Genomic DNA, 53,768 nt, shown 5'->3' with positions numbered 1-53,768 from the left:
GCTTCATGCACTGGCTTTTAACACACTGTTGAGTTCTCAAGAAACGGACGCGTACACCATCACCCTGACCCGACCAAGTGGTCCGGCAGAACTCCGGGGCGTTCCATTTCGTGTCACTATCTTATCGGGAGTGCCGGTTTCGTGTCAAACTGTCGGATTTCCGACTCTCGACTCGATCCCGCCGAACCCGCTAGGATTGCGACTACCCCGTTTCCAGGGCAACCCCTCTAACTTACTCCAACATCCGGTCGTTGTCCAATCGTACGGACACGCCCGATTTGCCGGGATTTTTGGAAGGGAGCTGCAGGACGCTGCCCTGCATAAAGAACTCTAGCAGTCCCCCAGGGCTGCGATGACCAACTTCCCGGTAAGAACTAGGTCTTCCCTGGGACGCCAGCCCTCAAACACGAGAACCCAGGGTCAAGAAACCCTGGGTTCTCGTCAAAGCGGCCACCGGTCCGGAGCCGTCCTCTTCCCGCTGCTCAGACCGGGTCCCTGCCTGTGGGGGCAAAGTCCCCGCCCGGCTCACGACCTGTCGGGACAAGCCCTGTCACCGGCTCGCACTGCCGGGAGGCGGTCAGGCCAGAAGTCAGCCGGCCGGCAGCGACGCCAGCTGGGCGAGCAACCGTTCGATGTCCTGGTCAGCCTGTGTCGCCCGGAAGCGCACCTTGGTCACCACGTCGTCGGGCGCCTTGGCCATGAACTGCTCGTTGCCGAGCTTGGCCGCGACCTGGGCCGCCTCCTTGCGCGCCACCGCGAGATCCTTCTCCAGGCGCTTGCGCTCGGCGGCCACGTCGATCGTCCCGGCCGTGTCGATCTCCACGGCGATGCCGCCCACGTCGAGGCTGGCGGTCGCGGCGAACGACTCGGACGGCTGGTCGAGCCGGAGCAGCGACCGGATCGCCCCTTCGTGGGAGGCGAGTGCCGTACCGGCGAGTGAAAGCCGTGCGGCGACCCGCTGGCCCGGCTTGAGGCCCTGGTCGGAACGGAACCTACGCACCTCGGTGATCAGTCCCTGCATGGCGAGGACTTCCTCCTCCGCCGAGGGATCGCGCAGCGACTCCTGGACCGTCGGCCAGGGAGCGACCACGATCGACTCGCGCCCGGTGACCGCACGCCACAGTTCCTCGGTGACGAACGGCACCAGGGGGTGGAGCAGGCGAAGCAGCGAGTCGAAGACGTGGCCCAGCACGAGCCGGGTGTGCTCCTGGCCGGAAGCGATCTGGATCTTGGCGAGTTCCACGTACCAGTCGCAGACCTCGTCCCAGGCGAAGTGATAGAGCAGGTCCGAGATCTTGGCGAACTCGAAGCTTTCGAAGGCGGTGTCCACCGACGCGACGATCTCCTGGAGCCGGGAGAGGATCCAGCGGTCCGCGGCGGTCAGCTCCTCGGTGGGGAGCTCGCCCGTCACGGCGCCGTTCATCAGCGCGAAGCGGGTGGCGTTCCAGATCTTGTTGCAGAAGTTGCGTGAGCCTCCGGCCCATTCCTCGCTGATCGCCACATCGGAGCCGGGGTTGGCGCCGCGCAGCAGCGTGAAGCGGGTGGCGTCGGCACCGAAGCGCTCGACCCAGTCGAGCGGGTCGACGACGTTGCCGAACGACTTCGACATCTTCTTGCCGTACTGGTCACGGACCATGCCGTGCAGCGCCACGGTCCTGAACGGCGGCTCGCCGTCCATGGCGTAGATGCCGAACATCATCATCCGGGCCACCCAGAAGAACAGGATGTCGTAGCCGGTCACCAGGACGGAGGTCGGGTAGAACTTGGCCAGCTCCGGCGTCTTGTCCGGCCAGCCGAGGGTGGAGAACGGCCAGAGCCCCGAGGAGAACCAGGTGTCGAGGACGTCGGGGTCCTGGACGTAGCCCTCGGGCGCCTGCTCGTCGGGGCCGACGCAGACGACCTCTCCGTCGGGGCCGTACCAGACAGGAATGCGGTGTCCCCACCACAGCTGCCGGGAGATGCACCAGTCGTGCATGTCGTCGACCCAGTCGAAGTAGCGCTTGGCCAGCTCCGGCGGGTGGATCTTCGTCCGGCCGTCGCGGACCGCGTCGCCCGCCGCCTTCGCCAGGGGAGAGACGTTGACGAACCACTGGAGCGAGAGCCGGGGCTCGACCACGGTCTTGCAGCGCGAGCAGTGCCCGACCGAGTGGAGGTAGGGACGCTTCTCCGCGACGATCCGGCCCTCCGCGCGGAGCGCGGCCACCACAGCGGGCCTGGCCTCGAAACGGTCGAGCCCCTGGAACGGGCCGTGCGCGGTGACCACTCCCCGCTCATCCATGATCGTCATGGACGGCAGCGAGTGGCGCCGCCCGATCTCGAAGTCGTTCGGATCGTGCGCCGGGGTGACCTTGACCGCCCCGGTGCCGAAGGAGGGGTCGACGTGCTCGTCGGCGACGATCGGGATGCGGCGCCCGGTGAGCGGCAGCTCCACCTCGCGGCCGATCAGGTGCGCGTAGCGCTCGTCGGAGGGGTGCACGGCCACGGCGGTGTCGCCGAGCATCGTCTCGGCCCGGGTGGTCGCGACCACGATGGAGTCGTCGCCGTCGCCGTAGCGGATCGAGACGAGCTCACCCTCGTCCTCGCTGTGCTCGACCTCGATGTCCGACAGCGCGGTAAGGCAGCGCGGGCACCAGTTGATGATGCGCTCGGCGCGGTAGATGAGCCCGTCGTCAAAGAGCTTCTTGAAGATCGTCTGGACGGCCCGGGAGAGGCCCGGGTCCATGGTGAAACGTTCCCGCGACCAGTCGACACCGTCGCCGAGCTTCTTCATCTGGCCGAGGATCCGGCCTCCGGACTCCTCCTTCCACTGCCAGACGCGCTCGACGAACGCCTCGCGGCCGAGGTCGTGCCGGGACAGGCCGTCCTTGGCGATCTCGCGCTCGACGACGTTCTGGGTGGCTATGCCGGCGTGGTCCATGCCGGGCAGCCAGAGCGTCTCCTGGCCGCGCATGCGGGCACGGCGGGTCAGCGCGTCCTGGATGGAGTGGTCGAGGGCGTGGCCGATGTGCAAGACACCGGTCACGTTCGGCGGGGGCAGGACGATGCTGTACGGCTCGCGCTCGCTGCTCGGGTCGGCGGTGAAGTGTCCCTCCGATACCCAGCGCTCGTAGCTCCGGGTCTCCACGTCGGCGGGTGCGTACTGGGTGGGCAGCTCTGGCGTCGTCACGATGCCCAAGTCTAGGGATGTCCGCGTGCCCCCTGTCCCACGGACCGCCATACGGACCGTTTCTCCCCCTGGCTTCTACCGATGAGCGAGATGATCCTCACCGCCGAACACCGGCGAACACCGGCGATTACTGGCGAGTACCGGCGAACACGGATGGACACGGGTGGATACCGGCGGACGCCGGGCGGGGGGGGCGGCGAGGGCACCGGCCGGCCGCGGGTATGCCACTGGCAGGAACCGGAGACAGCCGAAAACGGCGGCGCCCCCCGCGGGAGGACCCGTGGGGGGCGCCGATCGTGCGAACCAGGAGGGTTCGCGCGGGCTTTCTAGGCCGACTTCTCGCGCGGCGGCCGCTGCTGCTTGTTGAGCTGGTCGCGCGGGACGAGCGTGGGGTTGACGTGCTCCAGAACCGACTCACGGGTGATGACCACACGTGCCACGTCCTGCCGCGACGGCACCTCGTACATCACCGAGAGGAGGACCTCCTCCAGGATCGCCCGCAGGCCGCGGGCGCCGGTGCCGCGCAGGATCGCCTGGTCGGCGATGGCCTCCAGCGCGTCGTCGGTGAACTCGAGTTCGACGTTGTCCAGCTCGAACAGACGGCGGTACTGCTTGACGAGGGCGTTGCGCGGCTCGGTGAGGATCTGGATGAGCGCCTCACGGTCGAGGTTGTGGACGCTCGTGATGACCGGGAGCCGGCCGACGAACTCGGGGATCATGCCGAACTTCAGCAGGTCCTCGGGCATGACGTTCTCGAAGATGTCGGCGCCGTCGATGTCTTCCTTGGAGCGGATGATCGCGTTGAAACCGATCCCCTTGCGGCCGACCCGGGACTCGATGATCTTCTCGAGACCGGCGAAGGCCCCACCGCAGATGAACAGCACGTTGGTGGTGTCGATCTGGATGAACTCCTGGTGCGGGTGCTTGCGGCCCCCTTGCGGCGGAACGCTCGCGGTCGTGCCCTCCAGGATCTTCAGCAGGGCCTGCTGCACGCCCTCGCCGGAGACGTCCCTGGTGATCGACGGGTTCTCGCTCTTGCGGGCGATCTTGTCGACCTCGTCGATGTAGATGATGCCGGTCTCGGCCTTCTTGACGTCGTAGTCGGCGGCCTGGATCAGCTTGAGCAGTATGTTCTCGACGTCCTCGCCCACGTAGCCCGCCTCCGTCAGGGCGGTGGCGTCGGCGATGGCGAACGGAACGTTCAACATCTTCGCCAACGTCTGGGCGAGCAGTGTCTTGCCGGAACCGGTGGGGCCCAGGAGCAGGATGTTGGACTTGGACAGCTCGATGCCGTCGTCACGTCCGCGCTCGCCGGACTGCACCCGCTTGTAGTGGTTGTAGACCGCCACGGAGAGAGCCTTCTTCGCCTGGTCCTGACCGATGACGTAGGCGTCGAGGAATTCGTAGATCTCCCTCGGCTTGGGAAGGCTGTCCCATTTGAGCTCAGAGGACTCGCTGAGCTCCTCCTCGATGATCTCGTTGCAGAGGTCGATGCACTCGTCGCAGATGTATACGCCGGGTCCGGCGATGAGCTTCTTGACTTGCTTCTGGCTCTTTCCACAGAAAGAACACTTCAGCAGGTCTCCCCCGTCGCCGATGCGTGCCACCCCAGATACTCCTTTGCGTGGGACCGCCCTGGCTGCCGCGGTCCGTTTCTTCCGACCGGCCCGATACCCGATCGAAAAGTCATCCCGCTTAGGTTTCGACGTTACCGTCTTCTGAGCCCTCAGTGAGCCCCCTAGCGGCGAGTCGCACCGGAACGTGCCTGATTCGGCACGGTTCCGGTGCGATATGCCTCGTTAGGAGGCTACGGCCTTCGCGAGTTTCTTGCGGGACGGAATGATGTCGTCGATCAGTCCGTACTCCTTGGCCTCGACGGCGTCAAGGATCTTGTCCCGCTCGATGTCCTTGCGGACCGCCTCCGGTGCCCTGCCCGAGTGCTGAGCGATGATCGTCTCCATCTGCGCGCGCATCCTGAGGATCTCGCGTGCCTGGATCTCGATGTCGCTTCCCTGGCCGCCACCCTCGGTGGACGGCTGGTGGATCAGCATGCGGGCGTTCGGCAGGGCGAAGCGCTTGCCCGGCGTGCCGCCGGCCAGCAGGACCGCCGCCGCCGAGGCCGCCTGGCCCAGGCAGACCGTCTGGATCTCCGGCCGGACGAACTGCATCGTGTCGTAGATCGCCGTCATGGCGGTGAAGGAACCGCCCGGCGAGTTGATGTAGATGCTGATGTCGCGGTCGGGGTCGAGCGACTCCAGCGTCAGCAACTGCGCCATGACGTCGTTGGCTGACGCGTCGTCCACCTGCACGCCGAGGAAGATGATGCGGTCCTCGAAGAGCTTGGCGTACGGGTTCATCTCCCGCATGCCGTAGGACGTGCGCTCGGTGAAGGACGGAAGAACGTAGCGGCCGTTGATGTCTCCCGGCCGGATCAACTCACTCACCTTGTGCCCCTTCAGGAGACGGCGCCCGTGGAGGGCACCTGTCGAGCGCTGCGCACGACCTGGTCGATGAAGCCGTAGTTCTTGGCCTCCTCGGCCGTGAACCAGCGGTCCCGGTCGGAGTCGGCCTCGATCTGCTCGATGTTCTGACCGGTGTGGAACGCGATGCGCTCGGCGAGGGTCTTCTTGACGTAGAGCATCTGCTCCGCCTGGATGGCGATGTCGGCGGCGGTGCCGCCGATGCCACCGGAAGGCTGGTGCATCATGATGCGGGCGTGCGGCAGGGCGTATCGCTTGCCCCGCTCGCCGGCGCAGAGGAGGAACTGGCCCATGGAAGCGGCCAGACCCATCGCGACGGTGCACACATCGTTAGGGACGTATTCCATCATGTCGTAAATCGCCATACCAGCGGTTACGGAACCGCCTGGCGAGTTGATGTAGAGCCAGATATCGCGCTCCGAGTCGTCCGCGGCGAGCAGGAGCAGCTCGGCGCAGATCCGGTTGGCGATCTCGTCGTTGACCTGGGTGCCCAGCACGATGATGCGCTCACGCAGCAGCCGCTGGTAGAGCTGGTCTTCGAGCCTGAACGAGCCGTTCGGCTGGCTCATCGACTCGGGCCCGGAGCCGGTCGGCTGGTAGAAGGTCGGCGGGCTGGTCACAGCGTCACCTTCCGATGCGTCGTAATCGATTGGCTTTGCTTGTGACCTTAACGCGCGTCACCTACCGGACATGCCTCCTCAACGCACTGTTCGCTGACGGCGCATGCTGCCCGCCGCCTTCCCACCACGTCCGGAACCCCCTGTCGCGTACCCGGGTGGAGGCTCCGAAGCCAGAGCCCGTACGGCGTGTCGCGTCCGCGCGGGGGGTGGAAGCGGGGGCCGCGGAGGAGAGCCGTACGGCGGCACCGCCTCCGGAGAGGGGGACCGACGGCTCTCAGAGGGCCCAGGAGCCCGCGAGGTCCCTCAGGGGATGAGAGGCAGGGAGGGAGGCCGGAGACCCCCAGGCACCGCTCTGCGGCACGCTCACCACGCGGAAGACGAGGGCGCTCTCGCCACCCGTCAGACGAAGACACCCCCGTCGCGCGGAACGCGGCGGGGGCATCGGGCGGTGGAGGCGCCGGGCGGGCCCGGCGCCTCCACTCCGCAGGGAACTACTTGGCGGCCTCGACCTCGTCGGCCTGGGCGGCCTCGTCGGTGTCGGAGGCCTCCTCGCCGTTGATCTCGGTGTAGATGGCCTTGAGGTCGACCTCGTTGCCGGCCTCGTCGACCACCTTGGCGGCGTCGCCGATGACGCTCTTGGCCTTGTCACGGACGATTTCGACCATGGCCAGCGTGAGCTGGTCGTTGTCGGCCAGGTGCTGGGCGAGCGTGTTGGGCGCGACGTTCATCTGCATGGCGCGGCGCACCACGAAGTTGGTCAGCTCCTGCTCGCTGACGCCGAGGTCCTCGCTCTTGACGATCTTGTCAAGGACGAAGCCCGTCTTGAGGGCCTTGGCGGCGCTCTCGTCGAACTCCGCGAGGCGCTCCTCCTCGGTGGTCTGGTAGAGGCGGAAGTACGCCTCCTTGCTCAGGCCACTGTCGGCGATCTGGTGCTCGAGGTTGTGCTTGCGGTTGTCGACCTCGGCCTTGAGCGCGCTCTCGGGCAGCGGGATGTCGATCTTGTCGAGCAGGGCGTCGAGGGCGTTCTCTCGAGCCTGGACGACCTGGTCGATCAGCTTGTTGCGGCGGGCCGTCTCGCTGATGCTCGCCTTGAGCTCGTCAAGGGTGTCGAACTCGCTGGCGAGCTGGGCGAACTCGTCGTCCAGCTCGGGGAGGACCTTCTCCTTGACACTCTTGACGGTGATGGTGACCACAGCCTCCTCGCCGGCGTTCTCGCCGCCGACCAGGTTGGTGGTGAACTCCTTGGTCTCACCCGCGGACAGGCCGACCAGGGCGTCGTCCAGGCCCTGCAGCACCGAGCCGGCGCCGACCTCGTACGAGACGTCGTTGGCCTGCTGCTCCTCGATGTTGACGCCGTCGATCGCGGCGGCCAGGTCCATGACGACGAAGTCGCCGGAGGCCGCGGGGCGCTCGACGCCGGTCAGGGTGGCGAAGCGCTGGCGCAGGCCGTCCAGCTGCTCGTCGATGTCCTTGTCGGAGACCTCGGAGACCGGGACGGTCACCTCGATGCCCTGGTAGTCGGGGACGTCGAAGCCGGGGCGGACGTCCACCTCGGCGGTGAACTCGACCTGCTGGCCGTCCTCGATCTTGGTGACCTCGATCTCCGGCTGGCTCACCGGGAAGATCTCGCTCTCGTCGACGGCCCGGCCGTACAGCTTGGGCACCGCGTCGTTGAGGGTCTCCTCCAGCACCACGGCGCGGCCGAACCGCTGCTCGATGATGCGGGCCGGAACCTTGCCGGGGCGGAACCCGGGGACGCGCACCTGCTGCGCGACCTTCTTGTACGCCGCCTGCAGGCTCTCGCCGAGCTCCTCGAACGGCACCTCGACGGTAAGCCTCACCCGGGTCGGGCTGAGCTCCTCCACAGCGGTCTTCACGGGGTCGTCTCCTTGATCAAGCTTTGAGTGATCGCGGGCGCGTCAAGTCGTAACGGCTACCGCGGCAAGCTCGCGCGCCGCGCCCACATGAGCGGCACCTGGCACAGCCGTCGAGACACACGAGATCAGGGCATGCTCCACAGCGGCGGGTGTTCAGCGCCGCTGGCCAGTCTAGGGCAGAGCGGCACCATCGAGCGACCAATGGCCGCTCAGTCCTCCTTGATGATCCGCCTCAGGATGTCATTCGTCTCCCCGGGCGTGGTGCTGACCGCGCACAACCGCTCCATGACCTCGCTGTAGCGGTCGACGTCCTCGCGCTTGTCCAGGTAGAGGGCACTGGCCAGTTGCTCGACGTAGACGACGTCGGGGAGCTCACGGTCGTTGAAGCGGAGCACGCTGAAGGCCCCGCCCTCCGCGCTGTGGCCGCCGAAGCTGAAGGGCATGACCTGGATGGTGATGTTCGGCTGCCGCATGAGGTCGAGCAGGTGCTCCAGCTGGGCTCGCATGACGTCCGCGCCGCCGATGGGACGCCGTAGCGCGGCCTCGTCGATGACGGCCCAGAAGAACGGGCCGTCGGGCCGCCCGAGCACCTGCTGGCGCTGCATCCGCAGGTCGACGCGGCGGGCGATCTCCTCCGGCGCGATGCCGGCGCTCCCCGCGGTGATGACCGCCCTGGCGTACTCCTTGGTCTGCAGCAGGCCGGGCACGAACTGCACCTCGTAGGTGCGGATCCGGGAGGCCGCCTCCTCGAGGCCGACGTACGTCTGGAACCACGAGGGCAGCAGGTCGTTGAAGCGGTGCCACCAGCCGGGCTCGTTGGCCCGCAGCAGCAGGTCCATGATCGCCGACCGGGCGTGCTCGTCCTCCACCCCGTAGAAGGTGAGCAGGTCCGCCACATCGCGTTCCCTCAGGCCGACCCGGCCGAGCTCCATCCTGCTGATCTTGGACTCGGATCCGCGGATCAGATGGCCCGCCTCCTCGCGCGAGAGCCCCTTGGCCTCGCGCAGGCGACGCAGTTGGGAGCCTAAGAGGATACGCAGAGCTGTGGGACCCGATCCCGGTTGAACCTGCGTCACTTCGCCTCCCTCTGTGTACTTGGGCCAGCGCACACAGTGTCACTACTTCCGGCCGCTATGACAAGGTCTCAACTCCCTGCCCGATTCGCCAAGTCGCCCCCTTAACCGCCCATGCGGCTGCACACTGCAACTGCACGTGCATTTGGGTCTTGCAGCAGACGTTCCGGTGACCCATGATGGCCTAGTGCATATTGGGCTTATGGTGCACAAGCTCTGAAAACTCTCAAGTGGTACGGAGACTCACGATGACAGCGGGAGGTACCGGCAGGATGGTGGAGGAGCCAAAATCGGCTGCCGACTACCTGCAGGCGACCCGCCAGGTGAGCTTTGACGAGCTACTGGGGGCCAACCACTCCGGCGCGACCGCGTGCCCCCTGCCCAGCCAGGCCGACTCGGTGAAGACCGCCCGGGACGTGACACGCTCGACGCTCCACGACTGGGGACTGGCGGAGCTCAGCGATGACGCAGCGCTAGTGGTTTCGGAACTGGTCACCAACGCGGTCCGTTACGCGCTGTGTCCGCCCACCCAGACGGAGATCACTCCGATCACGCTCGTCCTGGTGCACCTCTCCCCCCATGTGCTCCTGGCCGTGACCGACCCGAGCGACGAGATTCCGACCCCCAAGGAGCCGGACTTCGTCTCGGAGAACGGCCGGGGCCTCTACATCGTGGAGACCTACAGCCAGGGGTGGGGCTGGGACCATCTCAACTGCGGCGGCAAGGCCGTCTGGGCCTTCTTCAGCCCCCGTCGCTGACCTTCCTCCGCCCCCGCCGCCCGTGGGTCCCACGCGGCGAAGAGCTCTTGACCTCGTACACGAAGAACCGGGCATCGGTCGGAACCGATGCCCGGCACACGTCGGGGTGACAGGATTTGAACCTGCGGCCCCCTGCTCCCAAAGCAGGTGCGCTACCAAACTGCGCCACACCCCGGTACGTCGAGTGCGCGCATGCTCCGGAACTCCGGTACGCTTACGCCCTGACGAACGGATGAAGTCTAGACCAGACTGACGCCGGCTCGCGCGGACGTAGCTCAATGGTAGAGCCCCAGTCTTCCAAACTGGCTACGCGGGTTCGATTCCCGTCGTCCGCTCAGAATGGCGAAAGGCCAGGTCAACCAGCATATGGTTGACCTGGCCTTTTGGATTTCACACGCTCGTATCGAGCTTCCGCGCCACCTGCGTGCCACTAACTTTCTTTTTTTCTTTTTCCTATGCCACCGTCAGCGCCTTGCCCAGCGCCGCAGCGATGACTTTGTCCCGGTCTCTGCTCGCGTGTTGGTAGATGAGCGCCGCCCGCGCGGAGGCGTGCCCCATGCGGGACATCAGCTCTTCGAGGCTCGCCCCGTTGGCCGCAGCCAAAGTGTTACCTTCGTGCCGAAGGTCGCGAAAGCGGAGGACGGGGAGCCCGACATCCTTGCGGACCTTGTTCCAGATCCGGCGGAATCCCGAACGCCGCAGCAATCTCCCCTTCGGCCCGATGAAGACATGCCCGTTCTCCCCCGGCTCCGCGAACTCGTCCAGGTGCGCCCGCAACGCCGGAATGATCTCTTCGGGGATGGAGACCACCCGGCGGCCCAGCCGAACAGGCCAAATACACCGTACGGTGTCTTGGTCTGGCGCCTACGTGCTCTCTGCTCAAGATTCCAGAACATGGTTGCGAGCGCGAGCGGCGCGAACATCCATGTGAGCATGCCCCTGATTGTGCTCCCCGCCTCCATGTCCTGCCAAGAACTGCCTCCGGCGGGGGCCTCGGCTCCGGGATGATCGACGTTCCGACATCAGGGCGTAAGTGTCGGGGTGAGCCTGATCTTCCCGTCTGCCACGTCCCAGGCGAGCCCAACATCTCGGCTCCTGCGGATCGAGGCCGTCTGTGACCGTTGGCGTCCCATGGCCGAGGAACGTCTACCGGCCGGCGTACACGCGAAGACGACCTTGATCCTCCGCCCCCGAGCCGTTGCCCCTCCGGGGTGGGACGAGGCAGACGGGAAGATCCGGCGAGAAGGGGCGTGCGTACGCATGGTCCATCCCTTTGCCGGCCTCACACACCATGGAAGGCTCAGCGCATGAGTGAAAAAGAAGATCCTGTCGCACGTCAGGGGAAGACAACTGAGGGCACCCGACCAGTGGACGGGTGGGGGAACGCAGCTCTTGCCCTGAGCGCAGCGGTTCCCGTCCTCGGCTTCATCATCGAAGAAGAGCTCACCACCAACGCCCTCCTTGGAGCGCTCATCTTCGCGACCGTCGGAATCGGGCTACGTATTGAGACAGCGATCAAGAGTCGTAGGTGACGTGCCACTCGCGTGCCGGTACGACCGGGGACGAGCACCGGCCGGGCGGACCGGGCACCGGAGCCGTCACGGACGGCGGGAACCGTGATGTGATGGCGTCGTGAGCCGCGCCGTCGAAGAGACCAACCGCCGCATGCTCCGGGCACGGGACGCGATGGACCGCGCCTACGCGCAGCCGCTGGACGTTCCGGCCCTGGCCCGGATCGCCCATGTGTCGGAGGCGCACTTCACGCGCACCTTCCGGGCCACGTTCGGCGAGACGCCGCACCGCTACCTGCAGCGCCGCCGGGTCGAGCGTGCGATGTCCCTGTTGCGGGACACCGACCGCAGCGTGACGGACATCTGCTTCCAGGTCGGCTTCGGCAGCCCGGGAACCTTCAGCCGCACGTTCCGCGACATCGTCGGCCGGTCGCCGAGGACGTACCGCAAGGAGGCGACGGCCGTGGGCGTGCCGACGTGCTTCACGATGGCGTGGACGCGGCCGAACGGCTGACCGCCCGCCCTGCCCGTGTCCTCCGCCAACTCAGCAGTTTCGGATAAGTTTCCCTCCGGCCTGCCCAGTAGCGTGATTCGCATGTTCAACGCCATCACGCACTCGCAGATATACGTCCTCGACCAGGACGAGGCCCTCGACTTCTATGTGGGCAAGCTTGGCCTGGAGGTCAACGCCGACGTCGACATGGGCTTCATGCGCTGGCTGACCGTCAGCGTCCCCGGCCACCCGGAGCGCCAGATCCTGCTGGAGAAGCCGGGGGGTCCGACGATGTCCGCGGAGACGGCGCAGCAGGTTCGCGAGCTGGTGACCAAGGGTGCGATGGGCGGCCATCTCATCTTCAGCACGGACGACTGCCACAAGACGTACGAGACGCTGCGGGGCCGGGGCGTCGAGTTCACCGAGGAGCCCACCGAGCGCCCGTACGGAATCGACTGCGGCCTCCGTGACCCCTTCGGCAACCACCTCCGCTTCACCCAGCTGAAGGCCTAGCGCCGTGACCGGTGAGGTCCGCCGGTCCGGCCGTCAGCGGCGGCCGGCACCGGCGTGACCGGCCGGGCCTGGCCGGTGGCGTCCTGCCCGCGGACGCGGGCCGCGGTCCGGCCATGGCGTGAACGGGGGCGGGACGGGTCGGGCGAAGGCCGTCCCGTCTCACGAGAAGGCCCTGTGCCTCAGGGCCGGGAGGCGCTGGGCGGTGCGCAGGAAGGTCCTGAAGCCGACCCGGGCCACCGGGTTCTCGTCCACGAACTGCCGTGCCGCCCTGAGGGAGTCGCGCACGGCCGCGAAACCGTACTCGCGCATCTCCGCCTCATAGGCGGCGATGGCCGCGACGGGGTCGCCTCCGCCGCCGAGGGCGCCGGTGAGGGCCCGGCAGAGTGATCGGGCGTCGCGCAGGGCGACGTTGGCACCGATGCCCCGCATCGGGGTCATGCTGTGGATCGCGTCGCCGAGCAGGGTGATGTTCGTGGCGGGCCAGGGGCCGATCGGCACCGAGGTGCGGATCGGCAGCAGCGAGACGGTGGCGGGGTCGGAGGTGGTGACCAGCGCGCGCAGGTCCGGGTGCCAGCCGGTGATCATCCGGGCCACGGTGTCCCTGAGCCGCTCACCGTCCATCACGGCGAGGTCGCCGGGAAAGCGGCCGGTCGCGGCGCCGAAGGCCCACATGACGTAGGCGCCGGTGTTGTCGAACAGGGCGCCCTCCCGCTCGGTCCTGCCGATCCCCGACGGCAGGACCGTGCTTCCGGCGTTTCCGGCGCCTCCGAGGTCGTGCGGCGCGGTGAACATGCCGAGGCCCCTCGGCGGGATGATCATGTTGACGGCCTCGTACAGGGCGGGATCGACCAGGGCCCGGGTGGCGGCGGTGAGCGGGAACTTGCCCGCGACCGTGACGATGCCGGTGTCGACGCGCCGCGCGTGCGGCAGGTACCGGTGCCTGACGCGGGAGTTGCCGCCGTCGGCGGCGACCACGATGTCGGCGGTCTCGGTGGTGCCGTCGGCGAAGCGCAGGGTGACGGTGCCGCCGGGGTCGGCGGGGGCGCGGCTGTAGCTCTCGAAGGTCTTGCCGAACCGGACGACGCCGGAGGGCCCGTCGAGCCCGGACAGCAGGACCTGCCGCAGGGTGATCCGGCTGACCGAATGGTGGGCGTCCACCGGGTCGGCCACGGGCCGGCTCTCCAAAGTCAGCAGCGGCCGCATCCGGTGGCTGAGGAAGCGGAAGTCCTGGGCGCCGCGGCCGGAGGTCGCCAGGAACGCCTCCCACAGCTCGGGTGGCAGGCAGTCGCGCAGGGCCCGGGAGCCGTCGGGGTCGATGTGGACGCGGTAGCCCTGGAGCCGGTCGGAGGGGGTGCGGTCGCGCTCGTAGACCGTCACGTCGACGCCCGCGCCGCGCAGCCCCTGCGCCAGGCAGAGGCCGCCGATCCCGCCTCCGACGACGGCAACTCTCGAATTCGTCATGGCACCACTATCATCCAGATGGATGAATTTATCAATCACACGGATGATAGATTCATCCCGTTGGTTGGCCGGTGTTACCGTGAGGCATGGACAAAACCCCTCGCCGCGCCCCCGCGGAGCGCAGGCGTGATCCCGAGCGCACCAGGAGGCGCATCGTCGAGGCGGCCAAGGCCGAGTTCTCCGCCAAGGGATTCGCCGGGACGAGGGTGAGCGAGATAGCCGCCAGGGCCGGGGTGAACAAGCAGCTCATCTCCTACTACTTCGGCGGGAAGGAAGGGCTGCTCAAGGCGCTCACGGCGGAGTGGCAGAGCAAGGAGGGCGCCTTCGCCGGGACGTCACCGCCGCCGTCGCTGCCCGAACTGATCCGCGGCTACGTCACCGGGACCGTGCGCGAGCGCGACCTCACCAGGATCCTCATCTGGGGCGGGCTGCAGGACGACGGCGAGGAGGACCCCTCGCTGATCCAGCGAATGCGGAGCGACGTCGAGGACCTGCGCAGGCGACAGGCGGAGGGGGAGTTCCCCGGCGACCTGGACCCCGCCTGCCTGCTCCTGATGCTCTTCGCCGCGGCCGGCGCCGGGGCGATATTCCCCCAACTGGTCCGCGCGCTCTGCGGGCAGGACCCGGCGTCCGAGGAGTTCGGGGAGCGGTACGGGGAGCAACTGGCGCGGCTGCTCGGCCATCTCGGCGCCGCGAAGTCCTAGTTCGTCTGGAAATATCTACAAATCTCTGTTAAACACAAGGTTCGTATATAGATCATTCTTTACAATCCTCCATACCAGCAGTCAGAGTGCCCCCTGGAGGGAAAGTGTCGGAGTTCGACGGCGTCATCGTGGGCGGGGGCCATAACGGCCTCACGTGTGCCGCCTACCTCGCGAAGGCGGGGTTGTCGGTCGCGGTCGTCGAGCGCAACGACGTCGCGGGCGGCGGTTGCAGTACCCAGGAGCTCACGCTGCCCGGGTTCCGGCACAACACCCACAGCAGCTACCACTTCCTGGAGGAGGGCCCGGTCCCCGCCGACCTGGAGCTCCAGCGGTACGGCCTGAGCTACGTCTACCCCGAGACCCAGCACGCCACGGTCTTCAGGGACGGCCGGGCGATCACGGTCTACACAGATCCCAAGCGCACCGCCGAGTCCTTCGCCCGGTTCTCCAGGGCCGACGCCGCGCGCTGGCTGGAGCTGTACGAGCGCTACGCCGAGGCGGCCAGGGAGCTGATGAACGGCTTCCTGTACTCCAGGCCGCTGCCGCCACCGGTGCTCGCCGAGCGTCTCAAGGGCGACCTCGGTCGCGACATGATGAGCTACATGCCGCTGTCGCTGTACGAGGCCGTCGACAGGAACTTCGAGAGCGACCAGGTCAGGGTGCTGTTCAAGTCCTTCCTGCACGCGATCTCCATCGAGAACGTGCCCGGCACCGGCGGATTCTTCCCCCGGCTGCTGTCGCGCATCGCCAGGCTCGGGGTGCCCGTGGGCGGCGCGGGCAACGTCGCGAGCGCGCTGCGCGCCGTCATCGAGGAGCACGGCGGCACCGTGGTCACCGGCGCCCACGTCGAGCGGATCCTGGTCGACGACGGGCGGGCCACCGGGGTGCGGCTCGCCACCGGCGACGTGCTCACCGCCCGCCGGTTCGTGGCCAGCGCGGTGGACGCCCCCCAGACCGTGCGGCTGGCGGGCCCGGAGAACTTCGGCGCGGAGATCGCGGCCAAGGTCGAGGGCTACAAGTGGGCCGGGCACAGTCTCGTCACCCTCCACCTGGCGCTCGACGAGGCGCCGCGCTACCGGGCCGCCGAGTTCGAGCCCGACGTCGACCGGGCCTTCCTCGTGGTGCTCGGCGCCGACGACAGCGAGCAGCTCGGCCGTACCTTCGACCAGATCCACCAGGGGCTGCTGCCCGACCGGCTGGCCGGCAACGGCGCGTGTCCCTCCTTGTTCGACCCCTCGTACGCGCCGGACGGCAAACACGTGGCGTTCTGGTGGCCGTGGGCCCCGTACGACCTGGGCGGCGACCCGGCGAGCTGGGACGCGCGGCGCGAGGAGGTCGGGGAGCGGCTGCTCGCCGAGTGGGCCGAGTACGCCCCCAACCTGGCGAGTGGCGCCGTCCTGGGGAAACGGGTCTTCACACCGCTCGACATCGAGCGGCACTGCGTCAACATGGTGCGCGGCAGCCACCACGTGGGGGCCTACGAGCCGTCTCAGCTGGGCGGCAACCGGCCGGTCCCCGAGATGGGCCAGTACCGCACACCCGTCGACGGCCTCTACCTCTGCGGCGCCAGCAGTCACCCGGGCGGCTCGGTCTCCGCGGCCCCCGGATACAACGGCGCCAACGCCATCGCAGAAGACCTCGAACTGGAAACCTGGTGGACGCCGGTTCCCGCACCCCGGTGGAGCGAGTGAAGTCCCGTTTCGTCACCAAGAATCCAGCGACGCCAGGGTTCAGGATGGGCAGTCCCGCATCCATGCACGAGCAGCTGTCCCTGCTCAACGCCGCCAGCAAGCGCATCGGCAGCACGCTGGACATGTTCGAGACCGGCAGGGAGCTGATGGACGTCGCCGTGCCGCGCTTCGCGGACGCGGCGGGCATCCTCGTCCAGGACCGGCTGGTGACCGAGGGTGAGTTCCCCCAGGAGACCACCGACGGCTCGGCGCTGGTGCGGCGGATCGCGGTCGGCGTGGCCGACCCCTCCCCCGGCGAGTACGCCAGGGCGTTCCCCGTCGACGAGGTGGCCGTCTACGAGGCCTGGACCCCCTACGCCCGGTGCATGGCCACCGGCAACCCGATCCTCTACCCCCGCCTGGGACGCAGGACCGCCGAGGAGATCGGGCGGTTCTGGAAGCGCGACTCGGTGTCGAAGGTGCTGGAGGACAGCTCGTTCCTGGTGGTGCCGCTCAAGGCGCGCGGCCGGGTGCTGGGCTTCGTCATCTTCACCCGCAGGCCCACCAGCCAGCCCTTCGACGAGCAGGACGTCAACCTGGCCGAGGAGCTGGCGGCCAGGACCGGCGTCTGCCTCGACAACGCGCGGCTCTACAACCGCGAGCGCCGCACCGCGCTCACCCTGCAGAGCAGCCTGCTGCCCGTCGACCTCTCCCAGCCGCTGGGCCTGACGATCGCCTCCCGCTACCTGCCGGCCAGCGACCTGGTCGGGGTGGGCGGCGACTGGTACGACGTGATCCCGCTGCCCGGCTGCCGGGTCGCCCTCGTCGTCGGCGACGTGATGGGGCACGGCATCAGGGCCGCCGCCACCATGGGCCAGCTCCGCACGGCCGCGCGCACGCTGGCCAGCCTGGACCTGAGCCCGGCCGACGTGCTGTTCCGGCTCAACCTGATGAGCCAGGATCTGGACGCCAGCCAGATCGCCACGTGCGTGTACGCCACCTACGATCCGGTCACCCGGCGGTGCGCGATGGCCTGCGCCGGGCACGTGCCGCCGATCCTGGTGCGGCCCGGCGGCGAGACCGAGCTGCTGGAACTGCCGCCGGGGCTCCCCCTGGGCATCGGCAACGAGCCGGCCGAGATGCGGGAGTTCACGCTTCCCGGCGGGACCGTGCTCGCCTTCTACACCGACGGCCTGGTGGAGAGCCGCGACCGGGACATCGAGGAGGGGATCGGCGCGTTGCGCGGCCTGCTCTCCGGCCCCGACCATGATCTGGAGGAGGTCTGCGACCTCACGATCAGCGCCCAGCGGCCCGGGCACGAGCGTGACGACATCGCCCTCCTGCTGGCCAGGGTGTCGGAGCTGACGGAGAACGAGTTCGTCGAGACGTCGCTGCCCTCCGACCGCCGCTCCGCCTCCCACGCCCGCCGTTTCGTCCGGGCCACGCTCGACAAGTGGGAGCTGTCCTCTCTCTGCGACAACACCGAGCTCATGGTCAGCGAGCTGGTCGCCAACGCGGTCGAGCACGGTCAGGGCGAGGTCGAGCTGCGGCTGCTGCGCGGGCCCACGCTGGTCTGCGAGGTGTCCGACAGCTCCGCGTCCGAGCCGGTCATGCGGGAGGCGTCCACCACCAGCGACACCGGCCGCGGCCTGCATCTCATCAACTGGCTCGCCCACCGCTGGGGGTCCCGCCTCACCCCGAAGGGCAAGATCGTCTGGATCGAGCAGCGGCTGCCCTGACCCGGCGGCCCTGCCGGGCCACCCGTACGGGCCGCGGTGCCGCCTCACGCGTCATCGCGGCCGTACGGCCAGGGCCTCACGCCTCACGCGTCATCGAACGCCCCCGCTTCGTCGGAGTCCGTACGCGGCGAAGCCCCACGCCGCGCGGGTTCTCGCGGCGTGGGGCCGGGCGTGCCGGGATGGTCGCCGGGGCGGGGTCCGGCGGAGGTTCAGCGGATCTCGTAGACGGCGGTGGTACCACTGACCTCGTTGCCGACCACCAGGAGCGGGCGGCGGGTGGGGCTGTCGGAGGCGGGGACGAACAGCACGCCCTCGGGACCGACGTCCCCGGCGGTGCCCTCCTCGATGGAGCCGCTGAGGTCACGGGTGTTGACGTACCCGGCCAGGCGCGGCGCCCGCGGGTCGCCCAGGTCGTAGGCGACGATCCCGCCGACCCGCTCCAGCCCGGCGAAGGCGTAGGTCCGGCCGCGCACCTCGCCGACCGTGACCCCCTCGGGCTCGGGGCCCTTGTTGTCGCTGCGGCTGTCGAAGGAGTCGTCCTCCTCGTTGTCGGCGTTGAAGGCCTCGGGCAGTTCCTTGGCGACGAGCCGCTCCAGCTGGTCGCCGGAGTCCCAGACGAGCGCTCCCGAGGTGGACCTGATCGAGATCGAGCGGGCGCCGAACGCGTGCAGCTCGGTGTAGGCGCCGCTCGCGTCCTTGGGCGAGTCGGCGGCCACGTTCAGCCGGCCGAGCTCGGTGTCCTTCTTGAGGTTCGCGGCGTCGGGCAGCGCGAGGTTCAGGTCCTTCACCCTGACCTCGTCGGCGTGGCAGTCCCAGTCGCGCCCGTCGCCCTCGTTCGCGGTGACCAGGTAGGTCCGCCCGCGGTCGCGGAAGTGCGCGATCGCGTCGGGCTGGTACATGCCCTTCACCGGCCGGGGCCTGATGTCGATCTTCCCGTCCTTGTCCGAGGCGTCGAACCCGGTCTTCGACCAGTCCTTCAGCCCCAGCGGGACGACGTCGCGGACCGCCGCCCGGTCCAGGTCGACGATCGCCAGCGCGTTGTTCTCCTGGAGGGTCACGTAGGCGGTGTCGCCCTCGACGGTGACGTACTCCGGCTCCAGGTCCCGGGCGGCGGTGGCCCCGGGGCCGGTGATCCGCACTCCCCTGGCCCGCAGCCGCTCCGCGTCGAACTTCGCGAACCCCGCGGTCCGCACCGTCCAGCGCTTCAGGTCGACGACGCTCACCGAACCCTCGGGGTCGGCCACCTCACCCTCGCAGTAGGAGGACGGCTCGCCCTCGTTGGCCACGACCACCCGGCGCCCGTCCGGGGTGAAGGTCAGCATGTCGGGCAGCGCGCCCACGGTCACCTGCCTGAGCTTGCGCCCGCTCCGGGCGTCGAAGAAGGCGACGGTGCCCGGGTCGGTCTTGACCGCGGCCTGCTGGGCCACGGCGACCAGGCCGCGGCGCACCGCGACGCTGTTGGCGCCGGGGGTGGCCAGGGTGGCGACCTTGCGCGGCTTGCGCGGGTCGCGGATGTCGAGCACGTCGACGGTGCCGGCCTGCGCGTTCACCACGAAGACCCGGCGGGTCGAGGCGTCGTACGCGGTGATCTCCGAGGCGCCGGCGGCGACGGTACCGGTGGTGTAACGACCGAGGAAGGTCAGCTTGACGCCCCCGGGGCCGGATTCGGCGGCGGCCGGGGCCGTGGAGACGGGCATAAGGAGCAGGCCGGTGACCGCCGCGGCGGCCGCCCGGGTGAAAGTCGTGGTGCGCATGAGACGAATTTTCACGAAATATCGTGACTTCAACCTGACGCCGAGATGACCGCGGGATGAAGCCCCTCGGTCAGGTGTGCCCGAACCGATCCCCTAGGCAACCCCGGGCATGCCGGTCATGTCCGTTGACGCGATGACTACTGGCTGTTCAGGGGTTACGGTCAAGATGAGAGCCGGGAGGAAACCCGGGAGGGCATCGGGAGGGGCATGATGACCATCGACATACCCGAGGCTTACCAGCGCGCGCTCGACGACTTCGGCGCTCTCGTCCACCGGGTCGGCCCCGACCAGTGGGAGAACCCGACGCCGTGCGTCGACTGGAACGTGCACGCCCTGGTCAACCATGTGGTCGGCGAGAACCTGTGGGCCCCCGTACTGCTCGCCGGGGGGACCTCCGCGGAGGTCGGCGACGCCTTCGAGGGGGACCTGCTCGGCGACGACCCCATCAAGGCGTTCGACACCTCGGCCGTGCCCGCCATCCAGGCGGCGACGAACGTCCACGCCCTCGACCGCCTCGTCCACCTGCCGTTCGGCGACGTGCCCGGCCGGGAGTACGTCACCGAGCTGTTCGCCGACGCGCTCATCCACACGTGGGACCTGGCCCGCGCCATCGGCGCCGACGAACGGCTCGATCCCGAGCTGGTCGAGGCCTGCGCCGCCTGGTTCAGCCACGCGGAGCCCGGCTACCGGCAGGCCGCGCCCCCCGGAGGGCACCGGGAGGTGCCCTCCGGCACCGACGCGCAGACCCGGCTGCTGGCCTCCTGGGGCCGTCGCGCCTGACCGGCCGTTCCCCGGGCGCTCGCACCCGGCTCACGCGGGCAGGCCCTGGCCGCTAGGCCGGCCGCTTGCCGTGGTTGGCCTTGCGCTTCCTGCGGGCCTTGGCCTTACGCGCTCGTCTGCCCATGCCGACCACCCCTTCCCTGAGGTTCTCCGAGGTCCCGCCGAGTCCCGCGAGGTCCGGCCCCCTCTCGGGGCCGTACGGGGCTCGATCTCACCGGCTCAGACCTTCACATTCCTCCCGGAACGCCGGTCGCACAAGGCCCGAACGACGATCCGCCCGACTCCGGTGGACCATGTTTCCCCGGGTTTCCCCGGTGCTTCCCCGGCCTTTTCCCGGTCCTGACGTTCCGCGCCCCGGCGCGCGGTCACGTGATCGATTTCGCGCCCCGTCCCTCCGGCACGGCACCGGCCGGGTTCTAGGCTCCGTCACATGAGCGAGAAGCTGATGGCCCGCTGGCGGTCCCTGGCCGGCCTCGGGGCCGACCCCCTCGGCAGCGAACTGATCACCCGGTACGACGAGCCGCACCGCAGATACCACACGACCGCCCACCTGGAGGCCGTACTCGACCACGTCGACGCCCTGGCCGGCCACGCCGAGCATCCGGACCTCGTACGGCTGGCGGCCTGGTTCCACGACGCCGTCTACGACCCCCGGCGCGGCGACAACGAGGAGCGGAGCGCGGGGCTGGCCGAGCGCGCGCTGCCGGAGATGGGACTGTCCGCGGAGGCCGTGGCGACGGTCGCCCGGCTGGTCAGGCTGACCGTCACGCACGACCCCGCGCCCGGCGACGCGGACGGGGCCGTGCTGTCCGACGCGGACCTGGCGATCCTGGGCGCGTCCCCGGAGGTCTACGCCGGCTACGCGGCGGCCGTGCGCGAGGAGTACGGCTTCGTCCCCGACGACGCGTTCAGGGCCGGGCGGGCCGCCGTGCTGCGCTCGCTGCTCGACCTCCCGGCGATCTTCCGCGTCGCCGATCTGGAGGGGGCGGCGAGAGCGAACATCGAGGCGGAGCTTGAGCGACTGTGAGCGGTTAGCCACCAATACTCAACAACATATCGGGGGCTCGCCGTGGTAATTTGGTGGAATCTGGTGGATTAAGGGGAGCGAGGGGAGCGAGGCATGCTTGCCCAGCAGCGGCGGCAGGCGATCCTGGAGAGGGTGCGCAGTAGCGGCGGGGTCAGGGTCGCCGATCTCGTCCGGGAGCTCGGCGTGTCCGACATGACGATCCGGCGTGACCTCGAGGTGCTCTCCGAGCGCGGCCTGGTGGAGAAGGTCCACGGCGGCGCCACCGCCGCCGGGCCCGGCTCGACCGAGGAACCGGGCTTCGCCGCCAAGTCGGCGCGCCAGCAGGCGGAGAAGGAGACGATCGCCCAGCACGCCGCCGGGCTCGTCCGGCCCGCCACGGCGATCGCGCTCTCCGCGGGGACCACGACCTGGACGCTCGCCCACCACCTGGTCGACGTGCCCGAGCTGACCGTGATCACCAACTCGATCCGGATCGCCGACGTCTTCCACCGCTCCCCCAGGGCCGACCGCACGGTCGTGCTCACCGGCGGGATCCGCACCCCCTCCGACGCCCTGGTCGGCCCGGTCGCGGTCTCGGCGATCCGCGGGCTCCACGTCGACACCCTCTTCCTCGGCGTGCACGGGATGAGCACCCGCGCCGGGTTCACCACCCCCAACCTGCTGGAGGCCGAGACCGACCGCGAGCTGGTCGCCTCCGCGCACCGCCTGGTGGTGCTCGCCGACCACACCAAGTGGGGCACGGTCGGCATCAGCACCATCGCCCAGCTGGCCGAGGCCCACATCGTGGTCACCGACTCCGGCCTGACCGAGGAGGCCCGCGAGGAGATCGCCGCCTCGGTGGGCGAACTGATCATCACGGAACCCCAGCGAGAGAGCGAGATCGCCGGCCGATGAAACGTACGATCACCCACCTGGCCGACGGCCGGGAGCTCATCTACTTCGACCGGCGCGACGACGCCGACCGCGGAGCGGTCGACCGGCGCGACCTGCCGCCCCGCCCCGCCGCCTCCGAGCTGCGCTACGACCCGCTCACCGAGGAATGGATCGCGGTGGCCGGGCACCGCCAGGGCCGCACCTTCCTGCCCCCGGCCAGCGAGTGCCCGCTCTGCCCCTCCACCCCCGGCAACCTCACCGAGGTGCCCGCCTCCGACTACGACGTGGTGGTCTTCGAGAACCGGTTCCCTTCGTTCTCCGCCCAGCCGGGCGAGCACCGGGAGATCGGCGGGCTGAGCGAGGTCCGTCCGGGGATCGGCAGGTGCGAGGTGGTCTGCTTCACCTCCGAACACGACTCGTCGTTCTCGCGGCTCTCCCCCGAGCAGGTCGAGCTGGTCATGGAGGCCTGGGTCGACCGTACGGCGGAGCTGTCGGCGACGCCGGGCGTGGAGCAGGTGTTCTGCTTCGAGAACCGGGGAGCGGAGATCGGCATCACCCTGGCCCACCCGCACGGCCAGATCTACGCCTACCCCTACGTGACCCCGCGCACCAGGCTCACCCTCGGGGCGGCCGAGCGCCACCGGGAGCGGACCGGCGGCAACCTGTTCGCCGACGTCCTGGCCGCGGAGCGGGAGGCCGGTGTCCGGGTGGTGGGCTCGAACGAGCACTGGACGGCTTTCGTCCCGGCCGCGGCGCGCTGGCCGGTGGAGGTACACCTCTACCCGCACCGCCAGGTCCCCGACCTGGTCGCGCTGGAGGCCGAGGAGCGCGCGGCGTTCGGCCCCCTCTACACCGACGTGCTCCGCCGCCTCGACGGGCTGTTCGGCGTGCCCATGCCGTACATCGCGGCCTGGCACCAGGCGCCGGTCTCCACCGGCCGCGATCTGTCGTACGCGCACATGGAGCTGTTCAGCATCCGCCGCGCGCCGGACAAGCTGAAATACCTCGCCGGGTCGGAGTCGGCCATGGGCGCCTTCGTGAACGACGTGTCCCCCGAGGGAACAGCACAGCTTCTGCGCTCTGTCATCACGAACTGATTACCGCTTGGTCTCGTCTTGAGGTCGCATGACCTGCTGTTTACCACTACTATCCTTCCCACATCGGCTGTAAACGCTGATTTGCCTAATCCTGGGCGCCTCGCTCAGGAGCCGGGGAACCACCGCACCTGGGGTGAAACCACTTCGGTGGAAGGGCTTCCTCCAGCCCGAACCCGTCAGCTAACCCGGTAGGCGGAAGGAGAGGAGAGTTCGTGGCGGCCTCGTCCCCCACGTTCCGTCGGCATGCCGCTGTGGTCCTCTGTCTGAGCTCGATCGCGGCGTTCACCATCGGCACCCCCACCGCGGGAAGCGCGGAACCCAAGCCGACCGAGGCCAAACTCCGTGCCGACCTGGCCAAACTCGGCAAGAAACTCGACGGGCTGATCGAGACCTACGCGGCCAAGCGCGAGTCCCTCAAGAAGGCGCAGAAGGCCGAGGCCGTCGCCAAGCAGAACCTGGGCAAGGCCGAGGAGATCTATGTCGAGGCCAAGAGGCAGGTCGACTCCATCGTCCAGCTCCGATACCAGACCAGCAGCAGCGGAGGGCTGCCCGCGCTGATGTTCTCCGGCGACATGGGCGCCGCCGCGGTGATGGAACAGCTCACCGCCCAGCAGAGCGCCTACCTGGAGGGCTTCGCCGGCAGCCTCGAGCGCAGGAAGAAGGCGTCGGAGACGGCGTCCAGGCTCACCGACGAGATCCGCGACGAGGCCAAGGAGGTGGAGGGCCGGCGCGAGGAGGCCGAGGACGTGATCCGCGACGTCAAGGACAAGCTCGACCGGCTCGCCCCCACCGGTTCCGGCCGCCGCTCCGACGGCAGCTGGGCCCCGCAGCTGCCCACCGGCGCCGACAACATCACCGACCGCACCCGGATCATGCGCGACGCCGTCATGCGGCGCTTCAGCCTCCCGTACTCCGTCGGCTGCTACCGGGCCGCCAACGACGGCGGTGAGCACCCCCTGGGCCGCGCCTGCGACTTCATGATGAGCACCGGCGGCACGATGCCCTCGGCCGCCAACCTCGCGCTGGGCGACGAGATCGCCGCCTGGGCCCTCAAGAACAGGACCAGACTCGGCGTGAAGTACGTGATCTGGCGCCAGCGCATCAACCACGGCTCCGGCTGGCGCTTCATGTCGAACCGCGGCGGCATCACGGCCAACCACTTCGACCATCCGCACATCTCGATGTTCTGAGCAGCCGGGCCTCCGGCCTGCGGTGATGCCGTGTCGAGGGCATATCCAGGGCACCTGGCGGGTTTCCCGTTCGATGATCTTCGGCGGGCGCGCGACAGAAGATGAGGGCCGCGGCGACGCACACGCCGTGAGATGGCGGTGAGTGCAGGCACACGGGTCCGTACGGCCGAAAACCGTTTGCCTCGGGGGTGGGGCTCGGGGAACGTGGTGTTCATGACGCTCTGACGGACAGCACCCCGTTACTTCGAGATGCCACGGCGCCGACGCTTCCCGTAATGCTGTCAGCCCATACCCTTTTGAGAGAGCCTCCTTGTCTCAGCGACACTCCCGGCAGGAGTCCCCGCCGCCGTCCACCGCGGACGCGGGTCCGGCCACCGTCACCGTGTTCGCCTCCTCCACGAGCTGGATCGAGTCCGACGCCCTCGCGCAGTGCCACCAGGTGGCCGCACTCGACGGCATGACGCACGTCGCCGCCATGCCGGACCTGCACCCCGGCAAGGGTGCCCCCATCGGCGCCGCCATGGCGTCGACCGTGCTGTACCCGTTCCTGGTGGGCTCCGACATCGGTTGCGGCATCGCCGTGTTCCCCATGAAGCTCAAGCGCGCCGCACCCGAGAAGCTCGCCGCCCGGTTCCCCGACCTCGATCGCGCGCTGGATCCCGAGCGGGATGCCGACGACCCCGCCTGGGCCGTGGTGAAGGGCGATATCCCCGCCGGTCACGTCGAGGGCCTCGGGACGGTCGGCCGGGGCAATCACTTCGTCGAGCTGGCGCGGATCGGGACCGTCTTCGAGCCAGGTCACGCGAGCCGTCTCGGACTCGCCGACGGCGACCTCGTTCTCATCGTCCACAGCGGTTCCCGGGGGCTGGGCGAACGGATCCTGCGGGCGCACACCGAGGTCCACGGCGCGGGCCCCGCCCCCGATCCCGGCGCCTACCTGGCGATGCACGACGACGCCGTACGCTGGGGATCGCTCAACCGGCGGCTGATGGCCGCCCGGGTCGCCCATGCCCTGGGGGCCGAGCCCGCCGAGCCGCTCGTCGACCAGTGCCACAACCTGGTCGAGATCCGCGACGGGCTCTACCTGCACCGCAAGGGGGCGGCGCCGGGCGACGGCCGCGACGTGCTCATCGCCGGTACGCGAGGCACCCCTTCCTACCTCGTGGCCGCCCACGCCGGACCGGACGCCGGCCATTCCGTCGCGCACGGCGCGGGCCGCAAGATGTCGCGTGCGGACGCCCTGCGCCGAGGCCGGGCCAAGCACACGGTCGAGGAGTTGCGCCGCACGCCGGTGGGGTCACTGGTGGTGTGCGGAGACCGCCAGCTGCTCTTCGAGGAGGCGCCGACGGCCTACAAGCGCATCGAGCAGGTGATCTCCGACCTCGTCGACCACGACCTGGCCACGCCCGTGGCCACCACGGTCCCTCTGGTCACCTACAAGACGCCCGACCTCGGGTCCACGCCCCAGCGGGACCAGCGCCGCAAGCGAGGCCGGCGGTGAGCGTCCACCTGCTCCTGTCGGCCGGGCGTGGCCCGCAGGAGTGCGCCTGGGCGCTGGCCCGGCTGCTGCGCCGCCTGGAGTCCGACGCCACCCGACAGAACCTGGAGACCCATCGGGCCGAGACCGTTCCCGGCGACCGGCCCGACACCTACCGATCTGTCCTGATCCGGATATCGGGAGCCGGCGCCGAGGCGTTCGCCGCCTCGTGGACCGGAACCCTGTGCTGGCAGGCCCCCAGCCCGTACCGGGCCGGCACGGGCCGGAAGAACTGGTACGTCATCGCCCAGCCGTGCCAGGTCGGCACCCCGCGCACGACGTTCTCGGAAGCGGATGTCGACATCGTCGCCTGCCGCACCGGCGGCCCCGGCGGTCAACATCGGAACAAGGCGAGCACGGCGGTACGGGCGACCCACCGGCCCTCGGGGATCGTCGTCGTGGTCGACACCGAGCGGCAGTCGAGCCTCAACCGCCGCATCGCCATGCGGCTGTTGCGACAGCGCATCGAGCACGGTGACGAGACGGCGGAGCGCGCCGCGACCAGTGCCCGCCGGCGCATCCACGACGAGCTCGTACGCGGCGACCCCACCCGTATCGAACGTCCGGAAACGCCGCAGCAGGACCCGGCTTCACGGGAGCGGGCGCGCCGGCGACCGCGGCAGTCCACCCGGCCACGCCCCACCACGGCCTGACCCACTACGACGTCGAACTCGAACAGAGCCAGGGTCTGTCGCGGAAGTCCCGGGTGATCTCGCAGCGCATCGTGTGATCACCGGCGGGAGGGCGACGGGTGTGCCTGCCGGGCGGCACACCTTCCGGGGCCGCCCGCACCGTCCGTGGTGGCACGTCACCGCCCAGTGCGTCCGATCCCTGGGGCGACGGGGTAGTCCCTGACGGACGACTCACTCCGGGTGTGTCCCATGGGGGAAGACAGGCGCCGCGCCCGCGGATACGGTCTCGCCGGAACCTCAGACCGCGTAGACGGGTGCGAGGTCGACGAATATGCGGTAGTCCGAGATCAGGCCGTCGTCGCGGGTGCGCCAGATCGACACGGCCACGACGCCGGCGTCCTTGCCGTCGAGCCTCCGGTAGGTCACCTCGGTCTCGGCGATGATGTCGGCGTCCACCTGCCAGTTCCTGACGATCCGGTGCCGCAGGCCGCCGATGGTGGAGAAGAACGCCCGCAACCCGGCGGCGATGGCCTCACGTCCCGCCATCGGCTCGGCGTTGCCGAACACCAGCGTGGCGTCCTCGGCCAGCAACCGCACGAACGCGTCGGGGTCGAACGAGTCGACCGCCTGGAAAACTCGTCGCACCACGTCGTCGGTCATGCCGATCCTTCCCCGCGCCGCCGGGATCACTGGTGGGGACGATACGGGGCGAAGGACGGCGCGCAACTATCGCGAAGGTGGGTATCTCATCGCCGAAGGCTCGAAGATCTCCGAACCGGGGGCGCGGCGCGGTGGCCATGCCGGCACACCGCGCCGGCCCGCGGCTTCCATGGTGTCCACCCCGCCGGGGCGCGTCCGGGATTTCCGGCACGCCCCGTGCGCGGTGGACGGCGCGGGCTCTCACACCGGGTTCACCGATGAGCGGCCTTCGGGTGGGCCTCCCCCAGGCATTCCAGTACGGCGTCGGCGGACATCGGGAACGGGTCCGACTGCAGGATCCGAGTGTGCATGGTGCTCATTTCCTGGCCCGGCAGGATTCCCAGTTCCCGGTCGAGCAGCACGACGGTCTCCCGGAACACCTCCAGCGCCTCCCCCTGGCGACCGGTCCGGTAGAGGGCGAGCATCAACAGGGTGCGGAAGCGTTCGTGGAACGGGAAACGCATGATCAGGCTTCGCAGCTCGGGTATGGTCTCGAAGTGGTTTCCGAGACCTATGTCCGCGCCGATGCGAAGCTCCAGGAGTGAGGTTCGCAGCTCTTCCAGGCGGCTGACCTCGTGGGCCGCGACGGCGCTCTCGGCCAGGTCCACGTACGGCCTGCCGCGCCACATGTCGAGCGCCTCCGCGGAATAGCGCGCCAGGTCCTTCATGTCACGGCGGTGCTTGGCGTTCAGCGCCTGCTTGGCGAGCGTCTCGAACCTGTGGACGTCGAGTTCGTCGGGATAGGTGACCACCGCGTAGCCCTCACCCCGCTGCTGGATCCGGTCGTAGCCGAGAACGTGCCGTAGGCGGAACACGTAGACCTGCATCGCCTTCCGCGGATTCTTGGGCTGCTCGGTCCACAAAATATCCGACAGCAGGGCGACGGGTACCGACTGCCCCGCTCTGCTGAGCAGGATGCTCAACAGCTTCCTCGGCTTCTGGGCCGGTACCGGCACCTCGACGCCGTTCACGATAACCGCCAGATCCCCGAGAACGTGGAACTGTACCTCGCCCTCCAGGAGGGTGTTAGGCGACATGCGTTGTCCTTCGCGGATGAGAAAGGGACGTCAGCCTCTTCATGTGAAGGTCGTTCCCTCCGCCGTGGTAGGCCGTCACGGAACGACGGTCTCGCACGAGCCTGGATCGTCGGGCGCCGCGCTCGCGCCGGCCGGTGGCGGACGCGTACGACGGCTCGGCGAAGCGCCCCGTCACGATCAGGGCAGGGTCGTGCCACCGCGCTCGGAACGGGCGGCCTGCGACTCGATCAGAAACGGTAGCCGGTGGACCTCACCGGCCACGCACCCGAGGAAGACGATGCCGCCAAAGGGGTGGCGCCCGCCTCCGCGTCGCGGACGACGGACGAGAACTCGCCGCGAGCGCACCGACGGCGCCTGTGATCCCGGTGGGACCGCCGCGACCGGGCTGCGGGACGGCCACGGCTCAGGCGACGTCACTCCGGCGAGTGCGATCCTGTCAGAGCCGGTTCAGCGGAGAGCCGGCTCCGGAGCCGGACTTCCAGCCCGGGCTCGTAGGAGCGGGACGTGACCGGCTTTGGCGCGGCGGTCCCCCGGCCCGATCCCGTACGATCGCCCTTCCGCGTCTCCTTCGTTGACGCGCCGCGGCATTGACACGAGCAGTTCGCACCGGCGGCGCTTTAAGCGGGCCATGTGCCTATCTGCGGTGATTTCGATCTGTTTGAGAACACGAAAACGCACAGCCATCCGGTAGCCCCCATACCTCTTGTCTGCTTCCGGCCATTATACGTAAACGTCGGTCTCGATCTTCGTTTTACCCCAACCCAAAAAGTTGGGTTTACACCGATGCATGGCTGAGCGAATTAGGAACAGACCGTATACCTTTATAACGTCATGCTGTTACGGTGCCTCCCGGCGAGCATCGCGCCGGGGCACGGATTCCCGGCATGGCGGAGCGCCACGGAAAGTCGCGCTGAGCAGGTGAATCGCGGTGAGCGGGTATCGGACGGCGGAACGCGGACGGCTTCGCGGACGACCGCGGCCACACGGGGACAGCCGGCGAGGACACAAATGCTTCGCCATGAGCTGAACCCTCGACAGAGCGCGGGACCGGCCGACGGCCACCGGACGTCCCGGCGCGCGTCAGGCCGTTCCAGAGGGCGGTTCCGGCATCCGCGCCGAAGGCGGGTTCGGCCGCGTGCCGACGGGCCTCGTCGCGTGCCGACCGGGTTCCCCACCGGCCGGCAGGCGACGGGCACCCGTCCTGCTCGCGGGTACCGGCCCAGCGTGGGCCGGTACCCGCGCGAAGCCCTTGCGACGTCCCCGCGGACGGGCACCCGCCCCCGGGACGTCCCCGCGGGCGGGTGCCGGCCCCCGGCTAACCGTTTGCCGGTGCGGTCTTCATCCAGCTCGGCTTGACCGCCATCATCTGCGCGGTCTTGGCGGGATCCCGGTCGACGAGATCTCCGAGCACCTCGTCCACCCGCTTCAGGGCGGCCTCGTCGATCGTCCTGCCGGACGCCGCGGCGTTCTCGGTCACCTGCTCGGGCCTGGTGGCACCGGCGACCACCGAGGAGACCCCCGGCTGCCGGAGCACCCAGGCGATCGCGAGCTGAGCTGCCGAGAGACCGCACTCCTCGGCGACGGGGCGCAGCTCCTGCACACGTTCGAGCAGCGGCGTACCCAGCACCCTGCGGATGAACGTGGGAGCCCGCCCGCCGGCCGTTCCCCGCGATCCGTCCGGCGGCTCCTGGCCGGGCCGGTATTTGCCGGTCAGCACCCCTTGGGCGAGCGGCTGGAAGGCGAGCTGGCCGATGCCCTCGCGCAGGCACAGCGGGACTATCTCCGGTTCGACGACCCGCCACAACATGTTGTACTGCGGCTGGTTGGAGACGATGCGGCTGCGCAACCCGAGGTCACGGGCGATGGTCAGCGCCGACGCGATCTGCGGGGCCGTCCACTCGGAGACACCGAGATAGAGCACCTTGCCCTGGCGCACCAGGTCGTCGAAGGCGATCAGGGTCTCTTCCAGAGGGGTGGTCTCGTCGAAACGGTGCGCCTGGTAGAGATCGAGGTAGTCGGTACGCAGCCGGCGCAGGGACGCCTCGCAGGACTCCGCGATGTGCTTGCGGCTCAGGCCGCGGTCGTTCGGGCCGTCGCCGGTGGGCAGGCAGACCTTCGAGGCGAGGACCAGTGACGACCGCCTCACCCCGGCGAGTGCGGCGCTCAGCACCTCCTCGGCCGCCCCCTGCGCGTAGACGTCGGCGGTGTCGAAGGTGGTGATGCCGGCGTCGAGTGCCGCCCGGATGCACGCGACGGCCTGGTCCCGTTCCACCAGTTCGCCGTGGGTCAGCCAGTTTCCGAAGGTGACTTCACTGATCATCAGGCCGCTCTGCCCGAGGTGGCGATGTTCCATTGGTAGTCAGGATGCGGCGCTCTCCTTCGAGGAGCCCGTTTTCCCGATCCTCCTTTCACGATGAAGGTCACGATACTGGTCTGCACGCGGCGTCAAGGCGGACCGGTCGCGCGGGCGCCGGTCCACCGGCACGTCAGGACACGCGGCTCCGGCGCGACTTCCCGTTCGTGCGCTCGCCCGCCTCGCCTGGGCGCGCATCGTCCCGAGGGAGGGGCGAATCGCCTGGACGGCCTCCGGAGAAGGCGGTGGCGAGCGGGTGGAAGGCCCTCTGGTAGTAGATCAGCGGAGCACCGTCGCGCACGCTGTACGCCTGTACCGCGCCGATGACGACCTCGTGGTCTCCCGCGGGAAGCACGCTGTGCACGGTGCACTCCAGCGAGAAGAGCGCGTCCGGGACGACCGGCGGGCCGTCCGGGGTGAGTGCCCCCCACGTGCCCTGGAACTTGTCCAGGGCCGTCGTCGCGAACAGGCGCGCCACGACGTCGTGGTGCTGGCGGAGCATGCTCACCGCGAAGCGTCCCGACTCGTGCACGGCGGGCAGCGTGCGCGCGGACCGCGCGAGGCACACCAGGATCAGCGGAGGTTCGGCGGAGACGGAGCAGAAGGCGCTCACGGTCAGCCCGTGCGAGCCTTCCCGCTCCCCTCGTGCCGTAACGACCGTGACGCCGCTGGGAAACCGGGCGAGCGCGGCCCGGAAGCCGTCCACGGTGATCATCACCGGGACGTCATGCCGTGAACGGCCGCAGCACCAGTTCGACCGTGCGGTCCTGGAGGGTGAACGTCGCCTTCTGGCCGGGCACCGCGTCGTCGAGCCAGCGGTGGAAGTCCTCCATCTCCTTCAGCGTGACGCCGTCGATGGCGTGGATCTCGTCGCCGGGCTGGATGCCGACGAACTCGGCGGCGGAGTTGATCGCCACGTCCTGCACGACCATCCCGGTCTCCGGGGTGACCCCCAGGGGGATGATGCCCGTCTTGGGCGGCGTCAGCGTCTTGTGGAACTGGAACGGCCGGTGCTCCAGGTAGGCCGCGAGCCGCTCCAGGTAGTGCCACCAGTGGTGGTCGTACGCGTCGAACTCCACCCGGGAGCGGACCGAGTCACCGAAACCCGAGTGGCGCACCTTCACCTCGGTGCTGTCCTCGTTGACCTGGACGAACTCCACCTCCACGAGGGTGGGCTCGTCGTTCCCCGGCACGTCCCAGTCGTAGGAGCACGAAACGCCGGGATCGACCTCGCGCAGCGTCGCCGAGAAGACGAGGTCGACCCGCCCTCCCCGGTTGAAGTGCCAGCGAAGCGGGTCGCCCGGCTCGACCGGGATGCTCGCGTCGTGCAGGTTGAGCCAGGCGCGGACCTCCTTCGGGTCGGTCCAGGCCTGCCAGACGCGGTCCCGGCTCACCTTGATCTCGCGTGCCGTCGATGTTTCGAGTGCCATGACACCGTTCTCCATTCTTGGGATCCGCGCCGACGAGGGCACGGGGTCAGCGGTACACCGGTCGATCGCCTACCTGGCCCCCGCCTCGTGCAGGGCCCTCTCGACCGCGGCGTTGGAAAGCGTCAGTAGTCCGATGAGTGACACGGCCGCCCCGAACAGGCCGCCCACCCGGTACACGGCCTCCAGGCTGACGTGGGTCGCGATCTGGCCGGCCAGAAGTATGCCGACCGGCATCAGCCCGAAGGCCACCAGCCTGTTCACGCTGCTGACCCGTCCGGTCAGCTCCTTCGGGACGATGGCCTGCCGGATCGACACGGTCGTGACGTTCCAGGTCATGGCCGTGTAGCCGGTGACGGCGAGGCCAAGGGCGACGAAGGCGACCTCGCTGGTGAACCCCAGGATCGTGAAGCCCAGCGCGCCCAGCATCACTCCGCCGAGGGCGGACCTCGCCGGCCCCAGCCGGTGGGTGAACATCCGGCAGGTGAAGCCCGCGGTCACGCTGCCGACCGCGACCGAGGCGAGCAGCAGGCCGTACGCCATGTCGCTGATCTCCATGACCTGCCGGGCGTACAGCACAAGCATCGCCAGCTGGCCGACCGTGCACATGTTGGTGAGGCCCGCGACCAGCGTGAACACGCGCAGCACGCGATGGCGGGCCAGCCAGCGCACGCCTTCGCCGATCTCCTTGCGCATCGCGCGCCGGGGTCTCGCACCGGGGACCGTCGCCGCCTGGGCGCCGTCGGCGCGGAAATCACCGCGCATGAGGAACGAGAAGACGGAGCTCACGGCGAAGCTGATGGCGTCCACGCCCACCGGCACGGCCCTGCCCACGGTGTAGAGCACACCGCCGAGCGCCGGTCCGAGGAACTTCAGGGCGACCGTGTTGGCGGTCATCAGCCTGCTGTTGGCCCGCTCCAGAGCCTCCCGGTCCTGCGAGACCGCCATCGGGAGGATCGCCGAGCGCGAGCTGTCGTAGACCGTCTCGATCGACGTGATGCTGAAGGCGATCACCATGAGGAGCGGGATCGACGCCCAGCCGCCGAGAACCGCGACGAACAGGACGACGAGGATCGCGCACCGGACGGCGTCCGACACCCACATCGCCCGGCGCCGATCCCAGCGGTCGGCGAGCGCGCCCCCCATCAGGGCGAGCAGCAGCCAGGGAAGCTTGTCCGCCATCCCGACGAGTGACAGCGTCGCCGGATCACTGGTGAGGTCGGCGGCCAGCAGCGGCAACGCGGTGACGGTCAGGCCGTTTCCCACGCTCGAAACCGACCAGCCTCCCCAGAGCAGCCAGAAGTTGCGCCCGAGGCCGCTGGAGATCCTCGCGCCCAGGCGCCGCCCTCCCCGCCCACCCGGCGGCGCGCCGGAGCCCTCCGGCTCCACCGGGGTCCGCAGGTCCCCGTCGCCCGGAGCCTCCCTCGTCGTCATGCCCCCCCGCCCTCCGGGGTGGACTCCTCGGGGAGCAGCGCGGCGGGATCGAGTTCGAAGAGCAGGCGGGTGGTGCGCGCGACTCCGTCCGCGTCTCCGAGCTCCCGCTGGCAGAGCACCGCCTTGTACGCCGCGCCCGCGCCCCTGAGGGCACCCGCCTGGGCACCTCGCTCGAACTCCACGGCCGCCCGCTTGACGTCACCGTTGCCCCGGAACCAGGCCCCCGCGAAATAGCGCGCGGAAGGCTCGTTCCCGTCCACCCGCAGCAGCTGCTCGACCGCCTGTTCCACGTGGTCGACGGGGTGGAGCATGGTGCCCGCCTTCACGGTCACGTCGAGGAGCAGCCTGGTGTTCTCCCGGGCGCTGTGCCACTGCTGCGAATCGGCGGCGAGGCTCTCGGCCTCGGCGCCCGCCTCGTACGCCGCGTCCATGGCCGCCCGCGCCCCGTCCGCGTCCTTCTCCGTGATCCGGTGGAAGGCCGCGGCGCGCCAGAACCTGCTCACCGTGAGCGCGCGCAACCAGGGTTCGACCTCGCTCAGCGCGGGCAACAGCTCTTGGCCGTACGCCATCCAGTAGTCGCTCCCGCGCTCGCCGCCCCGGTCCCGCAGCAGGATCGAGATCAGCTGGGTGCACGAGAGCACACGCAGTGTCGGCAGTTTTCCCTCGGTGGCCAGCCTGGCGAAGGCGTCCGTCACCGCGGAGTCGCGCAGATGCTGGCGCAGCGCCCGGGCGGTCTCGTACGCGAGGTAGTCGCCGGTGGCGTGGGAGCCGATCGCGTCTTCGGCATCGCCCGAGGTCAGCTCCGCCGCGAGCCGGTAGAACCCGAGCTGCGTGAGGATCCTGACGAGCACCGCACGCCGTGGAACGGACTGGTGCGGCCATTCGGCGATCTGGCGGCTGAGGAACAGCCACGGTTCCAGTCCGGTGTTCGCCGCCACGGCCGCCGGCGAATCCCCCAGGAACACATCCTGCCTGACCTGCCTCGCCAGCCAGGACCGTGAGTCTCCCTGCAGGATCAGGGAGCAGTGCGGAAGCAGTTCGTCCTGGTTCTCGTCGCGCAGCAGGGCGAGCAGCAGCGGCGTGCTCTCGGCGCAGAGCGGCCCGCCCACCGTGGGAGTCAGCGTGAACCAGGCGCTCCAGTTGCGCTGCAGTCCGACGGTGTCCAACTCGACCACGGGCGGGAACTCCAGATCCCCCCACGCGACATCGTCCGCGCGCGTATAGGTATGCAAGCCCGCCAATGCCACACTCTTTTCTGGATAAGCCGACCGCTTGGTTAAAAAGGCGGGAGAAGACTTCTGGAATCCTCTCCCGCCAGATATCGGCGTTTAATCCACCGACTTAGTAGACCTCGCTCGGCGCGTAAACCTCGCTCGGCGCGTAGACCTCGCTGGGCGCGTAGACCTCGCTCGGGGCGTAGACCTCACTCCGCATCTGAAACACCTCCTTTTGGGGTTGTTCCTTGCTGCCGGAGTCAGCTTTTCGGAGTTCAGTTTCGCGTTGGTTTCGCGCCGGTGTCACGGCGTCCTTGACCGTTCTTGAATACGATTGTCTTGCCTGGTGAACGGGGCTTCGATCTTTTTTCGGCGACCCGGCGGTCCGGCCGGATCACGGGCGTACGGCACCGCGCGTCCGGCCCGCGCGCACCCTCCGGCCCCTCACCACGCGTGCCCTCCGAGCCCGAGCAGGCGGGACCCGAGCAGGCGGGCGGGGCCGGCCACGGTGACCAGGAGACACGGTCACTGAGAGACACGGCGGCGGGAGACACGGTCACCGGGAGACACGGCGGCGGGACGGTGCGGCCTGCCCGGCCGGGACCTGCCAGGGAGCGGCGACATGATCTTCGGGGTCCACCGCCGGATGCTCTTCCTCCGGAAGGGGGAGGAGCGTCGCCGTCACCGTCGCCGTCGCCGTCACCGGCGCCGTCGCCGTCGCCGGAGGCCGTGTCCGTGCGGTGCTCCGCGAAGCTCTCAAGGTGCGGGCGGCGGAGCTCGGGCCGGGGGCCGGCGGCCTTCGCGAGGAATCCCACGGCGGCGCACACGGGACGCTGCGAGCCACCCGTGATCACCGGGATGGCGGCGGGCATGGCGAACAACGACGGCGGCGCGTGGCCCCGTCGCCCGCGCGGGTCGATGACCCGCGTCACTTCAGGAAGGGGATTCGGAAAGTTCTTCACCCGCGCCGGCGTCGACGGGCGTCCTTCACGATTCCCGCGCGCCCGTCCGCGACTCCTGCACTCGTCCTGTTCGCGCCGACCTCGGGGTTCGCCGGTGACCGGCCGGTCGGCGGCCGGCCGGTCAGCGGCCGGGCTCAGAGCTCCTTCGGCCGGTCAGCGTCCCGTCCGGGGAGCCCCGGGGTCTCAGGGGACGCGGGGGACGCGGGCCGCCCGGAGGACTTCGGGCGCTCGGGAGACGTGGCCCGGTCGGGAGACGTGGCCGGGTGGGGAGACGTGGCCCGGTCCCGAGGCTCGGGAGCCGCGGGACGGCGGACGTAGACCGGGGTTCCCGTCGGGGTCATGTCGTAGAGCGCCTTGGCGTTGTGGAGCGGCACCCGGATGCACCCGTGGGACGCGGGATGCCGCGGGACCCGCTCCGAGCCGTGGAAGCCGATGCCCTGGTTGAAATAGATGGTGTAGAACTGGTCGCCCAGCGGCCCGCTGGTCCATCCGGGCGTCCGGAACCAGGCACGGAAGTCCCCGGTGGGCGTGACGGCGACCCCGCAGTGGCCCTTCTTGCAGTAGTGCTCGCCGTTGCCGGTCGAGATGTGGGAGACCAGCGCCGGCTTGCCGTCCTGCCACGCGGTGAGCAGCTGGCGGCGCAGGTCGATCTCCACCCTCGTGGGCTCCCCGTACGACACCAGCGGTTTGAGGCGCGCCGGGCGGGAGAGCGCCCGCCAGGTCGGCGGGTCGATCTCGTCGGTGGGAGGCAGCCCGTTCGCCTTCTGGAAGGCCCACACGGCCGCGCGCAGCGCGGGACGGTACTCGTCGCCGGCCTCTCCCGGCCCGAATCCCAGCCGGTCGAGGCGCCGGTGGACCTCCTGGACCCGGGTCCCCCTGTCGCCGGGGCGAAGGAGGGGGAACCGTGACAGCGGGGTGTGCTCGGCACGAGGCGCGGGAGGGCGCTCATGGGGAATGGGCGCGCCGGAATGCCCCGACGACACGACACCGGTGTTCGCCACACCGAATGGCAGGCACGCGGTGAGCACGAGGGTCGAGTTCGCGATCAGGAGGCACGTGATGGTTCTCCGCATTTTTTAAACGCCTATCCACTCTCGGGCGAGATCCGTTAGAAGGAATACGAGTACTTGCGGTCCTCTATCGCCGCACGCACCAGACCGACGGCCTCCTGGGCGCAGCCCCAGGAGAAACTGAATCCTGCTCCGCCGTGCGCGAAGTTGTAGACGACCTGTTCCTCGTCGTCCCACTCAAGACAGACGTTCTCGTTCCGGAACGGCCGCAGCCCCGCCCGTACCGGCTCGTCGGGATCCAGCCTGGCGTGTCGCAGCGCGGGCATGAAGGCCAGGCACCGCTCGTACATCTCCCGTACGGGCCCGTGGTTCTCCAGGTTGATCCCGGTGTCCCACTCGTCCTTTTCCGCCAGTCCCCCGAGGACGAGGAGTCTCGGATTGCGCGGCACGATGAAGACGATGTCCTGCTCGTCCTTGTTCTCCTCGTCGTGGGAGACGCAGTGGGCCTCGCGGATCCGGCGCCCGCGAAGCCCGTCGTTGCGGACCCGCACCAGCGCGCCGCGCAGCGGATACATGCCGATGCCGCGGAGCCCGGCGGTGCCGAGCCCGGCGCAGCAGACGATCACCTCGGCGCCGAAGCGGTCGAGGAGCTCGGCCCTGCGCTCGGCCAGCAGCCCCTCGACCCGGTACCGCTCGACCCGCACACCGTGGATCTTGACCTGCCGCATCAGCCACGCCATGTACTGATCGGTGTCGATCATGGGCGCCATGTGCGAGTACGCGTCGACCACGCCGTAGTCGGGACTGACGCCGTTGCGTTCGGCGAGCGACCGGTCGCGGACGAAGCCGCGCACCTTCCCCGCGAGTTCCTGCATCTTGTGGAGGTCGTGCGGACTCTCCTCGACGGGATGCTTGAAATAGAAGTTGGACCTTCGCATGGCCACCCCGGGAACCTTGGCCCGGGCCAGCCTCTCGAACATCTCGTACGAGGTGAGGCACCAGTTCTTGGAGCGAGTGAGGGAGATCTGGTCGTGGTGGTAACCGCACACCGCCGGTGGCCACTCCCACAGCGCGCCCGCGACGACCGAGACGATGTCGGGCGCGAATCTCTCCGCGACGACGGTGACGCGAAACCCTTCCCTGGCCAGGCACAACGCAGTGGTCAACCCGCTTACCCCGGCCCCGACGACAAGTATCTTCTCTGAATTCGCGCGCACCTGGGAACGCCTTCTTTCCGGATCCATCCAGCTCGATCACTTTCCGGCGCGACCGACCGCGGGAGGCCGTCACGACGAACACCGAAACCCCTCCACAGTAAATGGGGACGCCGGTGAATCCCGGAATGGCGGTGAACACGAAACGGGAGAGGATCGGCCGCGGGCCGATGGGAAACCATTACCGACCGAGGAAACAATCTGGATTGAACGGGGAAAAGCCGCACTCGCCCTGAATCCTCCGATGACAAATTTTTGGCCGCGTGCCGGATTTTCATCACCAATCCACCGATCGACCCGGGCGAATATTGACACCTCCTTAGTCGAGCCCGGGTCGCCAGGGTGGGCCGGCCGGGGTCATGGCGGGCTGAATTGCCTACTTTGCTCTGCGGACTCGCCTATATGCCCTCGGTGGGATTGTTGAGGGCAGGTGGACGGCCAAGTCTCACTTGTTGTAGAACGTGGTGACTGAACGCCGGATGGTACTGGCGTACACCGGTGCGCAGGTGTCCTCCGGCACGCGGCGACGCGCGGACGCCTCGCGATCAGCCGGGAGGAAAAAGGTATGACAGCGGGCCCGCGTGCCGACAGGATGGGACGTCATGACCGACACACGCGTTGACCCCGCCTTCATCGCCGACGAGAGCACCATGCTGCACTCCTGGCTGGACTGGCACCGGGAGACCCTGGCCGTGAAGTGCGCCGGGCTCTCGGACGAGCAGCTTCGCCTGCGTTCCGCCGAGCCGTCCACGCTCTCCCTGCTGGGTCTGGTCCGCCACATGGCCGAGGTGGAGCGCAACTGGTTCCGCAACATCCTCAACGGCGAGGGCGTCGCCCCGTTCTACTATTCCGACGACGATCCCGACGGCGACTTCGACACCCTGGAGACGAGCACGGCGGAGCAGGCGTTCGCCCGTTGGCGGGGCGAGATCGCGCACGCGCGCGAGCTGTCCGCCGGGCTTCCCATGGACACCGTGGGAAAGACGCGACGCCGCGACCATGACGTCTCCCTGCGCTGGATCCTCGTCCACATGATCGAGGAGTACGCCCGGCACAACGGCCACGCCGACATCATCCGCCAGCGGATCGACGGGGTCGCCGGGGAGTAGCGCCGACCTGCGGGACGCACGCCTCCACCGGAGCGGACGGGCGAGGTACGCCCCCACCCGCGTGAACGGGCACGAAGAGCGGGCGGATCCCGTGGAGAACGGGCCGGTCGCGGCAACGGCCGGATCAGCCCGGGGCGGAGCTCTCCACGAGCGTCTCGGCGATCATCCGGTCGAGGTTGGCCAGGTTCGCCGGGCGGGCGACGGCGGCCTCGGCGAAACGGTCGAGAAGCCGGGCGAAGACCTCGCGGTCCGGCTCGTCCCAGTCGGCCATCAGGCCGTCGAGATAGGTGCGCCGGTGGCGGATCACCACCTCCAGCACGCGACGGCCCCGCTCGCTCAGCACGAGCCGGGCTCGTCTGGCGTCCACGGCCGACTCCTCGCGCTCCACGAACCCCGCGCCGACCGCGTCGTTGACCAGCCTGCTGGCCGTGGAGGGGTCGACGCCCAACTGCTCGGCGACGGCGCCCACGGTCACCTCCGGTACGTCCAGGCTCAGCTTGTGCACGGCGTGCACGACCATCACGTTCGACATGTGCACCGCTCGCTGCGGCTCTCCGGCCTTGCGCGCGCGCAGTGGCCGCGACCAGATCCGGCGCAGCCGGAACAGGGCCACGTCGATCACCGCTCCAGGCGTTCCCTCGTTCACGGCGTCACCCTAACCTCTGCGGGCGGATGTGCCGTGTCTCCCCGCCCCCGGCCCACGGGCCGCGCCACGCCGGAGGCCGCCACCCGTGGACCCGTGGCGGGCAGATCGGCGGTACGGCACGACGGCCCGTACGGGACACCGGGGCGGGGGATGGGGGAACGGTCAGCCGGACAGGCGGACCGGGTTGACCAGGTCGGCGTACATCAGCAGGCCAGCCATGATGATCATCAGGAAGGCGATCGCGTAGGTGAGCGGAAGCGCCTTGGCGATGTCGACGTGGCCGGGCGTGGGGCGGCGGGCCACGCGGGCGAAACCGCGCTTGAGCCCCTCCCACAGACCGCCCGCGATGTGGCCGCCGTCCAGGGGAAGCAGCGGGATCAGGTTGAACAGGCCGATCGCCAGGTTGAAGCCCGCCAGCAGGTTGATGAAAACGACGATCTTGTTTTCCAGCGGGATCGCGGCGGCGGCGATCTCACCGCCGATGCGGCTGACGCCGATGACACCGATCGGGCCGTTCCTGTCGCGCTCGTCCCCGGAGAAGGCCGCGTGCCAGACGCCCACCATCTTCTCGGGGAACCTGAGCAGCGAGGCGGCGGTGGCCGAGGTGAGGTCCCCCATGTGCGCGGCCACGGCGCCGAAGCTCTGCTGCTCGATGACGATCTTCGGGCTCACCCCGAGGTATCCGACACCCTTTTCGATCTTTCCGGGCTCGTCCAGCGACTCGCGGTCCTGGGCGATGAGGCTGGCGTTGACGGTCAGATCCTGACCGGCCCGCCTGACGCCGATCGCGACCGGGCCCGCGCCGTGGTCGCGGATGGCCCGCGTCGCGGCGTCCCAGCTCGTGGCGGGCCTGCCCGCCACGGACACGATGACGTCTCCCGGCCTCAGCCCCGCCGCGCTGGCCGGGCTGGGCTTGTCGGCCGCGGTGCACTCGGGGTTCTTCTCGTATTCGGCGGCGGTCTTCACGCACTGCGGGATCGAGGCGATCTCGGTCTTCTGCGTGGGGATGCCGAAGCCCATGAGCACGACGCCGAACAGGATGAACGCCAGCACGAAGTTCATCGCCGGACCGCCGGACATGATGATGACCTTCTGCCACCAGGGCTTGCGGTAGAACACCCGGTTCTCGTCGCCAGGCCGCACCTCCTCCAGGGCGACGTCGCGGGCGTTCTCGATCAGGCCCTGCCAGGGGCCGGTGGAGACCGAGCGCACCTTGCCGGGGGCGTCGGTGGGCCGGGGCGGCAGCATGCCGATCATGCGGATGTAGCCGCCGAGCGGGAGCCACTTGATGCCGTACTCGGTGTCGCCCTTGCGGCGCGACCACATCGTCGGGCCGAACCCGACCATGTACTGGGTGACCTTGACACCGAACAGCTTGGCCGGCACCAGGTGGCCGATCTCGTGCAGCCCGATCGACACCATCAGTCCCACGAGAAAGACGATGACCCCGACCACGGAGAGCCAGCTCACAGGTTCATACCCCCATCGCGGTTTCACCGACAATGCCCCATAAGAGGTTAGCCCAAGTATCCGGCCCCCACGCCGCCGCGAAAAGCGGCGTTCCCGGCCGCTCTCCCGGCCGGGCCGTCCGGTGCCCTTTGCCGATTGGACACACTCCGTTGACATTCAGCGATCGCACGAACACTCTTTGATGAGGGTGAGGGCGGGAGAGAGGAGCGTTTTGATCGGGATCCTGGTTGCCGAGCATCTTCCCCTGGTCCGGCGCGGGCTGGTGGCGACGCTGCAGAACGAGAACGACATGAAGGTGGTGGCCGACGTGGCCGCCGGGGAGGACGTGCTTCCCGCCGTGCTGCGGCACGCGCCGGAGACGGCGGTCATCGATCTCGACCTGCCGGACGTCGGCGGTCTCACCACCGCCCTCCGGCTGCACGAGGAGGCTCCTGGCTGCCGGGTCCTCCTGCTGTCGCGCGACCCCAGCCCCGGCCAGGTCCGCCAGGCCTTCGCCGCCCACGCGCTCGGGTTCATGAGCCTGGAGGTCGGCCCCGAGCAGCTGGCCCACGGCGTCCGCCAGGTGGCGGCCGGCCGGCGGGCGGTCGACTCCGAGCTCGCGGTGGCGGCCCTGAGGTCGGCGGAGAACCCGCTGACCCGCAGGGAGCTCGACGTGCTCCGGCTGGTCGCGCAGGGGGCCAGGTCCGGCGAGATCGCCGACCAGCTGTTCCTCTCCGTGGGAACGGTCCGCAACCACCTGTCTCGGATCATGTGCAAGACCCAGGCGCGCAACCGTCTCGACGCCGTACGCATCGCCGGCGACTCCGGGTGGCTCTGAGCCCGCCCTCGTCCCTCGTTCCCGAGAGCCTCCCAGGGAGACGTGCCTTCCCCGGCCCTTGCCCCCGGCCCTTTTCCCGGCGCCTTCTCAGGGGCGCCAGATGAGGATGAGGGCGCAGTCGTCGTTGTGGCCCGACGACATGGAGGCCACCAGGTTGCGGGCACCGTCACGGAACCCCGAGGGCACCAGGCGCTCGGCCTCTCCCAGCAGGCGGTCGAGACCGGCGTCGATGTCGCGCCCCGGCTGCTCGATCAGGCCGTCGGTGTAGAGCATGAGGGCGTCGCCCTTGCGCAGCATCCCCTGGTCGGCCTCGCAGTGCAGGTCGGGCACGACACCGAGGACGACCCCCTTGGCCGCGGAGACCCGCCACGTCCCGGTGCCCGACTCGAACTTGACCACCGGGGGGTGCCCGGCCGAGGTGATGACGTACTCGCCCGTCACGAGGTTGAGCCGGAGATGGACCGCCGTGACGAAGCCCTCGGCCTCGCGCTGGCGGTGCAGGTAGGTGTTGCAGGCGGGCAGGAAGTCGGTGACCGAGCCGAGCAGCCCGCCGAAGGTGCCCGACAGCAGCAGCGCCCGGGTGCCCGCGTCGACGCCCTTGCCCGACACGTCGACCAGGGCGAGCTCCAGCGTGTCGTCCTCGCGCATGGAGACCAGGAAGTCGCCGCCGAAGGAGGAGCCTCCGGCCTGCTTGAGAACCACCTTCGAGCCCCACCCCTTGGGCAGCGGGGGCAGGTCGCTCTGGCTCTTGAGACGGTCGCGCAACTCCAGCAGCATCACGTCGCCGCGCAGACCCTGCACACCGAGCTTGCCTCGGGTGCGAGCCATCAGCGCGGCCAGCACCGCGGTGAAGCCGAAGGTGACCAGCAGTCCGGGACCGATGTGTCCCACCCCGCGCACCACGGCCACGTAGACCAGGGAGACCGCGACCGCGAACAGCAGCTTGGCGAGACTGTTCAGCCTCAGCTGGAGCCCCGCCACGAGGGTGACCGGGATCATCAGCGCCGGGGAGAACCACTCCATGGACACCCTGGCGGCCAGCCCGCCGATCAGCAGGGTCAGCAGGGTCAGGGTGATGAGCAGGTTCCGGTCGCGCGCCAGGGGGCCGCGCCGCAGGAAGCGCACGACGGGAACGAGAAGAGGGACGCGGACCAGGAACGCGCGGAGCGCCGGAGGGAGCAGCGGCACCGGACGGGAACTCATGATGCGCTCGACTGTATCTGGCCGCCCTCCCTTTGGGCAGCCCACTTGACCAACGCCTTGATCATTAAGCAGGGATATTAGATGGCCGGAACCGTTTGTCCCCTACTACCGTTCGGAAGATGACCCTCAGCCTACGTCCGATCAGCGAAGCCGAATGGTCCGCTTGGAACACCGTGGACGAGGAGGCGTTCGGCGCCGCCACCCCGGAGCACCGGCAGGAGATCTTCAAGCGCAACATCGAGTTCGACCGCTCGCTCGGCGTGTTCGACGGCGACCTGCTCGTGGGCACCACCGCGGTGTACAGCTTCAGCATGACCGTACCCGGCGGGCCGATCCCGGTCGGCGGCGTCACCGCGGTCGGCGTGCTGCCCTCGCACCGCCGCCGGGGCATCCTCTCCTCGCTGATGACCCGCCAGCTGTCCGACCTCCACGAGCGGGGCGAGGCCGTCGCCGCGCTCTACGCGGCCGAGGCCGCGATCTACGGTCGCTACGGCTACGGCAGGGCCTCGGACTGCGTGGTCTTCCGGATTCCCACGGCGGGCGCGGCCTTCACCCGGCACGCCCCGGCCGATCCCACCCTGCGGCTGCGCGTCGTCAGGCCCGCGGAGGCCAGGTCCACCTTCGAGAAGATCTACGAGTCGGCGTTCGAGCAGCGTCCGGGACTGTACGCCCGCACGCCCGCCCGCTGGGACACGGTGCTGACCGACCAGGAGTCCGACCAGGGCGGCGCCGGTCCGCTGCGCGCCGTGGTCGCCGAGGACGACGGCGGCCCGCGCGGTTACGCGCTCTTCCGGATCAAGGGCTCCTTCGACGACCACGACCTTCCCGCCGGCGAGCTGCGGCTCAAGGAGCTGTTCGGTCTCGACCCCGCCGCCTACGCGCTGCTCTGGCGGCACGTCCTGGACCGCGACCTGGTCTCGCACGTCCTCGCCCAGAGCAGGCCCTCGGACGACCCGCTGATCCATTTGCTCGCCGAGCCGCGCCAGCTCCACGCGCTCTGGCTGGACGACCTTTGGGTCCGCGTGGTGGACGTCGAGCGGGCCCTTCCCGCCCGCCGCTACAGCGCGCCGGTGGACGTGGTGATGGAGGTCGAGGACACCGTGTGCCCGTGGAACGCGCGCCGCTGGCGGCTGACGGCCGACACCTCCGGCGCTCGCTGCGCGCCCTCCGACGACCCCGCCGACCTGACCCTGCCCGTCTCCGTGCTGGGCGCCGCCTACCTGGGAGGGCGACCGCTGGCGGCGCTGCTGGCGGCGGGGGTGGTACGCGAGTCGCGCGCGGGGGCCCTGCGGGAGCTGTCCACCGCCATGTCGTGGGGCCCCGCCCCCTGGGGCGGGCTGGTCTTCTGACGGCTCTTCCGGTCCTCGGACGCTCTGACGGCTCTTCCGGCGACGGCGAAGGCGACGGCCGCTCCGGACGGCCGGAGCCGGTCCGGAGCCGTTCGGGACGGGGCGGGCCGGAGCGGGTTATGGTGGCCGGCATGGCACTGCAGAGCTTGCAGATCAACGCGATCACCGCGATGCGGGCGCGAGACGTCTCACGCCCGTCACGGGAGCAGCAGGAGGCCGCGGACCGCCGCCCCCTGCGCGACGAGACGCCCCGCAAGGAGCCGGCGCGCAACGGGGCGCGCAGGGAACCGCCGCGCGGGGAGGTTCCGCCCCGCGAGCGCCACCGCTGAGGAAGGGCTACGGCGGAGGGCCCCGGAGGGCCCTGCGGACAACCGGGGGCTACTGAGGGCTACTGAGGGCTACGGCAGCGGCGGGAGCTGGCCGATGGTCTCGTACGAGGTGAGCTGCGCGATCCTGCGGTTGTGCCGCTCGGCCCCGGAGTAGGAGGTGCCGAGGAAGATCTCGACGAACCGGATCGCCTCCTCCGGCTCGTGCATCCGCGAGCCGACGCTGACGACGTTGGCGTTGTTGTGCTCGCGGGCGAGCCTGGCGGTCTCCTCGCTCCAGGCCAGGGCGGCGCGGACGCCGCGCACCTTGTTGGCCGCGATCTGCTCGCCGTTGCCCGAGCCGCCGATGACGACGCCCAGGCTGCCCGGGTCCCCCACGACGCCCTCGGCCGCGCGCAGCACGAACGGCGGGTAGTCGTCCTCCGCGTCGTAGACGAAGGGACCGCAGTCCTCGACCTCGTGGCCGTGCTCCTTCAGCCAGGAGACGACGTGGTTCTTGAGCTCATAGCCGGCATGGTCGGCACCGATGTAGACGCGCACCCGCACAGTTTCGCAGGTGTACGCGGGCGGCTCCACCCGGCCCCCGGATAGAGTAATAGCCATAACGCTCATGGAACCCTTACAGAGAGAGCCCCCGCATGCGTGACATCCGAGTGGTCGGTGACCCTGTCCTGCGCACGCCCGCCGAGCCGATCATCGACTTCGACCGCGACCTGCGGCGCATGATCGACGAGATGTTCGCCGTGATGTACGCCGCGCAGGGCGTCGGCCTGGCCGGTCCGCAGATCGGCGTGTCGAAGCGGATCTTCGTCTACGACTGCAGCAACCGCAAGGGCCACGTGATCAACCCGGAGCTGACCGTGGACGACGACACCGAGGTCCTCGACGAGGAGGGCTGCCTGTCCGTCCCCGATCGCGGGACCGGCACCCCGATCTACGCCAGGACGCCTCGGGCCGCGGGGGTCACCGTGAGCGGCCTGGACCGGCTGGGGCGGCCGATCCGGATCAGGGCCCGCGGCATGCTGGCGCGCTGCTTCCAGCACGAGACCGACCACCTCGACGGCAGGCTCTACGTGGACAGGCTGGCCAGGGACGCCGCCAGGAAGGTCCTGCTCCAGGCCCCCTGATCCCGGTGGCCGCCGGAGCGGCCCCCGCGGTGGTCGTCAGAGCTGGACGGCTTTGATCTCCAGATACTCCTCGAGCCCGAACTCGCCCAGCTCGCGGCCGAGGCCCGACTGCTTGTAGCCGCCGAAGGGCGCCCGCGGGTTGAACTGGCCGCCGTTGACCGCCACCTGGCCGGTGCGCAGCCGCCGGGCCACCGCGACCGCGCGCTGCTCGCTGCCCGCCCACACCGCGCCCGCCAGGCCGTACGGCGTGCCGTTGGCGATGGCGACCGCCTCGTCCTCACCCCGGAGGTAGGGGATGATCGTGAGGACCGGGCCGAAGATCTCCTCCTGCTCGATCACCATCCCCGGCTCCACCCCGGCGAACACCGTGGGCTCGACGTAGAAGCCGCGCGACAGGGGCCGGTCGGTGCCTCCGGCGACCAGCCTGGCGCCCTCCTCCTGGCCCCGGTTGATGTAGCGGACGACCCGGTCGCGCTGGGCCGCGGACACGAGAGGGCCGAGCCTGGTCCCCTCGTCGAAGGGATCGCCGACGGTGTATCTCCCCGCGGCCTCGACGGCGAGGCGGACGGCCTCGTCGTACCGGTCGCGATGAACGATCATGCGGGTCCATGCCGAACAGGTCTGGCCGGAGTTGATGAAGGCGTTGGCCACCGTCGCCTTGACGGCCGTCTCCAGGTCGGCGTCCGGCAGGACCAGGCTGGCGGACTTGCCGCCGAGTTCCAGGGCCACCCGTTTGATCGTCTCGGCCGCGAGCGCGGCCACCCGGCGCCCGGCCCGGGTGGAGCCGGTGAACGACACCATGTCCACCTCGGGGTGGGTGGCCAGGGCCTCGCCCACCACCGGGCCGTAGCCGCTGACCATGTTGAACACCCCGGCGGGCAGCCCGACCTCGTCGAAGATCCCGGCGAGCGCGAAGGCGGCCAGCGGCGCCACCTCGCTGGGCTTGAGCACGACCGTGCAGCCCGCGGCGAGCGCGGCGCCCACCTTGCAGACGACCTGGTGGAGCGGGTAGTTCCAGGGGGTGATGGCGGCGACCACCCCGACCGGCTCCCTGAAGACGCGGGAGTTGCCGACCTGCCCGCCCTCGAAGTCGTAGGTCTCGGCCAGCTGGGCGTACGAGGCCAGCACCCCGGCCGGCATCAGCGTCTGCACCCTCATCGCCAGGCCGTACGGGGCGCCCATGTCCGTGGCGATGATCCTGGCTATCTGGTCGGAGCGTTCTCGTATCAGGTCCGCGGCCGCGGCGAGGATCGCGCCTCGCTCGGCGGGGGCCGTCGCCGCCCAGGAGGGGAAGGCCGCGCGCGCGGCGGCCACGGCGGCCTCGACGTCGGCGGGCGCTCCCGCGGGAACCCTGTCGATCAGCTCCTCGGTCGCGGGATTGATCACGTCGATGCTCTCGGCCGACGCGGACGACTGCCAGGCTCCGTTCAGATAAAGGTGACGCATGTCCCTCATCCTGGCGTGCGTGCCGTTGTTATGCGAGAGCGAGCCGGACGCGGCTCCCGCACAACGATGATCTTTGTACGGGAGCACAGCGGGATCGTACGGGGGCGCTGCGGGCCCGGCCGGGCCGCCGGCCACGGTCGCGCGGGGCAGGCAGGCGGGCGCTGGCGGCGAGTGGACCGGATCAGCCGAAGATCGGCTGCCGGGTCCTGAAGCGCTTGAGCTCGAAGAAACCGTCGGTGCCCGCCACCAGGCGCACGCCGTCCCAGAACCTGCCCGCCTCCTCGCCCTTGGGGGCCGGCGAGATGACCGGGCCGAAGAAGGCGACACCGTCGACGGAGATCACGGGGGTGCCGACCTCCTGGCCGACCCGGTCGATGCCGTCGTTGTGCGAGGCGCGCACCACCTCGTCGAACTCCGTGGAGTCCATCGCGTCGGCGAACGCGCGGTCCAGCCCCGCGGCCTCCAGTGCCTCCTCGACGGTCTCGCGGAGCGTGTCGAGCTCCTTGAGCCTGCCCTGGTTGTGGAAACGGGTGCCGAGCTCGGTGTAGAGGCGGCCGACCGTCTCGGAGTCGTACTTCTCCTGCACGGCGGCGACCACCCGGACCGGCCCGATGGCCCTGGCGATCGTCTCGCGGTAGCTGTCGGGGACGTCCTTGTCCTCGTTCAGCACGTTGAGGCTCATGATGTGCCAGCGCGGCTCGATCGATCGCACCTTCTCCACCTCCAGCAACCAGCGGGAGGTCATCCACGCGAACGGGCAGAAGGGGTCGAACCAGAGATCCACGGGGATGCGCTCAGTCATTTTCTTCGGCTTCCTGGTCGTGAGGGTGCTTCGGTAGCGACAACCCGGACGGTGGAGCCCCCTATTCCGCAGGCTTATTAATACCTTGACATGCCTCTTTATTCTCGAATCCGGGTATCAGTCCGCAGGCTGATGCGAAGCGGCAGTCCGCGCCCTTACGTGGCAGGATTCAGTCACCCCTTAGCAATGGAGCGGGGGAAGTTGTGAAGAGGGAGCGGTAGTGGCAGGCAATCTGACCCGTGACGAGGCGCGCGAGCGCGCACGGCTGCTCAGCGTGCAGTCCTATGCGGTGGAGCTCGACCTGACCGAGGGTGAGGAGCGCTTCGAGAGCGTCACCACGGTCCGCTTCACCAGCACCCGGCCGGGTGCGGAGACGTTCGTCGATCTGGCCGGCGCCAAGGTGCGCAAGGCCGTCCTCAACGGCGTCGAGCTGGACGTGAGCGGCTACGACCCGGAGGCCGGGCGGCTGCCGCTGCCGGGCCTGGCCGAGACCAACGAGCTGCAGGTGGACGCCGACTGCTCCTACAGCCGCACCGGCGAGGGCCTGCACCGCTTCGTCGATCCGGTCGACAAGAGCGTCTACCTGCACAGCCAGTTCGAGACGGCCGACGCGCACCGGATGTACGCGTGCTTCGACCAGCCCGACCTCAAGGCCTCCTTCGAGCTGACGGTGCTCGCGCCGTCCCACTGGGAGGTCATCTCCAACGCGGCGCCCGACGCGGCCGAGGAGCTGCCGGAGCACCGCGGCAAGCACGGCGCGCTCCAGGCGGCCAAGCGCTGGCACTTCCCGCCCTCCCCGGTGATGTCGACCTACATCACCGCGCTGTGCGCCGGGCCGTACCACAAGGTGACCTCCGAGCACGACGGCATCCCGCTGGGCCTGTACTGCCGGGCCTCGCTCGCCGAGCACCTCGACGCGGACAACCTCTTCGAGGTGACCAGGCAGGGCTTCGACTTCTTCCACAAGATCTTCGGCGTCCGCTACCCGTTCGGGAAGTACGACCAGCTCTTCGTGCCCGAGTTCAACGCCGGGGCGATGGAGAACGCGGGCTGCGTGACCTTCCTGGAGGACTACGTCTTCCGCTCGCGCGTCACGGACGCGGTGATCGAGCGCCGCGCCGAGACGATCCTGCACGAGATGGCGCACATGTGGTTCGGCGACCTGGTCACCATGCGCTGGTGGGACGACCTGTGGCTGAACGAGTCGTTCGCCACCTACGCCTCGGTGCTCTGCCAGGCCGAGGCCACCCGCTGGGGCCAGGGCGCGTGGACGACCTTCGCCAACGTCGAGAAGGCCTGGGCCTACCGCCAGGACCAGCTGCCCTCGACCCACCCGATCGCCGCCGACATCGTCGACATGCACGCGGTCGAGGTCAACTTCGACGGGATCACGTACGCCAAGGGCGCCTCGGTCCTCAAGCAGCTCGTCGCCTACGTGGGGCTGGACAACTTCCTGGCCGGGGTCCGCGACTACTTCAACGAGCACGCCTGGGGCAACACCACGCTCGCGGACCTGCTCGGCGCGCTGGAGCGCACCTCGGGACGCGACCTGTCGTCCTGGTCGAAGGAGTGGCTGGAGACCTCCTGGGTCAACACGCTGCGCCCGTCGTTCACCGTCGACTCCGAGGGCCGTTTCCTGGAGTTCGACGTGCTCCAGGAGGCCCCGGCCGACTACCCGACGCTGCGCTCGCACCGCGTCGCCATCGGCCTGTACTCCCTGCGGGACGGCGAGCTGGTCCGCGTCAAGCGGGTCGAGCTGGACGTCGTCGGCGCGCGCACCGCGGTTTCCGAGCTGGTCGGCGAGGTCCAGCCGGACCTGGTCCTGATCAACGACGACGACCTGACGTACGCTAAGGTCAGGCTCGACGAGCGGTCGTTGCGGACCGTGACGGAGGGCGGCATCGCCAGGTTCACCGAGTCCCTGCCCCGCGCGCTGTGCTGGTCGGCCGCCTGGGACATGACCCGCGACGCCGAGATGTCCACCCGCGACTACCTCACCCTGGTCGTCTCCAACATCGAGTCGGTCACCGACATCACGGTCGCCCAGACCGTGCTCCGCCAGGCCCGGCTGGCCGTCCAGCAGTACGCCGACCCCGCCTGGCGCGCCCAGGGCCTGGCCCGGCTGGCCTCCGCGCTGCGCGGCCTGGTCACCGCGGCCGCGCCCGGCTCCGACCACCAGCTCGCCTACCTGAACGCGCTGGCGGCCGTGGCCGCCTCCACCGAGGACCTGGCGTTCCTGAAGGGGCTGCTGGACGGCGAGACGGTGCTCGAAGGTCTCACCGTCGACGCCGACCTGCGCTGGACGCTGACCGGCGCCCTGGTCTCCGGCGGCCTGCTCGGCGAGGAGGACGTCGCCCAGGAGCTGTTGCGCGACGCCACCGCGACGGGCGAGCGCTCCGCCGCGCTCTGCCGCGCCGGGATCCCCACGGCCCAGGGCAAGGCGAACGCCTGGGCCGCGATCACCGAGGGCAGGCTGAGCGGCGCGCTGCTCCGCTCGACGATCGCCGGTTTCATGGACCCGCGCCACCCGGACCTGCTGGAGCCGTACGGGGCGAGGTACTTCGAGGAGATCGGCAGGATCTGGTCGTCCTGGAGCTCCGACAGCGCCCAGAACTTCGCGAACGGCTGCTACCCGGCGCTGAACATCTCTCCCGAGACGGTCGCCAGGACCCAGGACCTCATCTCGTCCACCCAGCCGCCGCACGCGCTCAAGCGCCTGCTGCTCGAAGGGGCCGACAGCATCGGCCGTGCCCTGCGCGCCCAGGCCAAGGACGCCTCGGCGGCCTGAGGCCGGCGCGCCCCGCGAGGCCGGTCCCGGTCGCGAAGAAGCCGGACCGGTCTCGCGGGGCCCTGGGTGAAGCCTTGGCCGGTCCCCGGAAAATACTGGTAGAAATAGTCACCAAGCGGGGGAAGTGCCCTGCGGGGCATTTTGCGTGGACAACATTTCTGTCGTTCGTGGGTCGTGAGAGGGTAATCACGTGGAATCGGCGCGTGACCTGCTCGTCTCCCTGGCCCGCAGATACGCCTTCGGTGACGTCGGGGCCCTCGCCTCGGGCGTCGTGAAGGACGCCGGCGACATCGAGGCGGCGTGCGAGTTCGGCCAGCGGCTGCTCTCGCTCGACGCGGAGGACTTCGCCGCCGAGGCACGGGCCGTGCCGAGCGATCTACGGCGGCGGGCGCGGGCCTGCACGATGCCGCAGACGCCCCGCGAGCAGCCGCGCGGCGCGCTGGAGTCGCTGCGGCCCGCGTACGGGCTGCTGCTGGAGGTCATCGCGGTCAGGTGGCACCGCCGCGAGCTGAGCCCCATGGTCGCCGCCCTGCACATCGCCAGCGAGTACCTCCCGCTGCTCGCCTTCGAGCCGGTGCTCGGCAGCGCCGGGGACCCGGCGCGCTGGCCGGAGGGCCTCACCGCGCCGGGCAGCAGGTTCGGGGTGATCGGCGACCGCGACTGCGACCACACGAGGGCCGAGCAGTCGGCCGTGAACCGGACCCTGCGGGTGGCCGGGGAGCCGGCCGAGGGGTGGCGCGCCTACTTCGACCGCCAGCACAGCCAGGTGGCCGGGGCGCTGGCCACCTGCGTCGCCGACTGCCGCAACCCCTGCACCGCGATGGACTGGGTGGACCCGGAGCGCCGCGACGACCTCACGCTGCGTTCCCGGGTGGCCCTGGCCTTCGCCGACACCCCGCTGGTGCGGTTGCGCCACGCCGCCCCGGTGGGCCACGGGTTCGGCGTGCCCTCCCCCGAGGAGGTCACCGAGGCGTGGGAGCGCAGCCGGACCGCGCTGGCCAAGAACGGCGTGGGCGGCGAGGCGTCCGAGGACGACGGCTTCCCGCTGCCGGGGTTGCCCGCCCTGTTCTCCGCCGTGGCGGGCGTCCCGGTGACGCCCTCGACGCTGCTGACGGACATCAGCACGTACCTGGTGAAGCTGCTCCAGTCCTGATCGGCCGGGCCCGGCCCCGAGGTTCGGAGACTCAGAGCGAGCTGTCGATGAGCAGCGACAGCGCGCAGCAGGCGATGGAGAACGTCATGAGCAGGACGCTCCGGCGGATGTAGCGCTGTTTGGCGTCCCCGACGGCGTTGAGCCTCCTGATCTCCAGGACGGCGAGGTCGACCCTGGCCTCGCCGTCGAGGCCGCCCGCGGGCGGTGCCACCCGGTACCCCAGGCGGGGGTCCGGTGCCGGCGGCGGGTCGTCGGCGAACCCCCCGGGATAGAAGCGGCGCCGCTCCAGGGCCCTGCCCGCGAGCCCGGCCGTACGGCGGTAGAGGGCTCCGGCGAGCACGAGCATTCCCATCAGCCAGAAGAACATGCTCGTCCACCAGAGCCATTCGATCTTGCTGGACAGCTCGCCTGGCCTCCAGTGGCCGTTCAGCAGCCCGACGGCGACGGCACCGGCGGCGGCCCCCGTCGCGAACAGCAGGATGGCCGCCGTCTCGTCCTCCCTGCGGACCTTCCCGCGGGCGTCCGCGAGGGTCGCCTGGACGTAGTCGAGGATCCTGTCCGGCTCCCGTTCCGCCGCGGACCTCCTGCGAGAGCGACCCGGCAGCGCGTCCCACATGATCCTCAGCACGAGCCGATTATCCGGGAAAATCATCCTCGTTCCGCCCGGACGGACCGCCCTGAAGATCATTCACTTGGCGGGACCACGGGATCACCTGCGCCGCGACGCCTGGTCGGCGAGCAGCAGGACGCCGGTGACCAGCCCGCCCACCAGATCGCCCAGGCCGAGCACCGCGGCCATCGACGTCGCGGCCACCCGGCACTCGGCGTCGGGCAGCCACTCCCTGGCCAGCGAACCCGTGACGATCTCCAGTGCCTTCCCCCGCTGGTCCACGAAGACGAGCACGGCCCTGTCGGCGTCGGCGCCCAGCGCGGCGTGCAGTCGCTCGGAGAAGTGGCGGCGCGGCCCGATCGCCGGCCCGAGGTAGGCGGCGAAACGCAGCCCGGTACTCCGCTCCGCGGTGCGCAGGGCCCCGCGGACATCGTCCCCCTGTGTCGGGGTCAGGGTGAGCATCTCCGCCACCTCGCCTTCACCAGTCCGGTGATTCACCGATCGGCCGGTTCACCAGGCCGCCGACGCCCCGCCGGTGTGCCGTCCGGGCTCGGAGGTCTCCGCGAGCGCGACCCAGTCGGCCTCCGGCTCCGGGGACCCGGCGGGTCGCCGCCCGG

The 53,768-nt window shown here is 69.7% G+C and carries 48 protein-coding genes, 2 tRNA genes and 1 riboswitch (1 of these 51 cut by a window edge); of the genes, 22 read left to right on the top strand and 28 right to left on the bottom strand.

Going from position 1 to position 53,768, the window contains the following annotated elements; all coding sequences use genetic code 11:
• Window positions 1-589 precede the first annotated feature (589 nt).
• The 6 genes from ACTOQ1_RS09980 to ACTOQ1_RS09955 all read right to left on the bottom strand — a co-directional run bounded on the left by ACTOQ1_RS09980 (window position 590) and on the right by ACTOQ1_RS09955 (window position 9,219).
• Window positions 590-3,217, bottom strand: a complete 2,628-nt coding sequence (locus tag ACTOQ1_RS09980; protein ID WP_440065977.1) for a valine--tRNA ligase — start codon at window positions 3,215-3,217, stop codon at window positions 590-592.
• A gap of 275 nt (window positions 3,218-3,492) precedes the next feature.
• Window positions 3,493-4,773 carry an ATP-dependent Clp protease ATP-binding subunit ClpX gene (gene clpX, locus ACTOQ1_RS09975; protein WP_329084422.1) on the bottom strand — a complete coding sequence of 427 codons (1,281 nt, stop codon included), beginning with the start codon at window positions 4,771-4,773 and terminating at the stop codon, window positions 3,493-3,495.
• A 192-nt stretch (window positions 4,774-4,965) separates the two neighbouring features.
• The gene (locus ACTOQ1_RS09970; RefSeq protein ID WP_326642780.1) at window positions 4,966-5,610 is read right to left on the bottom strand and encodes an ATP-dependent Clp protease proteolytic subunit; all 645 of its coding nucleotides are present in this window, start codon (window positions 5,608-5,610) and stop codon (window positions 4,966-4,968) included.
• An 11-nt stretch (window positions 5,611-5,621) separates the two neighbouring features.
• Window positions 5,622-6,266: a ClpP family protease gene (locus ACTOQ1_RS09965; protein ID WP_386161284.1), complete on the bottom strand. Its 645-nt coding sequence runs from the start codon at window positions 6,264-6,266 to the stop codon at window positions 5,622-5,624.
• A gap of 491 nt (window positions 6,267-6,757) precedes the next feature.
• The gene (gene tig, locus ACTOQ1_RS09960) at window positions 6,758-8,143 is read right to left on the bottom strand and encodes a trigger factor (RefSeq protein WP_440065976.1); all 1,386 of its coding nucleotides are present in this window, start codon (window positions 8,141-8,143) and stop codon (window positions 6,758-6,760) included.
• Between the two features lie 209 nt (window positions 8,144-8,352).
• Window positions 8,353-9,219, bottom strand: coding sequence for a helix-turn-helix domain-containing protein (locus ACTOQ1_RS09955; RefSeq protein ID WP_440065975.1), 867 nt, complete (start codon window positions 9,217-9,219; stop codon window positions 8,353-8,355).
• 245 nt (window positions 9,220-9,464) lie between these two features.
• Here ACTOQ1_RS09955 and ACTOQ1_RS09950 point away from each other — a divergent pair, with 245 nt between their 5' ends.
• Window positions 9,465-9,974, top strand: a complete 510-nt coding sequence (locus tag ACTOQ1_RS09950; protein WP_440065974.1) for an ATP-binding protein — start codon at window positions 9,465-9,467, stop codon at window positions 9,972-9,974.
• A 101-nt stretch (window positions 9,975-10,075) separates the two neighbouring features.
• Here the strand turns inward: ACTOQ1_RS09950 and ACTOQ1_RS09945 are convergent.
• Window positions 10,076-10,149: transfer RNA gene (locus tag ACTOQ1_RS09945), tRNA-Pro, on the bottom strand.
• Window positions 10,150-10,238: 89 nt separating this feature from the next.
• Between ACTOQ1_RS09945 and ACTOQ1_RS09940 the strand changes: the two genes are divergently transcribed.
• A tRNA-Gly gene (locus ACTOQ1_RS09940) sits at window positions 10,239-10,309 on the top strand.
• Between the two features lie 118 nt (window positions 10,310-10,427).
• On the opposite strand, the gene ACTOQ1_RS09935 is transcribed toward ACTOQ1_RS09940, so the two are convergent.
• Entirely contained in the window at window positions 10,428-10,784 is a 357-nt protein-coding gene (locus tag ACTOQ1_RS09935) for a tyrosine-type recombinase/integrase (RefSeq protein ID WP_440065973.1), read from the bottom strand.
• Window positions 10,785-11,281: 497 nt separating this feature from the next.
• Between ACTOQ1_RS09935 and ACTOQ1_RS09930 the strand changes: the two genes are divergently transcribed.
• The 3 genes from ACTOQ1_RS09930 to ACTOQ1_RS09920 all read left to right on the top strand — a co-directional run bounded on the left by ACTOQ1_RS09930 (window position 11,282) and on the right by ACTOQ1_RS09920 (window position 12,491).
• Window positions 11,282-11,506: a hypothetical protein gene (locus tag ACTOQ1_RS09930; RefSeq protein ID WP_440065972.1), complete on the top strand. Its 225-nt coding sequence runs from the start codon at window positions 11,282-11,284 to the stop codon at window positions 11,504-11,506.
• Between the two features lie 100 nt (window positions 11,507-11,606).
• On the top strand, window positions 11,607-11,999 hold the full coding sequence (locus tag ACTOQ1_RS09925; protein ID WP_362686783.1) for an AraC family transcriptional regulator: 393 nt from the start codon (window positions 11,607-11,609) through the stop codon (window positions 11,997-11,999).
• An 81-nt stretch (window positions 12,000-12,080) separates the two neighbouring features.
• Window positions 12,081-12,491, top strand: coding sequence for a VOC family protein (locus ACTOQ1_RS09920; RefSeq protein WP_440065971.1), 411 nt, complete (start codon window positions 12,081-12,083; stop codon window positions 12,489-12,491).
• Window positions 12,492-12,650: 159 nt separating this feature from the next.
• Here the strand turns inward: ACTOQ1_RS09920 and ACTOQ1_RS09915 are convergent, their stop codons facing one another.
• On the bottom strand, window positions 12,651-13,952 hold the full coding sequence (locus ACTOQ1_RS09915; protein ID WP_440065970.1) for an FAD-dependent oxidoreductase: 1,302 nt from the start codon (window positions 13,950-13,952) through the stop codon (window positions 12,651-12,653).
• Window positions 13,953-14,038: 86 nt separating this feature from the next.
• Between ACTOQ1_RS09915 and ACTOQ1_RS09910 the strand changes: the two genes are divergently transcribed.
• From ACTOQ1_RS09910 to ACTOQ1_RS09900, 3 genes are all read left to right on the top strand, one after another.
• Window positions 14,039-14,656 (top strand): TetR/AcrR family transcriptional regulator, encoded by a 618-nt coding sequence (locus tag ACTOQ1_RS09910; protein WP_440065969.1) that lies wholly within the window; start codon window positions 14,039-14,041, stop codon window positions 14,654-14,656.
• Window positions 14,657-14,760: 104 nt separating this feature from the next.
• Window positions 14,761-16,347, top strand: a complete 1,587-nt coding sequence (locus ACTOQ1_RS09905) for a phytoene desaturase family protein (RefSeq protein ID WP_440065968.1) — start codon at window positions 14,761-14,763, stop codon at window positions 16,345-16,347.
• 44 nt (window positions 16,348-16,391) lie between these two features.
• Window positions 16,392-18,065 carry an ATP-binding SpoIIE family protein phosphatase gene (locus ACTOQ1_RS09900; protein WP_440065967.1) on the top strand — a complete coding sequence of 558 codons (1,674 nt, stop codon included), beginning with the start codon at window positions 16,392-16,394 and terminating at the stop codon, window positions 18,063-18,065.
• 209 nt (window positions 18,066-18,274) lie between these two features.
• On the opposite strand, the gene ACTOQ1_RS09895 is transcribed toward ACTOQ1_RS09900, so the two are convergent.
• Window positions 18,275-19,819: a choice-of-anchor I family protein gene (locus tag ACTOQ1_RS09895; RefSeq protein ID WP_440065966.1), complete on the bottom strand. Its 1,545-nt coding sequence runs from the start codon at window positions 19,817-19,819 to the stop codon at window positions 18,275-18,277.
• Window positions 19,820-20,029: 210 nt separating this feature from the next.
• On the opposite strand from ACTOQ1_RS09895, the gene ACTOQ1_RS09890 reads away from it, so the two are divergent.
• From ACTOQ1_RS09890 to prfH, 7 genes are all read left to right on the top strand, one after another.
• Entirely contained in the window at window positions 20,030-20,599 is a 570-nt protein-coding gene (locus ACTOQ1_RS09890) for a TIGR03086 family metal-binding protein (RefSeq protein ID WP_440065965.1), read from the top strand.
• 430 nt (window positions 20,600-21,029) lie between these two features.
• A complete protein-coding gene (locus ACTOQ1_RS09885; RefSeq protein ID WP_440065964.1) occupies window positions 21,030-21,626 on the top strand; it encodes an HD domain-containing protein in 597 nt (198 codons plus the stop codon).
• A gap of 93 nt (window positions 21,627-21,719) precedes the next feature.
• Window positions 21,720-22,520, top strand: coding sequence for a DeoR/GlpR family DNA-binding transcription regulator (locus ACTOQ1_RS09880; protein ID WP_440065963.1), 801 nt, complete (start codon window positions 21,720-21,722; stop codon window positions 22,518-22,520).
• On the top strand, window positions 22,517-23,596 hold the full coding sequence (gene galT / locus ACTOQ1_RS09875; protein WP_440065962.1) for a galactose-1-phosphate uridylyltransferase: 1,080 nt from the start codon (window positions 22,517-22,519) through the stop codon (window positions 23,594-23,596). The genes ACTOQ1_RS09880 and galT overlap by 4 nt, the downstream gene beginning before the upstream one ends.
• Window positions 23,597-23,668: 72 nt before the next feature.
• Window positions 23,669-23,805, top strand: a riboswitch (cyclic di-AMP (ydaO/yuaA leader).
• Window positions 23,806-23,847: 42 nt separating this feature from the next.
• On the top strand, window positions 23,848-24,786 hold the full coding sequence (locus ACTOQ1_RS09870) for a coiled-coil domain-containing protein (protein WP_440065961.1): 939 nt from the start codon (window positions 23,848-23,850) through the stop codon (window positions 24,784-24,786).
• A gap of 310 nt (window positions 24,787-25,096) precedes the next feature.
• A complete protein-coding gene (locus ACTOQ1_RS09865; protein WP_440065960.1) occupies window positions 25,097-26,287 on the top strand; it encodes an RNA ligase RtcB family protein in 1,191 nt (396 codons plus the stop codon).
• Window positions 26,284-26,976: a peptide chain release factor H gene (gene prfH / locus ACTOQ1_RS09860; RefSeq protein WP_440065959.1), complete on the top strand. Its 693-nt coding sequence runs from the start codon at window positions 26,284-26,286 to the stop codon at window positions 26,974-26,976. The genes ACTOQ1_RS09865 and prfH overlap by 4 nt, the downstream gene beginning before the upstream one ends.
• Window positions 26,977-27,252: 276 nt before the next feature.
• Here the strand turns inward: prfH and ACTOQ1_RS09855 are convergent, their stop codons facing one another.
• The 9 genes from ACTOQ1_RS09855 to ACTOQ1_RS09815 all read right to left on the bottom strand — a co-directional run bounded on the left by ACTOQ1_RS09855 (window position 27,253) and on the right by ACTOQ1_RS09815 (window position 38,335).
• Complete coding sequence (locus tag ACTOQ1_RS09855; RefSeq protein ID WP_440065958.1) at window positions 27,253-27,615, bottom strand: nuclear transport factor 2 family protein; 363 nt, start codon at window positions 27,613-27,615, stop codon at window positions 27,253-27,255.
• 251 nt (window positions 27,616-27,866) lie between these two features.
• Entirely contained in the window at window positions 27,867-28,691 is an 825-nt protein-coding gene (locus ACTOQ1_RS09850; protein WP_440065957.1) for an AfsR/SARP family transcriptional regulator, read from the bottom strand.
• 1,315 nt (window positions 28,692-30,006) lie between these two features.
• Window positions 30,007-31,044 (bottom strand): aldo/keto reductase family protein, encoded by a 1,038-nt coding sequence (locus ACTOQ1_RS09845; RefSeq protein WP_440065956.1) that lies wholly within the window; start codon window positions 31,042-31,044, stop codon window positions 30,007-30,009.
• A gap of 133 nt (window positions 31,045-31,177) precedes the next feature.
• Window positions 31,178-31,759: a flavin reductase family protein gene (locus ACTOQ1_RS09840; protein ID WP_440065955.1), complete on the bottom strand. Its 582-nt coding sequence runs from the start codon at window positions 31,757-31,759 to the stop codon at window positions 31,178-31,180.
• Window positions 31,760-31,769: 10 nt separating this feature from the next.
• The gene (locus ACTOQ1_RS09835) at window positions 31,770-32,474 is read right to left on the bottom strand and encodes an SRPBCC domain-containing protein (RefSeq protein ID WP_440065954.1); all 705 of its coding nucleotides are present in this window, start codon (window positions 32,472-32,474) and stop codon (window positions 31,770-31,772) included.
• A 69-nt stretch (window positions 32,475-32,543) separates the two neighbouring features.
• The gene (locus ACTOQ1_RS09830; RefSeq protein WP_440065953.1) at window positions 32,544-33,905 is read right to left on the bottom strand and encodes an MFS transporter; all 1,362 of its coding nucleotides are present in this window, start codon (window positions 33,903-33,905) and stop codon (window positions 32,544-32,546) included.
• Window positions 33,902-35,080, bottom strand: coding sequence for a hypothetical protein (locus ACTOQ1_RS09825; protein WP_440065952.1), 1,179 nt, complete (start codon window positions 35,078-35,080; stop codon window positions 33,902-33,904). The genes ACTOQ1_RS09830 and ACTOQ1_RS09825 overlap by 4 nt, the downstream gene beginning before the upstream one ends.
• 1,135 nt (window positions 35,081-36,215) lie before the next feature.
• Window positions 36,216-37,154, bottom strand: coding sequence for a L,D-transpeptidase family protein (locus ACTOQ1_RS09820; RefSeq protein ID WP_440065951.1), 939 nt, complete (start codon window positions 37,152-37,154; stop codon window positions 36,216-36,218).
• Between the two features lie 35 nt (window positions 37,155-37,189).
• Entirely contained in the window at window positions 37,190-38,335 is a 1,146-nt protein-coding gene (locus tag ACTOQ1_RS09815) for an FAD-dependent oxidoreductase (RefSeq protein ID WP_440065950.1), read from the bottom strand.
• Window positions 38,336-38,907: 572 nt separating this feature from the next.
• Between ACTOQ1_RS09815 and ACTOQ1_RS09810 the strand changes: the two genes are divergently transcribed.
• Window positions 38,908-39,414 carry a DinB family protein gene (locus ACTOQ1_RS09810; protein ID WP_440065949.1) on the top strand — a complete coding sequence of 169 codons (507 nt, stop codon included), beginning with the start codon at window positions 38,908-38,910 and terminating at the stop codon, window positions 39,412-39,414.
• A gap of 124 nt (window positions 39,415-39,538) precedes the next feature.
• On the opposite strand, the gene ACTOQ1_RS09805 is transcribed toward ACTOQ1_RS09810, so the two are convergent.
• Both ACTOQ1_RS09805 and ACTOQ1_RS09800 read right to left on the bottom strand, forming a co-directional pair.
• A complete protein-coding gene (locus ACTOQ1_RS09805; protein WP_440065948.1) occupies window positions 39,539-40,060 on the bottom strand; it encodes a MarR family winged helix-turn-helix transcriptional regulator in 522 nt (173 codons plus the stop codon).
• Between the two features lie 162 nt (window positions 40,061-40,222).
• The gene (locus ACTOQ1_RS09800; protein WP_440065947.1) at window positions 40,223-41,530 is read right to left on the bottom strand and encodes a M50 family metallopeptidase; all 1,308 of its coding nucleotides are present in this window, start codon (window positions 41,528-41,530) and stop codon (window positions 40,223-40,225) included.
• A 211-nt stretch (window positions 41,531-41,741) separates the two neighbouring features.
• On the opposite strand from ACTOQ1_RS09800, the gene ACTOQ1_RS09795 reads away from it, so the two are divergent.
• A complete protein-coding gene (locus ACTOQ1_RS09795; RefSeq protein WP_440065946.1) occupies window positions 41,742-42,347 on the top strand; it encodes a response regulator transcription factor in 606 nt (201 codons plus the stop codon).
• An 87-nt stretch (window positions 42,348-42,434) separates the two neighbouring features.
• On the opposite strand, the gene ACTOQ1_RS09790 is transcribed toward ACTOQ1_RS09795, so the two are convergent.
• Window positions 42,435-43,550: a PP2C family protein-serine/threonine phosphatase gene (locus ACTOQ1_RS09790; protein ID WP_440065945.1), complete on the bottom strand. Its 1,116-nt coding sequence runs from the start codon at window positions 43,548-43,550 to the stop codon at window positions 42,435-42,437.
• Between the two features lie 119 nt (window positions 43,551-43,669).
• Between ACTOQ1_RS09790 and ACTOQ1_RS09785 the strand changes: the two genes are divergently transcribed.
• Window positions 43,670-44,899, top strand: a complete 1,230-nt coding sequence (locus tag ACTOQ1_RS09785; protein ID WP_440065944.1) for a GNAT family N-acetyltransferase — start codon at window positions 43,670-43,672, stop codon at window positions 44,897-44,899.
• A gap of 131 nt (window positions 44,900-45,030) precedes the next feature.
• Window positions 45,031-45,228 (top strand): hypothetical protein, encoded by a 198-nt coding sequence (locus tag ACTOQ1_RS09780; protein WP_440065943.1) that lies wholly within the window; start codon window positions 45,031-45,033, stop codon window positions 45,226-45,228.
• Between the two features lie 69 nt (window positions 45,229-45,297).
• Here ACTOQ1_RS09780 and ACTOQ1_RS09775 read toward each other — a convergent pair whose 3' ends face one another.
• Entirely contained in the window at window positions 45,298-45,765 is a 468-nt protein-coding gene (locus tag ACTOQ1_RS09775; protein ID WP_362849643.1) for a ribose-5-phosphate isomerase, read from the bottom strand.
• A 98-nt stretch (window positions 45,766-45,863) separates the two neighbouring features.
• On the opposite strand from ACTOQ1_RS09775, the gene def reads away from it, so the two are divergent.
• Entirely contained in the window at window positions 45,864-46,352 is a 489-nt protein-coding gene (gene def / locus ACTOQ1_RS09770) for a peptide deformylase (protein ID WP_362686863.1), read from the top strand.
• A 36-nt stretch (window positions 46,353-46,388) separates the two neighbouring features.
• On the opposite strand, the gene ACTOQ1_RS09765 is transcribed toward def, so the two are convergent.
• Window positions 46,389-47,798 (bottom strand): aldehyde dehydrogenase family protein, encoded by a 1,410-nt coding sequence (locus ACTOQ1_RS09765; protein ID WP_440065942.1) that lies wholly within the window; start codon window positions 47,796-47,798, stop codon window positions 46,389-46,391.
• 181 nt (window positions 47,799-47,979) lie between these two features.
• Window positions 47,980-48,600: a DsbA family protein gene (locus ACTOQ1_RS09760; protein WP_440065941.1), complete on the bottom strand. Its 621-nt coding sequence runs from the start codon at window positions 48,598-48,600 to the stop codon at window positions 47,980-47,982.
• A gap of 220 nt (window positions 48,601-48,820) precedes the next feature.
• Between ACTOQ1_RS09760 and pepN the strand changes: the two genes are divergently transcribed.
• Window positions 48,821-51,388 (top strand): aminopeptidase N, encoded by a 2,568-nt coding sequence (pepN, locus tag ACTOQ1_RS09755; RefSeq protein WP_440065940.1) that lies wholly within the window; start codon window positions 48,821-48,823, stop codon window positions 51,386-51,388.
• Window positions 51,389-51,578: 190 nt separating this feature from the next.
• Window positions 51,579-52,541 (top strand): hypothetical protein, encoded by a 963-nt coding sequence (locus ACTOQ1_RS09750; protein WP_440065939.1) that lies wholly within the window; start codon window positions 51,579-51,581, stop codon window positions 52,539-52,541.
• A gap of 31 nt (window positions 52,542-52,572) precedes the next feature.
• On the opposite strand, the gene ACTOQ1_RS09745 is transcribed toward ACTOQ1_RS09750, so the two are convergent.
• The 3 genes from ACTOQ1_RS09745 to ACTOQ1_RS09735 form a co-directional block, all read right to left on the bottom strand.
• Window positions 52,573-53,169 carry a hypothetical protein gene (locus ACTOQ1_RS09745; RefSeq protein ID WP_440065938.1) on the bottom strand — a complete coding sequence of 199 codons (597 nt, stop codon included), beginning with the start codon at window positions 53,167-53,169 and terminating at the stop codon, window positions 52,573-52,575.
• Between the two features lie 81 nt (window positions 53,170-53,250).
• Window positions 53,251-53,613, bottom strand: coding sequence for a DUF5130 family protein (locus tag ACTOQ1_RS09740; protein ID WP_440065937.1), 363 nt, complete (start codon window positions 53,611-53,613; stop codon window positions 53,251-53,253).
• A 48-nt stretch (window positions 53,614-53,661) separates the two neighbouring features.
• A protein-coding gene (locus tag ACTOQ1_RS09735) for a hypothetical protein (RefSeq protein ID WP_440065936.1) crosses the window boundary here: on the bottom strand, window positions 53,662-53,768 show its 3' portion. The gene runs 193 nt beyond the window's last position; 107 of the gene's 300 nt are visible here — the last part of the coding sequence; the start codon falls outside the window, past its right edge; the stop codon is at window positions 53,662-53,664.

This window comes from Streptosporangium sp. OZ121, assembly GCF_051918885.1.
Classification (GTDB): domain Bacteria; phylum Actinomycetota; class Actinomycetes; order Streptosporangiales; family Streptosporangiaceae; genus Streptosporangium.
The sequence above is the reverse complement of the archived record's forward strand: the minus strand, read 5'-3'. Positions and strand labels throughout refer to the sequence as shown.

Excerpts from the sequence above, each read along its gene's own strand:
- ACTOQ1_RS09910 (WP_440065969.1), top strand. The coding sequence starts at position 14,039 with ATGGACAAAACCCCTCGCCGCGCCCCCGCGGAGCGCAGGCGTGATCCC.
- ACTOQ1_RS09840 (WP_440065955.1), bottom strand. The coding sequence starts at position 31,759 with ATGATCACCGTGGACGGCTTCCGGGCCGCGCTCGCCCGGTTTCCCAGC.
- ACTOQ1_RS09780 (WP_440065943.1), top strand. The coding sequence starts at position 45,031 with ATGGCACTGCAGAGCTTGCAGATCAACGCGATCACCGCGATGCGGGCG.
- ACTOQ1_RS09850 (WP_440065957.1), bottom strand. The coding sequence starts at position 28,691 with ATGTCGCCTAACACCCTCCTGGAGGGCGAGGTACAGTTCCACGTTCTC.
- ACTOQ1_RS09830 (WP_440065953.1), bottom strand. The coding sequence starts at position 33,905 with ATGACGACGAGGGAGGCTCCGGGCGACGGGGACCTGCGGACCCCGGTG.
- ACTOQ1_RS09980 (WP_440065977.1), bottom strand. The coding sequence starts at position 3,217 with ATGGCGGTCCGTGGGACAGGGGGCACGCGGACATCCCTAGACTTGGGC.
- ACTOQ1_RS09740 (WP_440065937.1), bottom strand. The coding sequence starts at position 53,613 with ATGCTCACCCTGACCCCGACACAGGGGGACGATGTCCGCGGGGCCCTG.
- ACTOQ1_RS09890 (WP_440065965.1), top strand. The coding sequence starts at position 20,030 with ATGACCATCGACATACCCGAGGCTTACCAGCGCGCGCTCGACGACTTC.
- ACTOQ1_RS09765 (WP_440065942.1), bottom strand. The coding sequence starts at position 47,798 with ATGCGTCACCTTTATCTGAACGGAGCCTGGCAGTCGTCCGCGTCGGCC.
- ACTOQ1_RS09760 (WP_440065941.1), bottom strand. The coding sequence starts at position 48,600 with ATGACTGAGCGCATCCCCGTGGATCTCTGGTTCGACCCCTTCTGCCCG.
- ACTOQ1_RS09785 (WP_440065944.1), top strand. The coding sequence starts at position 43,670 with ATGACCCTCAGCCTACGTCCGATCAGCGAAGCCGAATGGTCCGCTTGG.
- ACTOQ1_RS09880 (WP_440065963.1), top strand. The coding sequence starts at position 21,720 with ATGCTTGCCCAGCAGCGGCGGCAGGCGATCCTGGAGAGGGTGCGCAGT.
- ACTOQ1_RS09900 (WP_440065967.1), top strand. The coding sequence starts at position 16,392 with ATGGGCAGTCCCGCATCCATGCACGAGCAGCTGTCCCTGCTCAACGCC.
- ACTOQ1_RS09950 (WP_440065974.1), top strand. The coding sequence starts at position 9,465 with ATGACAGCGGGAGGTACCGGCAGGATGGTGGAGGAGCCAAAATCGGCT.
- ACTOQ1_RS09790 (WP_440065945.1), bottom strand. The coding sequence starts at position 43,550 with ATGAGTTCCCGTCCGGTGCCGCTGCTCCCTCCGGCGCTCCGCGCGTTC.
- ACTOQ1_RS09855 (WP_440065958.1), bottom strand. The coding sequence starts at position 27,615 with ATGACCGACGACGTGGTGCGACGAGTTTTCCAGGCGGTCGACTCGTTC.
- ACTOQ1_RS09920 (WP_440065971.1), top strand. The coding sequence starts at position 12,081 with ATGTTCAACGCCATCACGCACTCGCAGATATACGTCCTCGACCAGGAC.
- ACTOQ1_RS09930 (WP_440065972.1), top strand. The coding sequence starts at position 11,282 with ATGAGTGAAAAAGAAGATCCTGTCGCACGTCAGGGGAAGACAACTGAG.
- ACTOQ1_RS09915 (WP_440065970.1), bottom strand. The coding sequence starts at position 13,952 with ATGACGAATTCGAGAGTTGCCGTCGTCGGAGGCGGGATCGGCGGCCTC.
- ACTOQ1_RS09810 (WP_440065949.1), top strand. The coding sequence starts at position 38,908 with ATGACCGACACACGCGTTGACCCCGCCTTCATCGCCGACGAGAGCACC.
- ACTOQ1_RS09820 (WP_440065951.1), bottom strand. The coding sequence starts at position 37,154 with ATGCGGAGAACCATCACGTGCCTCCTGATCGCGAACTCGACCCTCGTG.
- ACTOQ1_RS09885 (WP_440065964.1), top strand. The coding sequence starts at position 21,030 with ATGAGCGAGAAGCTGATGGCCCGCTGGCGGTCCCTGGCCGGCCTCGGG.
- ACTOQ1_RS09815 (WP_440065950.1), bottom strand. The coding sequence starts at position 38,335 with ATGGATCCGGAAAGAAGGCGTTCCCAGGTGCGCGCGAATTCAGAGAAG.
- ACTOQ1_RS09845 (WP_440065956.1), bottom strand. The coding sequence starts at position 31,044 with ATGGAACATCGCCACCTCGGGCAGAGCGGCCTGATGATCAGTGAAGTC.
- def (WP_362686863.1), top strand. The coding sequence starts at position 45,864 with ATGCGTGACATCCGAGTGGTCGGTGACCCTGTCCTGCGCACGCCCGCC.
- ACTOQ1_RS09895 (WP_440065966.1), bottom strand. The coding sequence starts at position 19,819 with ATGCGCACCACGACTTTCACCCGGGCGGCCGCCGCGGCGGTCACCGGC.
- ACTOQ1_RS09835 (WP_440065954.1), bottom strand. The coding sequence starts at position 32,474 with ATGGCACTCGAAACATCGACGGCACGCGAGATCAAGGTGAGCCGGGAC.
- galT (WP_440065962.1), top strand. The coding sequence starts at position 22,517 with ATGAAACGTACGATCACCCACCTGGCCGACGGCCGGGAGCTCATCTAC.